Source organism: Vibrio clamense, from assembly GCF_050337905.1.
Classification (GTDB): domain Bacteria; phylum Pseudomonadota; class Gammaproteobacteria; order Enterobacterales; family Vibrionaceae; genus Vibrio; species Vibrio cortegadensis.
In genome coordinates this window covers 115,343-173,013 of sequence record NZ_JAKJTJ010000021.1, presented here as the reverse complement: position 1 = coordinate 173,013, position 57,671 = coordinate 115,343, and the positions used below count along the sequence as shown (strand labels likewise).

General features: G+C 42.9%; 46 protein-coding genes (1 of these 46 cut by a window edge). 17 read left to right on the top strand and 29 right to left on the bottom strand.

Features of this window, described 5'->3' with window-relative positions; translation table 11 throughout:
* The 3 genes from rne to cobO form a co-directional block, all read left to right on the top strand.
* On the top strand, window positions 1-2,165 hold the 3' portion of the coding sequence (gene rne / locus L4C39_RS08465) for a ribonuclease E (protein ID WP_429745376.1). The gene continues 919 nt to the left of window position 1, outside the view; the window shows 2,165 of its 3,084 coding nt (coding positions 920-3,084); its start codon lies off the left edge, out of view; the stop codon is at window positions 2,163-2,165.
* 282 nt (window positions 2,166-2,447) lie between these two features.
* Complete coding sequence (locus L4C39_RS08460; protein ID WP_113795907.1) at window positions 2,448-4,007, top strand: SulP family inorganic anion transporter; 1,560 nt, start codon at window positions 2,448-2,450, stop codon at window positions 4,005-4,007.
* Between the two features lie 275 nt (window positions 4,008-4,282).
* Window positions 4,283-4,888, top strand: coding sequence for a cob(I)yrinic acid a,c-diamide adenosyltransferase (cobO, locus tag L4C39_RS08455; protein ID WP_429745374.1), 606 nt, complete (start codon window positions 4,283-4,285; stop codon window positions 4,886-4,888).
* A 116-nt stretch (window positions 4,889-5,004) separates the two neighbouring features.
* Here cobO and L4C39_RS08450 read toward each other — a convergent pair whose 3' ends face one another.
* The 3 genes from L4C39_RS08450 to apbC all read right to left on the bottom strand — a co-directional run bounded on the left by L4C39_RS08450 (window position 5,005) and on the right by apbC (window position 9,216).
* Window positions 5,005-7,110 carry an AsmA family protein gene (locus tag L4C39_RS08450; protein WP_429745372.1) on the bottom strand — a complete coding sequence of 702 codons (2,106 nt, stop codon included), beginning with the start codon at window positions 7,108-7,110 and terminating at the stop codon, window positions 5,005-5,007.
* 221 nt (window positions 7,111-7,331) lie between these two features.
* Window positions 7,332-7,973 (bottom strand): uridine kinase, encoded by a 642-nt coding sequence (gene udk, locus L4C39_RS08445; protein ID WP_017051304.1) that lies wholly within the window; start codon window positions 7,971-7,973, stop codon window positions 7,332-7,334.
* A 166-nt stretch (window positions 7,974-8,139) separates the two neighbouring features.
* A complete protein-coding gene (apbC, locus tag L4C39_RS08440; RefSeq protein ID WP_371711113.1) occupies window positions 8,140-9,216 on the bottom strand; it encodes an iron-sulfur cluster carrier protein ApbC in 1,077 nt (358 codons plus the stop codon).
* 157 nt (window positions 9,217-9,373) lie between these two features.
* On the opposite strand from apbC, the gene metG reads away from it, so the two are divergent.
* Window positions 9,374-11,449 carry a methionine--tRNA ligase gene (gene metG / locus L4C39_RS08435; RefSeq protein WP_113795903.1) on the top strand — a complete coding sequence of 692 codons (2,076 nt, stop codon included), beginning with the start codon at window positions 9,374-9,376 and terminating at the stop codon, window positions 11,447-11,449.
* A gap of 187 nt (window positions 11,450-11,636) precedes the next feature.
* On the opposite strand, the gene fadR is transcribed toward metG, so the two are convergent.
* Window positions 11,637-12,476, bottom strand: coding sequence for a fatty acid metabolism transcriptional regulator FadR (fadR, locus tag L4C39_RS08430; RefSeq protein WP_017051301.1), 840 nt, complete (start codon window positions 12,474-12,476; stop codon window positions 11,637-11,639).
* 626 nt (window positions 12,477-13,102) lie between these two features.
* Here fadR and nhaB point away from each other — a divergent pair.
* Both nhaB and dsbB read left to right on the top strand, forming a co-directional pair.
* On the top strand, window positions 13,103-14,692 hold the full coding sequence (gene nhaB / locus L4C39_RS08425) for a Na(+)/H(+) antiporter NhaB (protein WP_017051300.1): 1,590 nt from the start codon (window positions 13,103-13,105) through the stop codon (window positions 14,690-14,692).
* A gap of 131 nt (window positions 14,693-14,823) precedes the next feature.
* A complete protein-coding gene (dsbB, locus tag L4C39_RS08420) occupies window positions 14,824-15,348 on the top strand; it encodes a disulfide bond formation protein DsbB (RefSeq protein WP_113795902.1) in 525 nt (174 codons plus the stop codon).
* 149 nt (window positions 15,349-15,497) lie between these two features.
* Here the strand turns inward: dsbB and L4C39_RS08415 are convergent, their stop codons facing one another.
* On the bottom strand, window positions 15,498-16,112 hold the full coding sequence (locus tag L4C39_RS08415; protein ID WP_136993928.1) for a YecA/YgfB family protein: 615 nt from the start codon (window positions 16,110-16,112) through the stop codon (window positions 15,498-15,500).
* A 184-nt stretch (window positions 16,113-16,296) separates the two neighbouring features.
* Between L4C39_RS08415 and dusC the strand changes: the two genes are divergently transcribed.
* A complete protein-coding gene (gene dusC / locus L4C39_RS08410; protein ID WP_371711052.1) occupies window positions 16,297-17,247 on the top strand; it encodes a tRNA dihydrouridine(16) synthase DusC in 951 nt (316 codons plus the stop codon).
* 85 nt (window positions 17,248-17,332) lie between these two features.
* Here dusC and malZ read toward each other — a convergent pair whose 3' ends face one another.
* The 5 genes from malZ to L4C39_RS08385 all read right to left on the bottom strand — a co-directional run bounded on the left by malZ (window position 17,333) and on the right by L4C39_RS08385 (window position 23,286).
* A complete protein-coding gene (gene malZ / locus L4C39_RS08405; RefSeq protein ID WP_371711053.1) occupies window positions 17,333-19,192 on the bottom strand; it encodes a maltodextrin glucosidase in 1,860 nt (619 codons plus the stop codon).
* Window positions 19,193-19,395: 203 nt separating this feature from the next.
* Window positions 19,396-20,190 (bottom strand): ABC transporter ATP-binding protein, encoded by a 795-nt coding sequence (locus tag L4C39_RS08400; protein WP_017051295.1) that lies wholly within the window; start codon window positions 20,188-20,190, stop codon window positions 19,396-19,398.
* Window positions 20,187-21,131: an ABC transporter permease gene (locus L4C39_RS08395; RefSeq protein WP_017051294.1), complete on the bottom strand. Its 945-nt coding sequence runs from the start codon at window positions 21,129-21,131 to the stop codon at window positions 20,187-20,189. Before L4C39_RS08395 ends, L4C39_RS08400 begins: the two co-directional genes overlap by 4 nt.
* A gap of 52 nt (window positions 21,132-21,183) precedes the next feature.
* Window positions 21,184-22,152 (bottom strand): ABC transporter substrate-binding protein, encoded by a 969-nt coding sequence (locus tag L4C39_RS08390; protein WP_017051293.1) that lies wholly within the window; start codon window positions 22,150-22,152, stop codon window positions 21,184-21,186.
* Window positions 22,153-22,407: 255 nt separating this feature from the next.
* Window positions 22,408-23,286, bottom strand: coding sequence for a Tim44 domain-containing protein (locus tag L4C39_RS08385; protein ID WP_429745366.1), 879 nt, complete (start codon window positions 23,284-23,286; stop codon window positions 22,408-22,410).
* A gap of 208 nt (window positions 23,287-23,494) precedes the next feature.
* On the opposite strand from L4C39_RS08385, the gene L4C39_RS08380 reads away from it, so the two are divergent.
* The 3 genes from L4C39_RS08380 to L4C39_RS08370 all read left to right on the top strand — a co-directional run bounded on the left by L4C39_RS08380 (window position 23,495) and on the right by L4C39_RS08370 (window position 26,993).
* Entirely contained in the window at window positions 23,495-24,085 is a 591-nt protein-coding gene (locus L4C39_RS08380) for a TetR/AcrR family transcriptional regulator (protein ID WP_429745364.1), read from the top strand.
* 15 nt (window positions 24,086-24,100) lie between these two features.
* Entirely contained in the window at window positions 24,101-25,975 is a 1,875-nt protein-coding gene (locus tag L4C39_RS08375; RefSeq protein WP_429745362.1) for an MFS transporter, read from the top strand.
* Between the two features lie 91 nt (window positions 25,976-26,066).
* Window positions 26,067-26,993 carry a YeiH family protein gene (locus L4C39_RS08370; protein ID WP_017051289.1) on the top strand — a complete coding sequence of 309 codons (927 nt, stop codon included), beginning with the start codon at window positions 26,067-26,069 and terminating at the stop codon, window positions 26,991-26,993.
* On the opposite strand, the gene L4C39_RS08365 is transcribed toward L4C39_RS08370, so the two are convergent.
* The 7 genes from L4C39_RS08365 to L4C39_RS08335 all read right to left on the bottom strand — a co-directional run bounded on the left by L4C39_RS08365 (window position 26,976) and on the right by L4C39_RS08335 (window position 34,554).
* Entirely contained in the window at window positions 26,976-27,137 is a 162-nt protein-coding gene (locus L4C39_RS08365; RefSeq protein WP_017051288.1) for a hypothetical protein, read from the bottom strand. The two genes, L4C39_RS08370 and L4C39_RS08365, sit on opposite strands and share 18 nt — an antisense overlap.
* 129 nt (window positions 27,138-27,266) lie before the next feature.
* The gene (gene menE / locus L4C39_RS08360) at window positions 27,267-28,721 is read right to left on the bottom strand and encodes an o-succinylbenzoate--CoA ligase (protein WP_371711055.1); all 1,455 of its coding nucleotides are present in this window, start codon (window positions 28,719-28,721) and stop codon (window positions 27,267-27,269) included.
* A 1-nt stretch (window position 28,722) separates the two neighbouring features.
* On the bottom strand, window positions 28,723-29,709 hold the full coding sequence (gene menC / locus L4C39_RS08355) for an o-succinylbenzoate synthase (RefSeq protein WP_371711056.1): 987 nt from the start codon (window positions 29,707-29,709) through the stop codon (window positions 28,723-28,725).
* 123 nt (window positions 29,710-29,832) lie between these two features.
* On the bottom strand, window positions 29,833-30,699 hold the full coding sequence (gene menB, locus L4C39_RS08350) for a 1,4-dihydroxy-2-naphthoyl-CoA synthase (RefSeq protein WP_017051285.1): 867 nt from the start codon (window positions 30,697-30,699) through the stop codon (window positions 29,833-29,835).
* A 27-nt stretch (window positions 30,700-30,726) separates the two neighbouring features.
* On the bottom strand, window positions 30,727-31,545 hold the full coding sequence (gene menH, locus L4C39_RS08345; protein ID WP_371711057.1) for a 2-succinyl-6-hydroxy-2,4-cyclohexadiene-1-carboxylate synthase: 819 nt from the start codon (window positions 31,543-31,545) through the stop codon (window positions 30,727-30,729).
* Window positions 31,535-33,250 (bottom strand): 2-succinyl-5-enolpyruvyl-6-hydroxy-3-cyclohexene-1-carboxylic-acid synthase, encoded by a 1,716-nt coding sequence (menD, locus tag L4C39_RS08340; protein ID WP_371711058.1) that lies wholly within the window; start codon window positions 33,248-33,250, stop codon window positions 31,535-31,537. The genes menH and menD overlap by 11 nt, the downstream gene beginning before the upstream one ends.
* A complete protein-coding gene (locus L4C39_RS08335) occupies window positions 33,247-34,554 on the bottom strand; it encodes an isochorismate synthase (protein WP_029203226.1) in 1,308 nt (435 codons plus the stop codon). Before L4C39_RS08335 ends, menD begins: the two co-directional genes overlap by 4 nt.
* A 226-nt stretch (window positions 34,555-34,780) precedes the next feature.
* Here L4C39_RS08335 and L4C39_RS08330 point away from each other — a divergent pair, with 226 nt between their 5' ends.
* The 3 genes from L4C39_RS08330 (at window position 34,781) to L4C39_RS08320 (ending at window position 38,125) form a co-directional block, all read left to right on the top strand.
* Window positions 34,781-35,995, top strand: a complete 1,215-nt coding sequence (locus L4C39_RS08330) for a pyridoxal phosphate-dependent aminotransferase (protein WP_113795891.1) — start codon at window positions 34,781-34,783, stop codon at window positions 35,993-35,995.
* Between the two features lie 157 nt (window positions 35,996-36,152).
* Window positions 36,153-36,767: a 5'-deoxynucleotidase gene (gene yfbR, locus L4C39_RS08325; protein WP_171756115.1), complete on the top strand. Its 615-nt coding sequence runs from the start codon at window positions 36,153-36,155 to the stop codon at window positions 36,765-36,767.
* Window positions 36,768-36,805: 38 nt separating this feature from the next.
* Window positions 36,806-38,125 carry an anti-phage deoxyguanosine triphosphatase gene (locus L4C39_RS08320; protein WP_371711059.1) on the top strand — a complete coding sequence of 440 codons (1,320 nt, stop codon included), beginning with the start codon at window positions 36,806-36,808 and terminating at the stop codon, window positions 38,123-38,125.
* 26 nt (window positions 38,126-38,151) lie between these two features.
* Here L4C39_RS08320 and L4C39_RS08315 read toward each other — a convergent pair whose 3' ends face one another.
* Entirely contained in the window at window positions 38,152-38,790 is a 639-nt protein-coding gene (locus L4C39_RS08315) for a tRNA-uridine aminocarboxypropyltransferase (protein WP_371711060.1), read from the bottom strand.
* A 9-nt stretch (window positions 38,791-38,799) separates the two neighbouring features.
* On the opposite strand from L4C39_RS08315, the gene rrtA reads away from it, so the two are divergent.
* Window positions 38,800-39,363 (top strand): rhombosortase, encoded by a 564-nt coding sequence (rrtA, locus tag L4C39_RS08310; protein WP_429745356.1) that lies wholly within the window; start codon window positions 38,800-38,802, stop codon window positions 39,361-39,363.
* A gap of 120 nt (window positions 39,364-39,483) precedes the next feature.
* Here rrtA and L4C39_RS08305 read toward each other — a convergent pair whose 3' ends face one another.
* The 7 genes from L4C39_RS08305 to tig form a co-directional block, all read right to left on the bottom strand.
* The gene (locus tag L4C39_RS08305) at window positions 39,484-39,783 is read right to left on the bottom strand and encodes a ComEA family DNA-binding protein (protein WP_371711062.1); all 300 of its coding nucleotides are present in this window, start codon (window positions 39,781-39,783) and stop codon (window positions 39,484-39,486) included.
* Window positions 39,784-39,917: 134 nt separating this feature from the next.
* Complete coding sequence (gene ppiD, locus L4C39_RS08300) at window positions 39,918-41,771, bottom strand: peptidylprolyl isomerase (RefSeq protein WP_429745354.1); 1,854 nt, start codon at window positions 41,769-41,771, stop codon at window positions 39,918-39,920.
* A 181-nt stretch (window positions 41,772-41,952) separates the two neighbouring features.
* Complete coding sequence (locus tag L4C39_RS08295) at window positions 41,953-42,225, bottom strand: HU family DNA-binding protein (protein WP_017051274.1); 273 nt, start codon at window positions 42,223-42,225, stop codon at window positions 41,953-41,955.
* 194 nt (window positions 42,226-42,419) lie between these two features.
* On the bottom strand, window positions 42,420-44,771 hold the full coding sequence (gene lon, locus L4C39_RS08290; RefSeq protein WP_017051273.1) for an endopeptidase La: 2,352 nt from the start codon (window positions 44,769-44,771) through the stop codon (window positions 42,420-42,422).
* Between the two features lie 118 nt (window positions 44,772-44,889).
* The gene (gene clpX, locus L4C39_RS08285) at window positions 44,890-46,170 is read right to left on the bottom strand and encodes an ATP-dependent protease ATP-binding subunit ClpX (RefSeq protein ID WP_113795885.1); all 1,281 of its coding nucleotides are present in this window, start codon (window positions 46,168-46,170) and stop codon (window positions 44,890-44,892) included.
* A gap of 83 nt (window positions 46,171-46,253) precedes the next feature.
* On the bottom strand, window positions 46,254-46,880 hold the full coding sequence (clpP, locus tag L4C39_RS08280) for an ATP-dependent Clp endopeptidase proteolytic subunit ClpP (protein WP_017051271.1): 627 nt from the start codon (window positions 46,878-46,880) through the stop codon (window positions 46,254-46,256).
* Window positions 46,881-46,984: 104 nt separating this feature from the next.
* Complete coding sequence (gene tig, locus L4C39_RS08275; protein WP_017051270.1) at window positions 46,985-48,283, bottom strand: trigger factor; 1,299 nt, start codon at window positions 48,281-48,283, stop codon at window positions 46,985-46,987.
* 527 nt (window positions 48,284-48,810) lie between these two features.
* On the opposite strand from tig, the gene L4C39_RS08270 reads away from it, so the two are divergent.
* Both L4C39_RS08270 and L4C39_RS08265 read left to right on the top strand, forming a co-directional pair.
* Complete coding sequence (locus L4C39_RS08270; RefSeq protein WP_429745349.1) at window positions 48,811-50,613, top strand: sensor histidine kinase; 1,803 nt, start codon at window positions 48,811-48,813, stop codon at window positions 50,611-50,613.
* Between the two features lie 10 nt (window positions 50,614-50,623).
* Window positions 50,624-51,967: a sigma-54-dependent transcriptional regulator gene (locus L4C39_RS08265; protein WP_429745347.1), complete on the top strand. Its 1,344-nt coding sequence runs from the start codon at window positions 50,624-50,626 to the stop codon at window positions 51,965-51,967.
* 354 nt (window positions 51,968-52,321) lie between these two features.
* On the opposite strand, the gene L4C39_RS08260 is transcribed toward L4C39_RS08265, so the two are convergent.
* The 3 genes from L4C39_RS08260 to L4C39_RS08250 form a co-directional block, all read right to left on the bottom strand.
* Complete coding sequence (locus tag L4C39_RS08260; protein ID WP_113795882.1) at window positions 52,322-53,683, bottom strand: TRAP transporter large permease; 1,362 nt, start codon at window positions 53,681-53,683, stop codon at window positions 52,322-52,324.
* A 3-nt stretch (window positions 53,684-53,686) separates the two neighbouring features.
* Window positions 53,687-54,373: a TRAP transporter small permease gene (locus L4C39_RS08255; protein ID WP_429745345.1), complete on the bottom strand. Its 687-nt coding sequence runs from the start codon at window positions 54,371-54,373 to the stop codon at window positions 53,687-53,689.
* Between the two features lie 80 nt (window positions 54,374-54,453).
* Entirely contained in the window at window positions 54,454-55,452 is a 999-nt protein-coding gene (locus L4C39_RS08250; RefSeq protein WP_429745343.1) for a TRAP transporter substrate-binding protein, read from the bottom strand.
* 369 nt (window positions 55,453-55,821) lie between these two features.
* Between L4C39_RS08250 and L4C39_RS08245 the strand changes: the two genes are divergently transcribed.
* Complete coding sequence (locus L4C39_RS08245; protein WP_171756170.1) at window positions 55,822-56,229, top strand: thioesterase family protein; 408 nt, start codon at window positions 55,822-55,824, stop codon at window positions 56,227-56,229.
* On the opposite strand, the gene L4C39_RS08240 is transcribed toward L4C39_RS08245, so the two are convergent.
* On the bottom strand, window positions 56,207-57,115 hold the full coding sequence (locus L4C39_RS08240; RefSeq protein ID WP_261889084.1) for a 4'-phosphopantetheinyl transferase family protein: 909 nt from the start codon (window positions 57,113-57,115) through the stop codon (window positions 56,207-56,209). The two genes, L4C39_RS08245 and L4C39_RS08240, sit on opposite strands and share 23 nt — an antisense overlap.
* Window positions 57,116-57,671 lie beyond the last annotated feature (556 nt).

The window sequence follows — 57,671 nt, the reverse complement described above, 5'->3', positions numbered from 1 at the left end:
GCGCAACAAAAGGCAGCGATATTGAAGAGACTGCGCTTAACACTAACCTAGAAGCGGCCGATGAAATTGCTCGTCAATTACGTCTACGTGACCTAGGTGGTCTAGTTGTTATCGACTTTATCGATATGACGCCAGTTCGTCACCAACGTGAAGTTGAAAGCCGTCTACGTGATGCTGTTCGTTTAGATCGCGCTCGTGTTCAGATTGGTCGCATTTCACGCTTTGGCCTTCTTGAGATGTCTCGTCAACGTTTGAGCCCATCACTAGCGGAAGCAAGTCACCACATTTGTCCTCGTTGTACGGGTACTGGTGTTGTACGTGATAACGAATCTCTAGCACTATCTGTTCTACGTCTTATCGAAGAAGAAGCTCTGAAAGACAACACAGCACAAGTACTTGCTGTTGTGCCGGTTCCAATCGCTTCTTATCTTCTGAACGAAAAACGTCGCTCAGTAAATCACATCGAGAAGAATCAAGGTGTGAAGATCACGGTTGTTCCGAACTCTGATATGGAAACACCTCATTTCGAAGTAATTCGAGTGAGAGAAGGTGAAGAGTTCGATCTGTTATCTTACCTACTGCCTCAAAAACTGGATGCTTTGAAAGAAGCGGAAAGCAAAGAGCCTGTTGAAATTGACATCAAACCGAAGAAAATTGAAGAACCTGTATTAAAAGGGTTTGCCGCGCCAGCACAATCAGCGCCAACACCAGCACCCGCTCCAACACCTGCAGCTAAACCTGCTAAAGTTGAAGAAAAAACAGATTCTCAGCCTGGTTTATTCAGTCGTTTCTTTAAAGCATTGACTAATTTCTTATCTAGCCCTTCAGAAGAAGTGAAAGAAGAAGTTAAGCAAGAGCCAAAACAAGAGAACAATCGTCAACGTCGCGATCGTAATGATCAACGTCGTCGTAACTCTCGTGACAATGGTAACCGCGATAACAAACGTCGCCGTAAACCTGCACGCGAAGAGCAAACTGAAGAGCAAGGCAACAAAGCGAATGAGCAACAGCCTCGTCAACAACAAAACCGCAAGCCACGCCAAGATCGCCGCAACAAGCCGAAAACGGAAGTTAAAGCGCCATCTAAGCTAGCTGAACAGGGCCAACAACTTGCTGCTGAAGCAAACGCTGCACCGTCTGCTGACACTAACGCAAAACGAGATGCTAAACCTGTTGAGAAAACTGCAAAAATCAAAGAGCGCCGTCAACGTCGTAAATTGAATAAGCAGATTCGCGTTAATGGTAAAAAACCAGAAGTTGAAGCAGAAACTCAAGTTCAAGCGGAAGTTCAACAACAGAAACAAGCTGTTGAAAAAATAGAAGTTGAAGCGACTAACGATACAGTTCAAAAAGAAGAACCGAAACAACGTCGTAACCGCCGCTCTCCTCGTCACTTAAGAGCAAGTGGTCAACGTCGTCGTCGTGGTCGTGATCGCAAACCAAATCCATTCCGCCTTCGTCCAGGTGGTGTTGCCTCTCCTGAGATGGCAATGGGTAAGGTAATGCCGATGTACGTACCTAAGCCTCATCACCATGCTGCACCTAAAGTTGAACAAGAAGTGGTTAATACCGAGACTGTTGAACAAAATGCTCCATTAGGTGGCTACGCTTTCCCTGAAACAGCAATGGGTAAAGTGATCATCAAGCGTGAAGAGACGGTTGAAGCAGTTGTAGCGGCTTCTGTTGCAGAAACAAAAGCTGAAACAGTTGAAGTAGAAACTGTAGTTGAACCCGTAGTTGAAACGACTCCTGTTGTTGAGACTCCTGCTATTGAAGAGACAAGCGTTGCAGAAGAAGCAACGGTTGAACAAGCTCCAATAGCGGTTGTTGAGGCGAATACTGAAGAGACTAAGACTGTCGAAACTCAGACTATCGAAACTAAGGTTGAAGCTCCTATCACTGAAGTACCTACTGTTGAAGAAAAGCCAGCTGTAGTTCTTGAAGAGCAACCAGCTGTATCTAAGCCAGTGGTTAAAGCAGCCGTTAAGGGTGTTAAATCTCAGGCGGGTTCAGCAATGGCAAGTGCACCAGGCCCTCAAACTTTAAAAGAGATTGAAGTCGTAGCTGCACCATTTAAAGCAGAGCGTTACCAACCGAAAGGGGCTGGTAGCCAAGTCGCTCGTAGCAGCGCATCTGCAGGAATGACCAAGCCACAAGGTTACTAACCTAGCCTCATATAGTCTAAAGCACTATATCTGAAACAAACGAGTCGCATTATGTGCGGCTCGTTTTTTTTGGTCTAAAATAGAGACATGATGAAGATCATGTATTTGTGACGATTTTTAGCCAATATGCGGTTCATTCTTGAACTTAGTCACACTTTTAGGTAGCATGCGCCGACTTAAGTTCTCGACACCAGATTCTTATGCAGCTCTTTTCCACCACTGTTTAGTACGCGTATAGAAATTTGTGTCGGGTAAAATCCATCTTTAGCATACTGAGCCCCCATGTTTGAATTCCCCCAATTTTCGAAACACTCTGTAAAAAACGATGTGTTATCAGGTTTAACAGTAGCATTAGCTCTTGTTCCTGAAGCCGTAGCATTTGCATTTGTTGCCGGTGTTGACCCAATGGTTGGTCTATACGCAGCCTTCATTGTTGGTTTAATTACCTCAGTCTTTGGTGGTCGTCCAGGCATGATTTCTGGCGCAACAGGCGCAATGGCTGTTGTAATGGTCAGCCTTGTCGCAACACATGGTGTTCAGTATTTATTTGCAGCCGTATTACTTGCAGGTATCCTGCAAATCGCAGCGGGCATATTTAAGCTTGGCAAATTCATCCGAATTGTTCCGCACCCAGTAATGATCGGTTTTGTTAACGGGCTTGCTATCGTTATCTTCTTAGCACAACTAGGACAATTTAAAGCGCCTGATATGTCTGGAGCGTTAACTTGGCTTCCTAGTGGTCAAATGACGATCATGCTTGGTTTAGTTGCTCTAACGATGGGTATTATCCATTTCCTTCCTAAGCTAACGACTGCTGTCCCGTCTTCTCTAGTGGCGATTGTCACGGTAACGGCGCTTGTCGTTGGCCTAGATCTAGAAACACGTACTGTTGTGGATTTCCTACGCACCATGTCGGGCGATGAAGCAGCAACGCTTGCTGGTTCACTACCAACATTCTCAATCCCTTCTGTACCATTTACTCTAGAAACGCTACAGATCATTTTGCCATACGCGGTTATTCTTGCAGCTATCGGCTTAATTGAATCATTGCTAACACTGACAGTACTAGACGAAATGACCAATACTCGCGGTCAAAGTAACCGTGAATGTGTTGGTCAAGGTATCGCAAACATGACATGTTCTGTTTTTGGTGCGATGGGTGGTTGTGCAATGATTGGTCAATCGATGATCAACATTAACTCAGGTGGCCGTGGCCGTTTATCAGGTATTGTGGCTGCTGTTGCTCTGCTGATTTTCATCCTATTCGCTTCTGCCCTAATCGAGATGATTCCTCTAGCGGCATTAGTTGGCGTAATGTTTATGGTTGTAATTGGTACATTTGAATGGGCAACATTTAAACTTGCACGTCGCGTACCTAAACAAGATTTCTTTGTCATCGTTTTGGTTACCGTTGTAACAGTAATGACTGACTTAGCCGTTGCAGTAGCAGTAGGTGTTGTCGCTTCAGCGCTTATGTTTGCTTGGCAACATGCGAAACATATCTACGCAAGCAGTTCACTAAACGAAGAAGGTTCAAAAGTTTACCAAATTCACGGCCCTGTATTCTTTGGCTCTGCGGCAAACTTCTTAGAACTTTTTGACGCACAAAATGACCCTGCAGACGTTATCGTTGATTTTGCAAATTCTCGTGTGACTGATCACTCAGCAATTGAAGCAATTGAAACCATTGCAGAGCGTTACACGGCGTTAGGAAAGACTCTACATTTACGTCACCTGAGCCAAGATTGCCGCGCTCTTCTTCATAAAGCAGGCAGCCTTGTTGAAATCAATGTAAAAGAAGACCCTAGCTATAAAGTTGCAACCGACTTACTTGCTGGCTAATCTAGATTATACCTATCAAAGGCCGATGCGATTTGCATTGGCCTTTTTTATACCTCTTTGTTTTTATATCTCATCATTTTTATGCCTCATGGCTTGCCGCCCCCACCTTCTTAGACCTCGACATCTGCCTGTATTATTTCTTTGTATATGTCTCTATTGACCAACAGAGGAAACTTAGCGCCTATTCACCCAAATTTTGAAGGTTTTTAGCTCTCCAACATTGCGTTATCATGCAAGGAAACTATTCTGAAAAACTAGGCTGAAAAGGAATACCTATGCCAATTGATGACAATAAAGAAGCTCGACACAAAGCGCGCCAACAGAAAGTAAAAGATCAGGTTGATGAAAGAGTGGCGGCAGCGCAAGAAGAGAAAGGGCTACTGCTTGTGATCACTGGCAACGGCAAAGGAAAATCAACCTCCGGGTTTGGAACCGTCGCAAGAGCGGCTGGTCATGGCTTAAATTGTTCTGTTGCTCAATTCATCAAGGGAACTTGGGATAATGGCGAAAGAAATTTACTTGAAAAGCTTGGGGTTGAATTTCAAGTGATGGCAACAGGCTTTACTTGGGAGACTCAAGACAAGCAATCGGATACCGATGCCGCACAGTTAGTGTGGAAAGAGTGCAAACGCATGCTGCAAGATGATTCTATTGATGTGGTGCTACTGGATGAACTGACATATATGGTCACTTACGGCTACATCGACCTCGACGAAGTCATTGAAGCACTGACGCAGCGTCCTAAGATGCAATCTGTTGTTATCACTGGCAGAGCGGCACACCGTAGCCTCATTGAGCTTGCGGATACCGTATCTGAAGTCAGAAATGTAAAGCATGCTTTTGAATCAGGTATTAAAGCCCTGAAAGGCGTCGATTGGTAAATCGATTACCTTTGAGTGCTTATCTTGTTAGTGCTTAGCCATCGAATATTTAGCGATCAAAAAAACGTCCCTATCCAGGGACGTTTATCTATTAAAGTTGAATCTGAATAGCAGACTTAATTAAACAGACCTTTCAACAATCCATTGACGGCTTCTTTGGTCTTTTCGTCTTTAATTTTATCGGTGAGTTTTTCAACACCACGATCAACCTCTTTCTTCGCTTTTTGTTTTAAAACATCATCAAAAACAAGTTTGAACTTAGGGTCTGCCCATTTTCCCGTAATTTTAACAGGGATCGTTACGTCTTTAAGATCATCAATATTTTGACCACCTTGCCCTTCAAGTGAACCAACAATCGATGTTCTCACTAGAAAGTCAGCCGTCTCGCTAATATAATTGGCTTTACCTTCACCGTGGATCCGAAGCAGTGGCGATTGCATGTTTAGATTGTTTGTTGAGACTTCACCATTGTTCAATGTCAACGTCGCGGTCATCGCACTAAAGTCAGTCTTTTGAGCTTCGCTACCCTCTTTAACTTCTTCACCTTTGATTTTGGCATAGTTAGTACGAATCAATTGAGCTACATTGATCCCATTTACCGCGCCATCTTCAAAGTTAATTTTGATCGTCCCGCTAATATTTTTCTTTATGCCTGTTGGCGTTAAGCCTTTACCTTTTACATCAACGTTGATGTTACCGCTTCCTTCCAACTTATCATTGTTCGCCACATCTTTAAGCAATGGCTGAACTTTAACGCCGATGATTTGTTTTTTGGCACTATAAGTCGCTGGCACTTTACGAGCATCTAATCGGGCACTTGCTGTAATTGAACCTTGATAAAGGTTTGAGCTAAATGATTGCAGATCAACCACACCACGATTAATAGAAAACGCAGTATTCACACTCTGCATTCGAGCATTGTTCGCTTTAAATTTGTCGATGGTAATCTTGCCTTTAACATCAAGTCCTTTTAAAGCACTCAGATCGGGTTCAACTTCAGGCCCTGCTTTCGCTGGGGATGGTTCGTTACCTGCCGAGTCCGTCTTATTGTTACTGTCCGTTGCTTGCCCTAGCCCCAAAAACTCATCTAAATCGATATTTGGACTATGAAGTGCAAAACGTACTTTAGGAATATCAGCAAGCGTAATATTCGCTTTACCATCTAACTGGATTTTATTTAGGGTCAGTTTTTCTAGAACGAAGTCCAAATAACCTTTGTTAATGTCAAAGCTAAAGTCTGAATTCATCTGTATTTTCATTGGCGACTGCGGCAAGCTATCTCCAACAAAAGATGAATCTAGTGTGAGTGACTCAACCGCAAGAAGAGAGACTGCACTATCAATAGAAAATACTGCGTCACCTTTCACATCAAGTGCAAGATCCGCAGCGTTACCTTTAACGCTATAACCTAACGAGTTTGGCTGATCAAATTCAAATCGATCTAACGTGATTCTTGCGTCTTTAATCATATTCACGCCATCATCAAATGTGGCATCAAATGCAATGTCTCTAACCGCATATTCCTTATAGCCTTTAGAAAGCTTAAGCTCAGCTTCTCCTTTGGCTGTAAAATTTTGCTGATTATTTTTACCTTTCGCTTCAAAAAGAATCGATGTCCACTGTTCTGCTTTAAACTCAGACATGCTAAAGCCGACATCATAGAGTTTTGTGTACGTTTTGGCTTTATGATCTTGAATTTCAAGAAGCGCGTTAGTGACTGTAATGCCAGCTAAATCGATAGACCATGCACTGCTAGATGAGGCTGTTGGTTGCTCATCGCTTTGAGCCGGATTCTCATTTGCTACGGTTTCAGAAGGGGCGGTTGAAGAAGTTTGAGTAAGCGCATCAAGGTTAGATTTACCATCACTTAGCGTTTCCAGATGAACTTCAGCGCCATCTAGATAAATATTGCCGATCTTCAGGTGTTGGCTAAACAGTGGCGTCACATCTATTTCAATACCAACGCGGTCTACTTTGAAAAAAGTATCGTTGCTGAACCCTTGTGGATTCTTTAGCTCTGTTTTCCCCATTTCAAAACCAATGGTAGGGAAAAACGTCCAGCCGATATCTCCGGAAATATTAAGTTCCAGTCCGGTCTGTTTTTGTGCTTGTTCAGTAATAAGTGGCTTGAATTGATTTGGATTGACGAATAACACCAGTGCGGCCACTGCAAGAACAATGACGAAAATCGGCACACTAATGAACAACAGTAACTTTTTCATAAGCGTTTTCCTTGATTAATATCCAAAAATAAAGTGGCACATAAAGTGCCACTTATTATATAAAAAATGCAACTTACATTCAGCTTTCATTTTACTCAACTCGTTCAGGTTTAAGACAATTTTCTGTCAACCTAACAAATTGAAATAATGATAACGTCGGTAAGATCACTATAGTTATTTGACTCTATGCAAATGACTGATAGCGACTTCGCTTTAATGACTTAGCTTTTCAGCAACTTAGCGATGTGAGCTTTCAATACGTCGATTGCGATACGGTTCTTACCACCACGAGGCACAATAATATCCGCATGTTGCTTAGACGGCTCAATAAACTGCATAAACATTGGGCGTACTGTTTCTTGATATTGTTTAAGAACAGAGTCCATTGTACGACCACGCTCTTCTACATCACGCTTAACACGGCGTAGTAAACAGATATCTAAAGGTGTGTCCATAAAAATAGTCGCATGCATTAGGCTACGTAGACGTGGATCAGTCAGTAATAAGATACCTTCAAGAATGATCACTTTCTTTGGCGTCAACGTCACTGAATTTTCAGTACGTGTATGCTCAGTGTAGCTGTAATCTGGCACATCTACAGCTTCGCCTTTGATAAGTTGCTCTAAATGCTCACATAGTAGGTCATGATCAAGTGCACTCGGATGATCATAGTTAGTTTTCACTCGCTCTTCCATGCTCAAATGGCTTTGATCATTGTAGTAGCAATCTTCCGTGATAACACCAATTTGATGGTCGCCTACTTTTTCACGTAGCTCATTATAAATGGTGCTCGCGATCAGACTTTTTCCAGAAGCAGAAGCGCCCGCGATACCTACGATGACGCATTGATTATTATCAGACATTATTTGTGCACCCAATACTGTATGGTGATAGGAATAGATAAACCGCCTAATTATAGGGACTTCAGTCAACAGATACTAGTCAGGATGAGACCTAAGTCAGAGTATTTATTGTATTTGTACAATTAAAGACCATATAAAATCCTAAATTAGTGATGTGATCACATTATTAGCTAATCGTCATAACATTAATTGCATCAGGCTTAACTTTTCCCTGCCAAAACAGGCTGCATGCAACTCGATCAGCCAGTAGCTGATATTGCTGCGCATGTTCGCTATCAGGTCTTGATACCACCGTCGGTTTCCCCATGTCGATGTCATTTCTTACATCAATATGCAGTGGTATCTGAGCTAATACTGACAACCCAAATTCCGAGGCCATCTGCGCCGCCCCACCTTGTCCGAATATATGTTCTTTTGCACCACACTGACTACAGATATGATAGCTCATATTTTCGACGACACCGACAACAGGTACATGCACCTTATCAAACATCGCCACGCCTTTTTGTGCATCGGCTAATGCTAAGTCTTGTGGCGTTGTAACGATCACAGCACCTGTCACTGGAATTTGTTGAGATAAAGTGAGTTGAATATCTCCTGTACCCGGTGGCATATCGATCACCAAGTAATCGAGCTCTGGCCACTCTGTCTCATTTAGCAATTGAGCTAATGCTTTCGATGCCATTGGTCCACGCCAGATTGCCGCCTCATTTTTATCAACCAAGTAGCCAATTGAGTGAGTATAAATGCCAAATGCTTCTATCGGCTGCATCCACTTGTTATCACGAACACTTGGCTTTGCATCTACCTTGCCGATCATCATTGGGACAGAGGGTCCATAGATATCCGCATCCAGTAAACCAATTTTTGCGCCACTGGTTGCCAGTGATAGTGCAAGGTTGACCGCCGTGGTCGATTTCCCTACCCCGCCTTTGGCAGAAGAGACTGCTATTATATTTTTGACCCCTTTTATACTTTGAGTCACTTCTGTCTCTAATGACTTAACTACGCAAGAAACCGTATATTCAAAAGGTGCTACATTCTTCTGTTCTTGTTCTGTTGCAATCCATGTCGATAAAGACTGCTGAAGCACTTTGGAGGCAAATGGAATCGCGATATCAAACGTACCTGTCGCTTTCACCGAGACAATACCCACGCTACTTGCCCAATTTTCAATCAGCAGTGGATGCTGATACTGATTCAACCAATCACAGAAATCTTGTTTACTCGTAAACTGACGCATATAAGCTCCTTTTTTATTCATGCTACCACCTCATTGATTTTGACAGAACCCTAAAAAAACTAAGGTATTACTCACTCTCATGCCTTGGAGTCAGGCGGCGCATAAGGTAATATCAACAATCAATTTTTATCCCTATCTAGTAAAGCGAATATTAAGTATGGCAACTGACCCAAAAAACGTTTCTTCAAGGAAACTGCTGGTAACTTGTGCCCTTCCGTACGCTAACGGTTCTATCCACCTAGGTCATATGCTTGAACACATCCAAGCTGACATTTGGGTACGTTACCAACGCTTACGTGGCAACACTGTAAACTTCATCTGTGCTGACGACGCTCACGGCACGCCAATTATGCTTAAAGCGCAACAGATGGGTATTACTCCAGAAGAGATGATCGCAGCAGTCAGCGAAGAGCATCAAAAAGACTTCGCAGGTTTTGATATCAGCTTTGATAATTATCACAGCACTCACAGTGAAGAGAACCGCGAGCTTGCATCTCATATCTACCTTGAGCTGAAGAAAAACGGTTTTATCTCTAGCCGCACGATTTCTCAGTTATTCGATCCTGAAAAAGAGATGTTCCTTCCTGACCGTTTCGTGAAAGGTACATGTCCGAAATGTAAGTCTGAGGATCAGTATGGCGATAACTGCGATAACTGTGGTGAAACTTACAGCCCAACAGAACTGATTGAACCTAAATCAGCGGTTTCTGGTGCAACACCTGTAATGAAAGATTCAGAACACTTCTTCTTCGATCTTCCTCAATTTGAGAGCATGCTGAAAGAGTGGACTCGTTCAGGTTCTCTTCAAAACGAAACTGCAAATAAGATGCAAGAGTGGTTTGAGTCTGGCTTGCAACAGTGGGACATTTCTCGCGATGCGCCATACTTTGGCTTTGAAATTCCAGGTGAAAAAGACAAGTTTTTCTACGTGTGGCTAGATGCTCCAATTGGCTACATGGGTTCATTTAAAAACCTATGTAACAAACGTGATGACCTTGATTTTGATGAGTACTGGAACAAAGACAGCAAAACTGAACTGTACCACTTCATCGGTAAAGACATTGTTTACTTCCACAGTCTGTTCTGGCCTGCAATGCTTGAAGGCTCTGGTTTCCGTAAGCCAAATAACGTATTCGTTCACGGTTACGTAACGGTAAACGGTGCGAAAATGTCTAAGTCAAAAGGCACATTCATCAAAGCGGGTACTTACCTAAACCACTTAGATCCAGAATGCCTACGTTATTACTATGCTGCGAAGCTTAACAGCCGTATTGACGATCTAGACTTAAATCTTGAAGACTTCACACAACGTGTAAACTCTGATGTTGTAAACAAGATCGTTAACCTTGCATCTCGTAACGCTGGTTTTATTACTAAGCGTTTTGAAGGCAAACTGGCGGACAACTTTGCAGAACCTGAGCTTTACGCTGAATTTGTAGCAGCTTCTGAGCGCATTGCTGAACTTTACGAAACACGTGAATTTAGCCGTGCCATTCGTGAAATTACGGCTCTTGCTGATAAAGCGAACCAATACATTGATGAAAAAGCCCCTTGGGTTCTAGCGAAACAAGAAGGTAAAGAGCAGGAGCTACAAGAAGTTTCTTCTGTTGGTATCAACTTGTTCCGCGTACTGATGGCATACCTGAAACCAGTAATGCCAGAGCTTGCTGCTCGCACTGAAGCGTTTTTAAACGAAACGTTGACGTGGGAATGTATTGCACAACCGCTAACGTCTCATGAAATCACTAAGTTCAAAGCTCTATTTGCTCGTATTGATCCGAAGAAAGTAGAAGCGATGGTTGAAGCATCAAAAGAAGATGCTGCTGTTGAAATTGCAGCGAAAGAGAAAGCGGAAGCAGAAAAGAACAAAGCAAGCCAAACCGAGCTAGACAAAGATCCAATCGCTGATGAGATTGAGTTCGATGCATTCGCTGCAGTTGATATGCGTATTGCTCGCATTATCTCTTGTGAAGAAGTGCCAAAGGCTAACAAACTGCTTAAGTTCCAACTGGACATCGGCGGTGAAACCCGTCAGGTATTCTCTGGTATTAAGTCAGCGTACAAACCTGAAGAGCTTGAAGGAAAGCTAACCGTAATGGTTGCTAACCTAAAACCTCGTAAAATGAAGTTCGGCATGTCAGAAGGCATGATCCTAGCCGCTGGCCCTGGTGGCAGCGATCTGTGGATCCTTGAGCCACATGAAGGCGCACAGCCTGGCATGCGTGTAATGTAATCACGCTGGAGGGCTTGGTCCACATCTAAGCCGTACCAAATAAAAAGCCAGTATCTGATTGAGATACTGGCTTTTTTATAACTATTCAAACGCTACAATGCGCTTTAAAATCATACGCTTTGTAAATACAGTGTGTTGACCTTTCTGGTACAAATTCGAAAGAAATCAAACAGTGCGATTGGGATTCTTAGCTATCATCTTCTGTGAAGTTAGTTGGTAACGTTTTTTTCATCTCGTTCCAAATATATCCACTTTCAAGACCATACTGTCTAATTAAGGCTGGCAGTTGATCGCGCTCGTCGCTTTGACAAATCTCAAGAAGATCACGGTAGAATTTCAGCGCTAGCTGACGAGATTGCGGACAAGAGAAGTAGTAACTGCCAATGCGATCATATAGCTTCTTCACACCATTAAAAATCAAGCCATAAACTTGGTTCCCGGAATGGAAGGCTAATCGTTGAAACAGCATGTAATCATAGAAATTGAACGTTTTCGCCATCAAGATAACCTGACGTTTCTGTTCATCTTTTTCGTTGTCATCTTTAATGCTTTGCTTAATTTTGTCGGCGTATGGAGAAGACTCAACAAACGCATCCCAAGATTCAGCAGCAAGCAGACTTTCACATGATTCAATCACATTTTGAATCGTACGTTCAGAACTTTCTTTATTCACTTTAAACGCATAGCGCATGAAAATCGGACTGATATTAGAGCGAGCCGCCAAAAGATCTTCCACAATGCTTGTCGCATTGTCGCTATCAAGGGAAATCAAAGTATCAAGAATATGCAAACCTGATGTTTCCATGAACTGGTTTACTTTCGTTGGTTTACCGTGCTGGATAGTCAACCAACCATCACGAGCTAAACGCTGTAAAACTTCACGTAAGGTGGTTCGTGTCACTCCAATTAATTCAGATAACTCACGCTCTGCGGGTAGAATTGAACCCGGTGGAAAGCGGCCATTCCAGATGCTCTCGATAATGTACTTTTCTGCAAAGCCGGCAGGGCTTTTTGCCTTAATGACCATTTATATTGGTATCCGATTATAATTTTTTATATTGATAGACTCATCATACCACTAGTTTTGTGTCAGCGGAAACCTCTCTCAGTGAATCGTAAGCACAAAAACATTTAGAGTACAAACTCTAATACAATTTAGAGCCTTACAATTTTTTAAGTCCAGATAAAGATTTTGGCACTCCCCCTTAAATACACAAAATCGACAAATTAACCGATATATTAGTCACATTTGTCAAATCTCAATCTGCAATGTAATTTTGTAAAAATCTCTCTTAGAGATAGCTTTAAATATCTTTTTTGAATGCTTAATTACGATTATGATACCCATGCGCTATTTTCATAAACATCTATAGAAGCACACACTACTCTGATCGCGTTTTTTAACAAAAATTGCCTTTATATCGTACGTCGGTACAATTCTTGTTGACTAAATGTTATCTAAGAGTAGAGTTGCGTGCGAAGCAAGGAGTGCTTGTAATTACTAGGAAGTGACTTGGCAAAATTACATAATAAACCATAGCGTTGTTATTTTTCTAAGTCGCTGTTTTATAATGGATATCTAGTACAACTCCGTTATATGAATTTCAAACACTTTTGCAATGTCTATTCATTACTAACATTAAGAGTATTAACATGCCGATGTCACTCGGAAATGCGTTTATCAAGAACTTCCTTGGTAAAGCACCTGATTGGTATAAACTTGCCATCATTGCCTTTCTTATTATAAACCCATTCGTTTTTTTCTATGTCGACCCGTTTACTGCTGGTTGGTTGCTCGTTGTAGAGTTTATCTTTACGCTTGCAATGGCACTAAAATGCTACCCTTTACAACCTGGTGGGTTACTTGCAATTGAAGCAATAGCCATCGGAATGACAAGCCCTGAACAAGTTAAACACGAACTTGTTGCCAATATTGAAGTACTACTATTGCTGATCTTTATGGTTGCCGGTATTTACTTCATGAAACAGCTACTTCTGTTCATTTTCACCAAAATCCTACTTGGTATTCGCTCTAAAGCAATGCTCGCTGCTGCCTTCTGTTTTGCAGCCGCTTTCTTATCAGCATTCTTAGACGCACTAACCGTGATTGCCGTCGTAATCAGTGTAGCTGTAGGTTTCTACTCGATTTATCACAAAGTTGCTTCTGGGCAAGGAACTAACTCAGCGCATGATCATACGAAAGATGAGCATTTTTCTGAGCTAACTCGTGACGATTTAGAAAATTACCGTTCATTTTTGCGCTCACTTCTAATGCATGCTGGTGTTGGTACTGCCCTAGGTGGTGTAACCACAATGGTTGGTGAACCTCAAAACTTAATCATTGCCGATCAAGCGGGTTGGTTATTTGGTGAGTTCCTGATTCGTATGTCTCCAGTGACGGTACCAGTATTCATTTGCGGTATTATCACTTGTATCCTAGTTGAGAAACTAAAAGTCTTCGGTTACGGCGCTGAACTGCCAGATAACGTACGTAAGATTCTAGTCGATTTTGATACAGCAGAGCGTAAGAGCCGCACTAATCAGGACGTAGCAAAACTTTGGATTCAAGGCGCGATTGCGGTCTGGCTAATTGTTGGTCTAGCGATGCACTTAGCTGCCGTTGGTCTTATCGGCCTTTCTGTTATCATTCTTGCCACTGCATTTACTGGCGTGATTGAAGAACACTCTTTAGGAAAAGCATTCGAAGAAGCACTTCCGTTCACCGCTTTACTTGCGGTTTTCTTCTCGATTGTTGCTGTAATCATCGACCAAGAACTCTTTAAGCCAATCATCGACTCAGTACTTGCCGTTGAAGATAAAGGAACGCAACTGGCGCTTTTCTATCTCGCAAACGGTTTGCTCTCTATGGTGTCGGATAACGTGTTCGTAGGAACGGTATACATCAACGAAGTGAAGACAGCGTTAGTTGAAGGGTTAATCAACCGAGATCAATTTGATTTACTTGCGGTGGCCATTAATACAGGTACTAACTTACCTTCAGTTGCAACGCCAAATGGTCAAGCTGCATTCCTATTCCTACTAACGTCAGCGATAGCACCACTTATTCGTTTGTCGTACGGACGAATGGTCATAATGGCACTTCCATATACGGTTGTATTAGCTGTTGTTGGTTTGGTCGGTATCGTGTTCTTCTTAGAACCATCCACAGCTTATTTTTACGATGCAGGTTGGATTTCTCACCATATTCCATCCGCAACATCGGCAGTTTCAGGTGGTCACTAAATTTTTTAGTTGATTACGAAACTAATCCAAGATAAAAAGCTCTGAGTATTCAGGGCTTTTTCATTTTTAGTCCGTTTCATTTTTTCGATCAGACCAAATTCAAGTAACTTAAGTATAGAAGGATATTATTTGTGAATGCTCTTGCCGCTATTAAGGCTTTCTCTGCACGCAGACTGTCTTGGCTTCTCTTACTGATCTTTATCGTTTTTTTCGAAGCATGCGCACTGTTCTTCCAACATGTTGTTATGCTATCCCCATGTGTAATGTGTATTTATGAAAGAGTTGCCATGATGGGGATTGGTGGTGCTGCATTATTAGGATTAATCAATCCATCAAATCCTATTATTCGCTGGTTAGGACTGGCGGCCTGGGGGGCAAGCGCCTACAAAGGGTTAGCGCTAGCGATGCAACATGTGGATTATCAATTTAACCCTTCTCCCTTCGCAACTTGTGACCTCTTTGTCACCTTCCCTGACTGGGCTCCATTAAACCAATGGGTTCCGTGGATGTTTGAAGCTTATGGGGATTGCAGTGAAGTCGTTTGGCAATTTTTAACGTTATCAATGCCGCAATGGCTCGTTATCATTTTTGCAGGTAATTTAGTGGCCCTTGCCATCATTATCCTTGCACAATTTGTTAAGCAGCCAAAAGCTTAACTCTTTGCAGATAGCTCTTAATTTGTAGATAGCTCTTAGTTTGTAGATAGCTCTTAATGTATAAAGCTCATTACGCTTCAGCGCCACTAAGTCGTGCTGGCTAGCGTAATGAGCCCTTTCTTTAATCGATATGGCTATTTACTGCAACGCTACTTATTACTACAACATTGCTTAAATTTCTTCCCACTGTTGCATGGGCAAGGATCATTGCGACCAATTCCCTTAAATGGGTTAACTATCTGTGATTTATTGCCAAGCATCGCTTCATCTGCTGCAAGCGCTACTTCTACCACCATGACATCCAATTGATCAGTAAAATCGGCAAGTGCAGGGACTTGATCAAAACCAGCCTCTTTCATCTGCTGTTGTGTCTGCTCTTCATCAATCGCCAACATTAGAGTGGTTAGGAATGCCTGCAACATGCGCATACTCCCCTCACCAATGTTTGCCTCTTCCCACTGTGTCTCAATCACAGGCCATACATTCATGAAGCCTTCAGCGAAGTCCGCTAAATTGTCAGAGAAGTCACCATCATTAAGTAACTGTGTTAATTCAAACTCGCTACGCTGAAGTAAGTTGTGCTGTTTATTAATCTGCTCCACAACGACGGTTTTCACCGTATTTAGCTCTTCACCAAGCAGCGGCTGTAACCAAACTTCAGGATCAAGAGGTTTAGTGGCTAGGTTACTCGCAAAAATCGCACCTTCTAAATACACACTTGAAAGAGGAAAATCTGTGTCGGGTAATGTCAGTAATTGATACATGTCTTGTTTAACTTTTTAAAGATACCATTGCGAGACATTATAAACGTCTCTACCTATTTTGTTAGCCGTTTATTCGATAATAGCCATTATCACAGTACCAACCAATAGAGACGCCGTCAGATCTAGTGACATTTCGAGCTCTAACCACTACAATCGCGCCTCTTAATTTAGTCGGCGGTTGGTTATGCGAGTGATACTGGGCCCTATGGAGGGCGTGTTAGACCATTTAATGCGTGAAATTCTTACAGAGATTAATGATTACGATCTCTGTGTCACCGAATTTGTGCGGATTGTCGATCAACTGCTGCCAGAACATGTGTTTCACCGTTTGTGCCCTGAATTGCTTCAAGGCTCTCAAACTCAATCTGGCGTGCCTGTACATATTCAATTACTTGGTCAAGAGCCTAATTGGATGGCGGAAAATGCGATTACAGCGGCGGAGCTTGGCGCGAAAGGCATCGATCTTAACTTTGGTTGCCCTGCAAAAATGGTGAATAAAAGTAAGGGCGGAGCAGCATTACTGCAACATCCTGAACTCATGTATCAAGTAATCAAAGCTTGCCGAGAAGCCGTACCTACCCACATTCCAGTCACCGCTAAAATTCGATTAGGTTGGGAAGATCCTGAAGACTGTTTTGAAATTGTTGATGCCATTGAGCAAGCTGGAGCCAACGAATTAACCGTCCATGCACGTACTAAATCAGGTGGTTACCAAGCAAGCGAAATAAAATGGGAATACATCAATAAGATTCGAGAAAAAACGAGTTTACCTTTAATTGCGAATGGCGAAATTTGGAACTATCAAGATGGCCAAGCTTGCAAAGCAGCAACCGGGGTTGATTCATTGATGGTATGCCGCGGAGCTTTTAACATCCCAAACCTAGGCAATGTGGTTAAACATAACCATCCGAGAATGCCGTGGCCTGAAGTCGTTAACTTGTTACTTCGCTATTCAGAATTTGAAATTCAGGGTGATAAAGGCCTGTACTATCCAAATAGGGCAAAACAGTGGTTTGCTTATTTACGTAAAGAGTACGATCAAGCAGATGAACTGTTTAGAGAGATTCGAACGTTCAAAAAGGCAGCGCCAATTGTCGAACACATTCAACGCTATAGAGATGCTTTACCAGCGTAATTTACCCCTCACATTCCGTATGAACCTATCGCTGATCTAGCAAAAAGCCGGTGTCAGCGATATGGCTCTGTATTTCGAAATTCGTTTATTTAACGTTAGATATGTGTTCCAACTTGATGATCTGAGACTCTTGTGGTGATAGCACTAATCGGAGTTCTCCGCCATCAATAATGCAATCTTGCTTTTCAGTCAGTAGGCTCATTGCTTTACCTCCTTCAAACCCCAACTGCCAAACAGGCAGAACTAACTCTAACTCCTCATCACTCAGGTTAACTGCGACAAGAATCGTTTCTTGTTCCAACACTCTGGCAAACACAAAGCTCTTTTCATCCACATGCAAAAGATGTAACCAGCCCTTTTGTAGTGCATGACTTGATGTTCTCAAGTGAATTAAAGATTGGTAATAACTAAACCACGGCGAATTTTCGACCTCTCCCCAAGGGAAACAACGGCGATTATCAGGATCATTGCCCCCTTCAAGCCCGATCTCAGTGCCATAATATAGGCACGGAGCACCCACATAAGTCATCAATAGTGTTGATGCGATCTTCATCAATGCTTGATCACCGTTGACCAGGGAAATGAACCTCGCGGTGTCATGACTATCCATTTGGTTTAACTGTGTCAGTTGGTTAGCCCAAGGTAATTTGGCTTTAGCCTCCAGCAGCCAGTCAACAAAATCACAAGCATCGATATCAATGGGATCGTAGCTAATATCTTGTTTGGCAAGTAGCGCTCTTAATGGGTGTGCGAAACCATAATAGTTCATCGACCCATCTTCCTGATCCCCTTGCAACCAAGAGCTCGCTTCGAAGAAATGCTCTCCTAGCACATAAGCATCATTATTCTCTTGCTTGGATGCTTTTCTAAACTCTTGAACATAGTGAGCGTTATTTTTCGCGCCCTCACCCTCTCCAAGCATATGGATCACATCAAATCGCCACCCATCAACGTTATAAGGACTGCGTAGCCAATGCTTGATCACCGCGTCATCCGATTGATAGATGTAATCTTTCACCAGTTGATTTTCGAAGTTCAAAACAGGCAAGTTGCTTACGCCTTTCCAACCGATATACTCTTTCGACTCTCCCTGAAAGAAATAGTAATCCCGATAAGGTGACTCTGGATGATGAAAAGCACCACACTCGGTCTTGCCACTTTTATCAAACCAAGGATGTTCAGCCGACGTATGATTGAATACGGCATCCAGCACAATTTTCATCTCTCTCTGATGGATATTGGCTGTCAGAGAGGCAAATTGTTGATTTGTACCAAGGTGCGGATCGATATTGAAATAATCCGTTGTGTCATATTTGTGATTACTCAACGAACTGAAAACTGGATTCAGATAGATCGAAGTGATTCCTAGATCCTGCAAATAATCGAGCTTACTTTCAATACCGGCAAGATCACCGCCATAGAACTCAATTCCCCCTTCTCCTGGTTGAAGGCTCACAGGCTCTCCCCAAGATTTCGCGATAACGTCACGAGTGCCATTTTTGACTTGGTATTCACCGGTGACAATATTAAGAGCAGGATCTTGATTACAAAAACGATCCGGGAAAATTTGATAAAAAACTTGTTTACTCACCCACTCTGGAGGTTGTTGAGTGGCGTTGTATTTAAAATGAAACTCTTTTGCAGGAATCCGCTTACTGACGCCTTTCGCATCTAGCCAATACTGCTGAGTGCCGATAACAACTTTAAATACGTAGTGAGTAAGTGGGCGATCTTTATTGATGACAAACGTCGCTTCCCAGCATTGAAGCCGACCTTGGCGATGGGTTTTATGCAGATCAACAAGGTACTCCTCATTGTCAGGTTCATGTCTGACTTGAACTTTATCGAACTCAATAGCTTCCGTTTTGAAAACAACGGTGAGTAGATCATTGTCGCAACTCAAACCATCAGTAGTTTGAGCGTGGTAGAGAAATGGCGTATTCATAAGCATCCCACATGTCTGTTTTTTCCCATTTTAAAACATGTACAGATAAGAAAAATCCCCCTTCTCGTTTTCAAAAATCGTTAAAAACTGAAAGGGGGATCACATTTAGTAGGCTGAGCTAGAGGGCGTAGCGCCGATAACATCAGCTTTGACTAATTAATAAGCTTTGGTTGAGTTACAAGCTTTAGGTTGAACAATAAGATCTAATTGAGCAACAAGCTATCATCAGCCAACTCTTCGCCTCGGACTTTAGTAAACATTTCTAGTAGATCGGGGACTTGCATATTGGCACGTTGCTCACCAGCAACATCAAGCACAATTTCGCCTTGATGAAGCATTACCGTACGGTCACCGCACGCCAATGCATCTTTCATTGAGTGAGTAACCATCATGACGGTTAGATTAAATTCTTTAACTATTTTCTTTGTTAAATCAATAATAAACGCAGCCATGCGTGGGTCGAGCGCCGCCGTATGCTCATCAAGCAACAATAGCTTACTATCTGACAGAGTCGCCATAACCAAGCTAACAGCCTGGCGTTGCCCTCCAGACAATAATCCAATGTTATCGCCTAAACGATCTTCTAATCCTAAACCAAGAATACTGATTCGCTCTTGAAAAAGTTTACGGCGCTTTGAAGAGAGAGAAAGATTCCAACCTCGACGCTTTCCTCGCATATACGCGAGCGCCATATTCTCTTCAATGGTGAGATCACCACAAGTTCCCGCTAAAGGATCTTGAAACACACGAGCACATTGAGTCGCTCTCTGGTCAACCGTTTTTCGGGTAACGTCTAACTCATCAATAATAACGTTTCCTCCGATCATCGGTGTTTCACCCGTTACCGCCCCTAGCAGGGTCGATTTGCCCGCACCATTCGAACCAATCACAGTGAGGAATTGATGCTCAGGTACTTCGAGGTCAACCCCTCTCAACGCTCGGTTTTCTAATATCGTTCCAGGGTTAAACGTGACCTGAATATCTTCTAAACGAATCATACCGCCTCCCCTGATGATTTACTTGACTCTGTTCGTGCCTCGATCTTTATCGGCTTACTGAGCTTTTTTGCTTTCAGCTTCCCTTTCATTTTTGGTGCAATCAGCGCCGCGGCAACAAGTACAGCTGTGACTAAGTTTAAATCCGATGCTTGTAGACCAAACATTCCTGAACTCAACGCGAAAGCTACGGCTAAACGGTACAAAACAGAACCGACAATAACAGCAACCACAGCCATCCAAATCTTACGACTTGGTATGAGTGTCTGCCCCAAAATCACAGCCGCTAAACCGACAACAATGGTTCCTACGCCAGAGGTGACATCAGCGAAGCTATTGGTTTGAGCAAATAGGGCACCCGCGAAACCTACGAAGCCATTCGATAGCGCTAAACCAAAGTAAGTGTAAAACGAGGTGCTTCCCCCCTGTGCTGACACCATTCGCGAGTTCACACCTGTCGCTCTTAGTCCTAAACCAAAATCACTATTAAGCAATCGGATAACAAACCAAGCTGAAAACAAGACAAGAACACCAACGACTAATGGCCGGACATACATTGAATCTCCCATCGCTTCAAAAGGCGTTAAAATTGTATCCTCACCAAGCAATGCCATGTTTGGGCGACCCATGATCCTAATATTGATAGAAAACGCTGCAATCATAGTCAAAATAGAGGCGAGCAAATGCAAAATTCCACACTTTATCGCCAAAAAGGCAGTCACCCAGCCCGTCATTGACCCTGCAACGATCGCCATTCCCGTCGCAACCCACGGATCAATTCCCGCCACAATAGCAGTAGCAGCAACCGCAGCACCCATAGGAAAACTGCCATCGACACTTAAATCGGGGAAGTCTAAAACTCGAAATGTTAGGTAGACACCTAACGCGACTAGGCCATAGATAAGACCTATTTCAATCGCGCCAAAAAACGCAAAAGCAGACATAAATTCTCCTTTTCTGCTTTAAGCGTGGCGATAATTCACCACGCTTAACTCCTTATTTTAGAACTTTCGTCGCTCGATCTAAGACTGAATTAGGAATGACCATACCCAATTTTTTTGCCGCGCCTGCATTAATGACTAAGTCAGAACCTTTTGCCACTTTCACATCAAGTGAACCTGGATCTTGACCTTCAAGAATAGCAACGACGTAATCAGATGTTTGTACACCAATTTGGTAATAATCAAAGCCTAAGCTCGCAACAGCACCGCGTTCAACATAAGAAGTTGCGGCTCCAAAAACAGGTGTTTTCGCTTGGTTTGCAGCTACAATCATCCCTTCGATCGCACTTGCTACGGTGTTATCAATCAGTGCATACAGCACATCAGATTTAGCTGAAATAGCTTGTGTCGCCGACTGCACATCTGCACTTCGTAATGCTGTCGCTTCAACCAGTTCGATGCCATGTTTATCAGTACTCGCTTTTAACAGCTCCATCAAGCTGACAGCATTTGCCTCACCAGGGTTGTAAACCACGCCAATAGATTTAACTGTCGGCATGAGCTCTTTGATTAATGCCACGTGTTGTTCAACAGGTGATAAATCAGAGAGACCCGTAACGTTTTTCCCTGGTTTCTCTAACTTTCTAACCAATTTGGCACCGACAGGATCAGTCACCGCAGTAAACACAACAGGTATCGAGCGAGTGGCAGAGACAAGAGCTTGAGCAGTCGGAGTCGCGATGCCCACTAAAACATCAGGGCTTTCACCGACGAACTGCCGTGCAATTTGAACAGCAATTGCCGGGTTTCCTTGAGCCGTTTTAAAATCAAATTCTAAATTTTTACCTTGTTCATAACCTTTGGCTTTTAATCCATCAAGTAAGCCTTGGCGTGTTGCATCTAATGCTGGGTGTTCAACAATTTGTGATACCGCGACTTTCGCTGTTTTAGCTAAAAGGCTGGTCGAAGATAGCAGTGCAGCTCCAGCGAGGAATGCAGTAACAATGATCTGATTTGCTTTCATCTTAACTCCTTGATTTAAGCAACGTAGTAATAGGATGTTGTGATTTTGGTACTTTTTACAATATAAACTGTGCGCTTTTTGCGCATCTGCCAATATTATTACCAGTTAGTTAGCTGAAAGGGAAGTTAGATTTAACAAAAAACCAACAAATGGAATGTCTAATCTATTTTATTGGAAAGTCACAGGTATAAAAAAACGCCTAGCAAATTCATGCTAGGCGCTTAAATGATTGTATTATCGAGCTACAGTATCACTCTAGCCTTGAATACCAACGATAAGCCAAGGGGCATTCGATGTTGTTAAGTCACGTTCTAAGTGCCAAACATCTTCGATGCTCTCTTCAATGCCTTCTGAAGCATCACGGTATCGACCACTAAATTGTAAACTTAATTGAGCCTTAAATGAGTCATAATCTGCACGAACAATCTCAGCATCTACATACATAACGTCTGTATGTTGCTCACCTTCTAATTTTGCACGCTCTGATTTAAGATCTTCAAACAAGCTTGCTGATACATACTCTTCAATCGTATGCAATTCATTATGATTCCATGCACCCTGCAACGTTCTGTAGTGCTCGCGAGAACCATTGATAAATGCAACTTGATCAAACCCCGGTGGGTAGTTGTGCGGGATATCACTTTGCGCAACATTTCCAAAACCACCACCATTAGATTGGGTTTGTTCAAAATTATGGACGTTCGGCTGCTGTTCAAACTTCTGAGAGTGAGCGCCTCCAAATGCTTGCTGCCTTTGATGCTGGTTCATAGAACCTTGCTTGGCACCAAGCATACCTCGCATAAGCTTGAAGATGACAAATGCAATCAAGCCCATGATCAGGATATCCATAAATTGGATCCCTTCAAAAGCACCGCCAAAGAAAGCGGCTAACAAGCCACCAGCTAACAGACCACCTAATAAGCCGCCCATCAAGCCTTTCTTACTTGAACTCTTAGCTGCGGTTTTACCCGTTTGATCTTGCTTCAGCGTATTCGTGTTCTGTTGTTTAGGGGCAGGAGCGGTTTTAAAGCTCTTACCGAATGACTTGCCACCACCAAATTTCTTAGCTTCAGCGATTGGCGTTATAGCCACTGATACCATCAATAGTGCTACAAGCGAAAAAAAACGTTTCATGTTTATCCTTAGGTTTCTATCTTGCCTATCTCGCAATCATACTCGTTAACTATACACAATGAAATATTCAACCTATGCTGGACATGTATCAGAATATTGCGACACCACACAAATTACACTGTTTTTATTAAGATAATCATGGGTGCTTGTTGACGCCTATCCAACAGCTGACTAGTATATTGAACGTTGTTCATTTAAGAAGTTAATCATGGCACGTAGAAACGATCACACCCGAGAACAGTTAGTTAGCCTCACGTTAGATACCGTAAAAGCTTTTTTAGAAGAAAATACGCATCACGAGCTAAGTTTAAGAAAAGTAGCAAATATGATTGGCTACGTTCCAAGCACCCTAGTAAATGTGTTTGGCAACTATAATCTATTACTGCTACATGCCATTGCACAAACACTAGATGAGCTATCCGAACAAGCGAAAACTGTTGTCTCAAAAACAACCAACTCTAAAGATGCACTTTATGAGCTCGCCTATTGTTATCATGATTTCGCGCAGCAACACCCATATCGTTGGCAGCTAATTTTCCAACATAATATGAATGGTGATCAGCTACCTGAGTGGCAAGCTGAGCGTATTGATAATATGACAGGTATGCTTGAGTCATTGCTTGCTGAATTGGCGCCTTCTCGTTCGAAACAAGAAGTCCTACAAGCAAGTCGAGTGTTATGGTCTGGCGTACACGGAATTACACTACTCAGCGTTGATGACAAGTTTTTTTCCTCTGAACCAATTGATGGCAAAGAACTTATTAATAACCTAATCTCAAATTACCTGATGAACTGGTAATTCAAAGGATACAAAATGTCTCATAGCAGCCAGTCTTCGCTGTTAACTCAAAGAAGATTTCTTCCCTATTTTGTGACGCAGTTTTTCGGAGCTTTCAACGACAACATATTCAAAAATGTCTTGTTATTGTTCGTTGCATTTGCCAGCAAAGAAGCACTTCCAGTCTCCAGCCATTTATTCATCAATCTTGCGGCAGGCCTTTTCATTCTTCCCTTTTTCCTATTCTCGGCTTCCGCTGGGATTCTCGCGGATAAGTATGAGAAGTCATGGTTTATCCGTAAAGTTAAGTTAGCTGAAATTGCAATCATGACGTTAGGAGCCATCGGCTTCATTTTTGAAAGCTATGCGATCCTATTGGTCTTACTATTTTTGATGGGAACACAATCTGCATTTTTTGGCCCCGTTAAATACGCATTACTACCGCAACAGTTGAAACCAAAAGAGCTCGTCCCGGGCAATGCCTTGGTTGAAACGGGAACGTTTATCGCCATTTTACTGGGAACTCTTGGCGCTGGCGTTATCGCATCCGCTGAATATGCAAAATATATCGCAGCAGGCTGCGTCATTTTCTTTGCTCTCATGGGTTACTTGGCTAGTCGCTCTATTCCACACTCTCCCGCTTCAGCACCTGATATTCAGTTTAAATGGCGACCTATTGCTCAAACAAAGCAAACCATAAGTATTGCGAAGCAAGATCGTACGATTTTCCAAGCCATCATGGCAATCAGCTGGTTCTGGTTTCTTGGCGCGTCTTATTTAACTCAATTTCCAAATTTCACCAAGATTTACCTGCAAGGTACCGAAAGCAGTGTTTCCTTTCTGCTCGCTCTGTTTTCTGTTGGTATCGCAATCGGCTCACTGACTTGCGACAAACTGTCAGGACATAGAATCGAAATCGGCATTGTACCTATTGGTAGCCTAGGCATTTCAATCTTTGGCTTCTTAATGGCCACCTCTATTCCAAGCGAACTACCTCAATTTACCCACTTTGCTGAATTCGTTAGTTACGCACCGTTATGGCCGCTCTATTTCTCATTACTGTTTCTAGGGATCTCTGGTGGCATCTTCATTGTGCCCTTGTATGCACTAATGCAACAAAGAGCAAAAGTCACTCAAAGGGCGCAAGTGATTGCGGCTCTGAACATCTATAACTCTCTATTTATGGTTGGCAGTGCGATTCTTGGTATTGTCTGCTTATCCGTTCTATCGCTATCAATACCGCAACTTTTTAGTGTTCTCGCCGTGTTGAATCTACTTGTTACCATTTATTTATGTTTTCAAGTCCCTATATTTTTAGTTCGTTTTTTAATGTGGGTACTCACTCACACCATGTACCGCGTTAAGCATAAAAATTTGCACCACCTTCCAGAACAGGGTGGCGCACTCATCGTGTGCAATCACGTAAGCTATATGGATGCTTTATTGCTCAGTGCCGTCTGTCCGCGTTTGATTCGATTTGTGATGGAAGAGAAGTACGCAAACCTTCCTCCTTTAAAACGATTCTTAAAAAGAGCGGGGGTCATACCTATTTCCGCGACAAATCGTTCATCAATAAAACAAGCTTTTACCGATGTTGAACAAGCTCTCTCTGAGGGGCATTTAGTCTGTATTTTCCCAGAAGGCACTCTGACATCAGATGGCGAAATTGGCACTTTTATGCGCGGCATGGACATCATTATTAGGCGATCTCCTGTTCCTGTCATTCCAATGAGTTTGAAAGGATTATGGGGAAGCTACTTCAGTCGACACAAAGGTTCCGCCTGCAAAGGCCTACCGACCCGATTATGGTCAAAGTTAGAAATTGAAGCGGGAACACCGGTTGAGGCAAAGCTCGCGACAACACAGTTAATGCGTGAAAAAGTATCAGAGCTAAGAGGAGATTGGCGTTAAGTTTTTCTGAACAAGAGTTCAAAACATTTAGACTTACTTACCAGCGGCTTAACGGTAGAATGCTCACTCACATCCATATTAGAAAAACACAATGACTAACTTTAAACAAAAGGCTCCCTTTTTTCTGGCAATTATCATCTGCCTAACCCCGTATATCACATCGCCGACAGCGTTAGTCATTGGCTTTTTATTAGCCACATTGGGTTTAGTTCCAAAAGAGATTGCAGTGGCTAAAATTACCAAGAAGCTACTGGCCTACTCCATTATTGGGCTTGGCTTTGGGATTAACTTTCAGCAAGCTCTGTCCGTTACCAGTGATGGTATCGGTTTGATTGTCACTAGTATCCTCACCACTCTCAGTGTTGGCTGGATACTGGCGAAAAAAATGCAACTTGAAAAGCATACCGCTTATCTTATCTCTGCTGGCACCGCCATTTGTGGGGGTAGCGCGATCGCAGCCGTCGCTCCAGCGATCAAAGCGGACGATGACCAAATTGGGATCGCCCTTGCAACCGTCTTCGTATTGAACTCTATTGCTCTATTTCTATTTCCTGTCATTGGACATGCTCTAGAGTTAAGCCAGCATACATTTGGAACTTGGGCAGCGATTGCGATTCACGATACCTCTTCTGTCGTAGGGGCTGCTTCTGCCTATGGTGAAGAGGCTCTGACAACCGCGACTACCTTAAAACTTGCGCGTGCACTCTGGATCATCCCTGTCGCATTTATCAGTTCACTCATTTTTAGCAATAAACAGAAAAAAATTACCATTCCATTTTTCATTGTTTTCTACTGTCTTGCGATTTTTGTCAGCGACGCTTTGCCGCAATTTGATGTGGTTTATCAAGGGATTTTCCAACTATCAAAACAGGCACTCGTGGTTTGCCTATTTTTGATTGGTTGCAGTATTTCAGTTGAAAAGCTTAAAGCCGCAGGTGCTAAACCGCTAATTTTCGGAGTCTCATTATGGCTGATGATCTCCGTCGGATCGCTAACATGGTTACTGCTGAGCAGATGAGGTTTGAGCGGATTGCTTGTAATTGAGTACCAATGAGGCAACGAGCAAAAAAGCGGTTAATTCGGCAATAGAGCGGACGAGACCTTCGCTCTGAATCGCTAAGGTAATTTGCAGCACTATTGCCACAAGGATAATGATTTTCATAATAAGTCCGTTATTCCAAAGTCCTTTATCTTTGATGCTTATTATGAAGCTAGGTTATAAAAATAATAAATGCCGTTTTGAACTAACACATATCCAATTCAAATAAGTTAATTCAAAAAGGCAAATTGACTACTCGCCCTTTTCTGATCGCAGGTGCATCCACTCTGTCTGTTGAAGCCAGTTTGATAGCGCTTTACGTGACACTTTTATCCCTACCGATTCTATTACAGGCATCCGAAAGTATGCGATTGGAAACTTAAACTTATCGAGTTTCCCATCCAAATACTGACGATAAGCGAAATCCTCATCTAACCGCTCACTGTCGATGATCGCCACAGGTCGAAAACCAAACTCAGCATCTTTGACGGGAATAATAAACGTCTGCCGAATTTGAGGATGACGGTTCAGCACGGCTTCAATCTCTTCACAATGAATATTCTCTCCACCAGAAATAAACTGATTATCCGCCCTTCCTAATACCATTAGCTCATCAGATTGCCACTGACCTAAATCTTTACTATCAAACCAACCTCCCTCACTCAGCGGCTTTAATTGGCCTTGATGGTAATAACCACTCGCAAGCGTTTCACCGCTAATATAGATGCGCTGATCAACGATTTTCAGTTTCCGCTTCGGTAATAAGAATCCCGCACTGGATATTGAATCGAGTCGTTTGGCCGTCACCGTTGAAGCGGCTTCTGTCATCCCATAGCCGAGCCAAGTATCAATACCGACTAACTGTGCTTGTTGCGTTAGCGTATGCGGGATATGGCTTCCCCCGAGCAGTACGCGTTTGAGGGTAAGTGGCTGCTTGCTATCGAGTAATCGCTTTAGCTGGGTGCTCACTAAAGAGGCGTGCGTAACCTCTTGAATATCGATGTCCAAATCCCCGGAACCGATCTTGAGTTCCCCCCCGGCCACCAGCCAGCGCCAGATAATAGCCAACCCAGACACATGATACATCGGTAAGCTTAATAGCCACCGATCGGATGCTTGATATTCAAAACATTCCAGAAGGCCTTCCGCTGAAGCAATATGCTGCGACTCAGTATGTGCGACCGCTTTCGGTTCTCCCGTTGAGCCAGAGGTGAAGATAATTGAGCCAAGTCCCTTAGGGTGACTGTGAGGCGTTTCTAACACTAATCCACCCTCATTCTCCGGTGAGAGTTCGAGCAAGTGCAGCGGAGTGACGTTTACTATTTGATTTGTGGTCGCCAGTCGCTCTAACTCTGCCTTAGAGAGAGGAAGCTCACTGGGGTTGGGCATCCAAATTGACGGAACCTGAGTCTCTGCATACAAAATATCTAATTTACGCTTAAGCTGCGCCAAAGACTGAGGAGGACAAATCGCAGGTAGAATGCCTAGACGTAAGCAGGCCAGATAAACAAGCGGGAATTCGGGCTGATTCTTACCAACAAAAACCAAAACGTCACCACGACCAAGCCCTTGAGAGCGTAAAGTCGAAGCATAATCATCAATAATACATTTCAACGTTTGCCAATTGATCTGCATTTTTCCTGAGATCAACGCTGTTGAAAAAGGGCTCTGCTGAGCCCATTTTTTTAGTAATGCCAATGCTGACATATTACCCCTGCCACACCAATTCTTGCTCTGCGAGTGGTGTTACCGGAATATCGCAATCAGGCCAAGAGATTTCCAATTGCGACTTAAATAATCCTATCGTATCCAACCCTGGGACTTCATCCGGCAATTGCCATTTTGAAAAACGAGCCAACTGAGTTAAACCTAAGCTCGACTCAATGCTAGAGCTGATCACCACCTGAATACCAAGCGCTTGAGCTCTTTCAATCAATTCAATACAAAAATAGGCAGAACCGATCAAACTTGGCTTAATCACGATCGCTTTCACCCCCGTTAGTTCATCTAACGAAAAGTTTGGCTCTCGAACTGCTTTTTGCAATGTCTCATCCCAAGCGATCGCAATTCCGGTATCAATGGCGAAGGCAAGGCTATCGGCAGGCGACTGACAAGGCTCTTCAATAAATGCAATGCGTTGGCGAACCGAAGGCGTAACATACTTGGCAAACTGCTGAGCTTTGGCTAACTTCCATGCTTGATTCGCATCTAAACGCAGCGATAAATCTGGAATTGATTCTAAAAACAGATCAACAATCATTCCATCGCGAATGGCTTCGTACAGTCCGACTTTGATTTTGGCAATTTTCTTTCCATCCATCTGATTCAAGACAGGAATTAACTCATCAGGGTCTCCGCTACACAAAGGAGCCGCTTGATAATTCCCCTCAATGGGTAACTCACTGTTCAATTCCATCTTTGACATTGATAGGCCGAATGCAACTGAAGGTACTAACGCCTCAAACGAGAATTCACCACCATTTACCCATGTTTCCAGTTGCGCTTGAGCTTGCTGTCCCGCCTCTTCCATTGATTCAAGACTAAAACCGGGTAATGGCGCTATCTCTCCACGCCCTTGCTTTCCGTCTTGTTCAATTTCAACAATCCAGCCTTGACGTTCTGTCAGTTTGTTTTCGCGAAGTATCACCCCACTGTCCATAGGGAGAGCGTAGCGATAGAGCTTGGCAGTGCGCATATAATTTGAGTCCTAAGTTGGTAACGGTGATAAGTTGGTAACGGTGATAAGTAAGTCACTGAGAATAGAAGAGTCATAAGCTTAGGTGAAATTCATCACCTAAACTTAAAATCACCAAATGAATTATGGGTTACGCGGGAATTTATCGAAATCAGGACGACGCTTTTCATTAAATGCGTTACGTCCTTCTTGGCCTTCTTCAGTCATGTAGAACATCATCGTCGCATTACCAGCCAACTCTTGAAGGCCCGCTTGACCATCACAGTCCGCATTAAGCGCCGCTTTCAGGCAACGTAACGCCATTGGGCTATGTTGTAGAACTTCACGACACCAACGTACCGTCTCTTTTTCAAGATCCGCAACAGGTACAACAGTATTAACCAGACCCATCGCTTCTGCTTCTTGAGCATTATAGAAACGACATAAGAACCAAATCTCACGTGCTTTCTTCTGTCCTACAATACGAGCCATATAAGACGCGCCCCAGCCACCATCAAAAGAGCCAACTTTAGGCCCTGTCTGACCAAACTGAGCATTTTCAGCCGCAATGGTTAAATCACACATCATGTGTAATACGTGACCGCCACCAACAGCCCAGCCAGAAACGGCTGCAATAACAGGTTTTGGACAAGTACGAATTTGACGCTGGAAATCCAACACGTTTAAGTGATGAGTTCCGCTGTCATCTTGGTAGCCGCCGTAATCGCCACGGATTTTTTGGTCACCACCAGAACAGAATGCATCTTCACCTAAACCCGTCAGGATAATCACACCCACTTTTTCGTCATAACGCGCATCAGCCAACGCATTAATCATCTCTTTCACAGTCTGTGGGCGGAATGCATTATGAACTTGAGGACGCGCAATAGTGATCTTTGCGATGCCATCTGCCGATTTTTGGTAATGAATGTCTTCGTATTCAGTCCCGCAATCTTTCCAGTTTACCGGTGCGTATAGTTCTTCTTCTGAAATGCCTACTGTTTTTGCCATGGTTGTTCCCATTGTTCTATTTCATGATTAATGTTTAACGTCATTAATCGATTTAATTGATTCACTTAATAAGCGAATAACGGTTGCGACTTGCTTTGGTTGCTCCTGATGAACATTATGCCCTGCGTTGTCTATTTGCGAAAAAGAGAGCTGACTTTCTTTTGCAAGCTGACAAAATTTGGCGTCTTTCTCTCCACAGAGATAATGAATAGGTAGCGACGATTGCTGCAAATCACTTAATAAATAAGGCTGTTTCGCCAAAGAGGTTGATAACAGCATTTTTGCGACCGAGTCACCAAGATTATCACTGCGCTTAGCGATCAAGGTTTGTCTTTGCTCATGGTTTAGTGAAGAAAAGACACCTTGTTGATACCAATCGGATAAAACCTGTTCGATCGGTTGTATCGTGAATCGTTCAGCCCAATATTGGTCGCTTTCCCAGCGTGCAATTCGAGCCTCTTCATCTGATAAACCGAAATTTCCGGCTTCAATAATCATCAACTGAATATTAAAACAAGACAGTAACTCTTTTGCAGCTGCGTACATCGCAATCCGCCCACCAAGAGAATAGCCCACGAGAATTATAGGATATTGGGGAGACATCAAGGAACGATCTAACACAGAAAGTATGGTTTGTTTGATGAGCTGACAGCAATGCTCAAACCCATCGCAACTCAAATGCTGACTCTGCCCATGACCGGGAAGATCAACGATAAGCTGTGGGTAATCGTGCAGCTCATTCAAACACGCTTGCCAATCTTTGCCCGTTCCAAGCAGGCCATGCAGAAACAACAGTAGTGGTTTCTCGTCCGAACCGCTCGGTAACATCAGCTGACTATGAAGCATTGATCTGCTGCATAAGTTGATTCAATTGATTTGACGCTTGCTCTGCTGGGGTAATCACTTCAACAAGTAAAACACCCGTTCCCGATTCAAAATGCTCAGCAATTGCCTGACGGTATGCAGAAAGCGTTTGCGGCTGGCAATAAGCTAAATTAAATTGCTTCGCGGCATGCTCAAATTGATACCCGTGAGGCATTTGATATAACGACTGTTTCTTCTGTTTTGGCACAGGAAGTAGATCGAAAATTGCCCCACCATCGTTGTTTGTCACCACAACCACCATCGCTTGAGGGCAATGGTTTAACAACGCTAATGAATTCAAGTCATAGAGCAGCGCAGTATCTCCAATAAGCATCAGCATCGAACGTTGACGAGCTCGCTGGACACCAGAAGCCGTAGCCACTAACCCATCAATTCCCGAAGCACCTCGGTTAGTGAACACTTCGTTATTAGGGAGTTCCCCTAGCATATCCACTAAACGAACAATCAGGCTATTACCTAGAAAAACATCATGTTGCTCAGCTTGAGTCGCGACATCAACAGCAACCACCAGCTCGGTTAAGTCCTCGCCACTAGATACCTGAGCTTGAGCGAGATGAGTAATTTTTTCCGATGAGCAGATAAGGCCGTCAGCCCAACCCGAGTTTGTCATCCCTATCAATGGTAGAGAACAATACTCAATAAATTGGCTCGCCGAACTCACAACATGCCGTTGCGGAAGGTGACTTTGGTTAATACGGTGAGCATCAGGTGAAATCACGAGATAGTGACCACTCATCTGTGGCGCTGTCTGCTCAATCCAGTGATTTAGGCGTTTAGAGACAATTCGCTCCCCAAACTGAATGATCACATCGCACTGTGCCAGCGTCTCTTTTGTTTCGACTTTCTGCATCCACAAATCATAATGACGCCATGCACTACTTATCCCCGATTGAGGATCACACAGTAACGGCCAGCCAATAGACTGGGCAAAATCTGCCACTTTCTGAGACTCTTGCAGCGGCAAGCTTCCCACGATAATCACGCCTTTTTTATCTATCCAATCTGCAGGTTGGACATCGCTTACCGCTGCTGAATAAGTTTGAAAAGTATGAGTGTAAGGCTCACTACTGCTTTTCCAGCGAGATAACGGCGCTAAGTAGTCAGAAAACGCCTCTTTTGAGCCCGAAGAGTACAAAGGCTCTGGAAATGGACAGTTGATGTGTACACTGCCACCCGCTAAACGTTGCTGGTGCAGTAACTTATCCGTTGTCGTCAATAACCAAGCTAGAGGGACGGACGTTGATGGGCTCGGTAGATGTTGAGCTGCCACCACATGAGAAGAGAAAATACCGACTTGATCGATGGCTTGATTCGCACCGCAATTGACTAATTCGACAGGGCGATCTGCGGTTAACACCACCAACTTCTCCCCTGTCAATTTTGATTCTGCAATGGCTGGCAACAAGTTAGCGACAGCAGTACCCGATGTGACAATAATCGCCACAGGTTTATTGCTCGCTTTCGCCAATCCCAATGCTAAAAAGCCTAAGCCTCTTTCGTCGAAGTGAGTATGCAGATTCAAGTGCATGTTTGCATCGGCTTCCAGTGTTAACGGTGTCGAACGTGACCCCGGAGCAACACAAACCTCTTCAACACCTAGTCTTACCAACTCTTCCAATAAGGTCTCAGACCAAATACGATTAAGAACCGCTTGGTCAGTACTCATGATGCAACACCTAACGGTGGATTGTCTGATATTAAACTAAGTAACGTTGCCATCTTCTTATTTAACTCTTGCCATTCATGTTCGGCATTAGAACCCGGTACAATCCCTGCGCCAGCAAATAATTGAACTTGATTATCAACAATCAATGCACTGCGGATCGCGACACAAAATTCCGCTTTCTGGTGACTAATATAACCGACAGATCCAGCATACCAACCGCGAGCAAAAGGTTCATTCTCTTGAATAAATTGCATCGCTTCTGCTCGAGGTAAACCCGCTACAGCAGCGGTTGGCTGAAGAGCACCAAGCAGTTGCACACCATTGGTATTCGGCTTGAGTTGTGCGTGAATGCTTCGCTTTAAATGCTGCACTTTTCTTAGTCGAACTAATCTTGCCTCTTGCTGAACATTCACGGTTTCTGAGTGCTGGGTTAACCTTTCAACAATGTCATCAACAACGTACTGATTTTCATTAAGATTTTTCGCATCTTGAGATAACCAATTCGCCAATTCCATATCTTGCGTCGCATTCTTACCACGGCCAATCGTGCCTGCCAGCGCTTCGGTATGTAGCTCTTGTCCAAACCGACTGTAAAGCCTTTCAGGTGTTGACCCCATAAAGCTATGCTTCGAATCTAACGACATCATGAAATGAAAACTATGGTGATTCTGTTCATAGCTTGCTTTAAGTAATTGTGCCGAACAAATTGGAGCATCGAGTTTTAAGACAGTCTTTCTTGCCAGAACCACCTTTTTGAAATCGTCCGCTTCAATGCCAGAAAGCACTCGTTCCACTAAATCAGCCCAAATCGCTTTTGATGGCGTATGCTCGGTATGCTCTATCTGAGCACTCAACGGAAGCAGACTCGGCACGTCACATACTATTTTATTGAGAGCGTTGATCAAAGTTTGCTTTTCAGAAGGTAAATTCACCGCTAGCGACCATTGATCATCATATCGAATCAATTCTATTTGCGGTAAAAAGAAAAATGACTCCATACAACGACGATTCTTTTCTGTATGGCCGTCAAACGAGCGCCCTCCCCAGATCCGTTGGCCTTCACCAAGGATCGTATATGCGGGAGCGGGATCTGAAAATGTATGTACCTTACCTAAAGCAACTACTTCTTCACGAGTATCACGAGATTGCCAGTAAAACTTAGGAAATATAGGTTGAGCTTCAAGCCAGTCAATAAATACAAACGGAGGCTTTTCATCCAACCTTTCAACAAGGCGAACCTCTTTGGGAGTCGAGCTCTTCACTCGCTCAACTAACGTTTGTATGGCTTGATAAAAATGGGACAAATCAACCTCGTACACATCAAAAATTCGTATATTGGGGGATACTCTATTTATAGACCACTATCAAATCAAGGATGCGATTGAGGTTTTGTGTTTATTAACAATAAACACACATAACAAAATGTATAAAGCTCACCCGTTAATGCGCTTATTTACAGATTTTTATTCTATCAAACAGTGATTTGATGTACTTTAATAAAGTAATTAATTATTTTTTAGGAATTCGGCAATGCAAAATATCGGGATGTCGTCAAAACTCAACAGTGTCTGCTACGATATCAGAGGACCTGTGCTCAAACATGCTAAGCGCATGGAGGAAGAGGGGCATAAAATACTGAAGCTCAATATTGGTAATCCAGCCCCATTCGGTTTTGACGCCCCAGATGAGATTCTTGTGGATGTGATCCGTAACTTACCCACGTCTCAAGGCTATTGTGATTCCAAAGGCATTTATTCCGCGAGAAAAGCGGTGGTTCAACACTACCAACGTCGCGGACTACTTAATCTTGATGTTGAAGATGTTTATATCGGAAACGGTGCATCTGAACTGATTGTGATGGCAATGCAAGCCTTACTGAATAATGGCGATGAAATGCTGGTTCCAGCACCGGATTACCCACTATGGACGGCATCGGTTGCTTTGTCTGGGGGCTCCGCGGTCCATTACCTGTGTGATGAAGAGTCAGATTGGTACCCTGATCTGGATGATATTAAGAGAAAAATAACGCCAAAAACTCGCGGTATTGTTCTTATTAACCCAAACAACCCGACAGGTGCGGTTTACAGCCGCGATTTCCTATTAGAGATCGTAGAAATTGCCCGTAAGCATAAGCTCATTATTTTTGCTGATGAAATTTACGATAAAGTACTTTATGACGGTGCAACCCACACCTCTATCTCAACACTAGCCGATGACGTATTAATGGTGACCTTTAACGGGTTATCTAAAGCTTATCGCGTATGTGGTTTCCGTGGTGGTTGGATGTTTATCACAGGACCTAAGCAATTTGCTAAAGGCTACATTGATGGCCTAGAGATGCTTGCCTCCATGCGTCTGTGTGCCAACGTACCTATGCAACATGCTATTCAGACAGCGTTGGGGGGTTATCAAAGTATCAACGAATTAATTCTTCCTGGAGGGCGATTACTCGAACAGCGAGATCGTGCTTGGGAACTGATCAACCAAGTCCCAGGGGTGTCCTGTGTCAAACCGAAAGGTGCGATGTACTTATTCCCTAAGATCGACACCAAGATGTACAACATCAAGGACGATCAAAAAATGGTTCTCGACTTTCTTAAACAGGAAAAAGTGTTACTCGTACAAGGCACTGGGTTTAACTGGCCAAAACCGGACCATTTCCGCATTGTGACACTACCACGAGTGGAAGACTTAGAACTCGCCATTGGTCGATTTGAGCGTTTCTTATCGGGTTATAGCCAGTAAACCTTTCTTTCGTAAACCTTTATCTCTACTCTTAATAGGTGCTGTACATTACAGCGCCTATTTTTTTATGATGTAAAATCAACAAGCCACTATTAAACCAATAAGCATTATGAAACCAATAAGCACTAAGAGATAAACAATAAAGGATTAGATAGTTATGGAAGAGACCGTTATAGAAGGAAAAACGCCTCAAAAGAGCCATTTCTTTGCTCATTTAGCCCGCATGAAGCTGATTCAGCGTTGGCCACTGATGCGATCAATATCCAAAGAAAATATATCTGAGCATAGCTTACAAGTCGCTTTCGTTGCTCATGCTCTTGCAGTAATAAAAAATAAGAAATTTGACGGCACATTAAACCCAGAAAGAATAGCCATTTTAGGCATGTACCACGATACCAGCGAGGTCCTTACTGGCGATCTTCCGACTCCAGTCAAATACTACAACCCCGAAATTGCCAAAGAGTATAAAAAAATCGAAGCAGCGGCAGAGCATAAACTTCTTTCTATGCTACCTGACGAATTTAAAGAGGACTTTGCACCGTTTCTTGTCTCACATTCAGCTCATTCTGAAGACGCTGCCATTGTGAAGCAAGCGGACTCTATCTGTGCTTACTTAAAATGCTTGGAAGAACTCAGCGCCGGAAACCATGAATATGCACTCGCCAAACGCCGCTTAGAAGAGACTTTGCAACAGCGACATACGCCTGAAATGGAGTACTTTCTGCAAACCTTCGCGCCAAGCTTTGAATTAACACTAGACGAAATCAACTAACACACTGTAACGTAAGGGGATAACAGAGGAGTCACAGCATGGATATTGACTTAAACCCTCAGTGGTTAGAAAGAGATAATGACGAACATAAAATTAGACGCGACGATCACCGAAGCCCGTTTCAGCGTGATCGTGCTAGGATCTTACACTCTGCGGCTTTTAGACGCCTACAAGCAAAAACCCAAGTTCATGGAACTGCGGTCAATGATTTCCACCGAACGCGGCTCACTCACTCCTTAGAGGCCGCTCAGCTAGGATCTGGCATTGTGGCTCAGATCAAAAAGAAACAGCCTGAGTATCGCTGCCTGTTACCTTCTGATAGCTTAATTGAGTCCATTTGCCTTGCCCATGACATTGGTCACCCACCGTATGGACATGGAGGAGAAGTCGCGCTCAACTATATGATGCGTGATCATGGCGGCTTTGAAGGCAATGCCCAAACATTTCGAATAGTAAGCCGTTTAGAACCATACACAGAGCATCACGGTATGAACCTATCTCGACGTACTCTATTGGGTTTAATTAAGTACCCAGCATTATTGAGCCAAACTCGTTCGCAAGTTCAGCCCAAACCTGTTGAGCATCAACGTCGACTAAAAGCGAGAGAGTGGGCTCCCGCAAAAGGCATTTACGACCAAGATAAACCGATTCTTGATTGGGTATTCTCTCCTCTTAGCACCCAAGATAAAGCGCTATTCTCCACAATGCGTGAAAGTGATGTTTCAGAGTTTGAGCATCAGAAAACCCAGTATAAATCCATTGATTGTTCAATTATGGAGCTTGCCGATGACATTGCTTATGGGGTCCACGATCTTGAAGATGCCATCGTGCTAGGTTTAGTGACACGCCAGCAGTGGCAAGAGTCAGCAGCAAGTCAATTAGCAGAGTGTGGTGATAAGTGGTTTGAATCCAACCTAGAGTCGATCAATGAGATGCTTTTTTCTGGAAAACATCATTTAAGAAAAGATGCCATAGGCGGAATGGTCAACGCCCTGCTGACCAGTATTAGCATTCAAAAGGTTTCTGCCCCATTCGAATCAGAGCTTCTTGCGTACAATGCATACTTAGAGAAACCAATGGCTGACGCACTGGAAGTCTTAAAAGGCTTTGTTAGCCAGTTTGTTATCCAAATACCTCAAGTCCAAATTGTTGAGTACAAAGGTCAACAGATCATAATGGATATGTTTGAAGCTTTTAGCGCCGATCCAGAAAGATTACTACCCGAATCAACACAACAATTGTGGCGAGATGCCAGCCAGAAGCATGGCGATGGAATGAGAGTTATCGCGGACTATATTTCTGCGATGACCGATGGTTTTGCCCAGCAGTTACACCAGCAACTGTTCTCATCCCATTAAAGCATGAGGTCAAAACTCACTACCCTCTAATCACTGAGTTTTGATAGATAGTTTTTTTCAAACACTCCCGGGGGCATTTGCTTAATTTGAAACTCAATCATGTTATCAAATGCTTCAAGCAGCGGTAAAAAATCATTTTCAGGCTCTAGCAAAGACAAAATATGATAGCCCGCCTCTACCGTTGAAAGACTATTACTTGAAGGGGCTTTCCGAATTCGATAATTCCCCTGCAGATCCGTTGGCAGGTGGATGCAAGTTAAGTCGCGCAAATTGTTCGATACTTGCCACATTTTAAATGCTTTCTTCCATGTTCCATCCAACAGAATCACACGTAGTCTCTTTTTATCTCCTAACCTTCTGTCAGGATCTTGTACCTGCTTGAACGCCTGAATATCTGTCGATTTTTCGCTTGGGTAAAGAATGACATGCTCGACCTCACTTTCACTGAGCAAACCATTGAGTTCTACATTATCAGAAAAGTCTTCACCTACGATTAGTCGACTGTTCGGCAATGAAAGAGATAGAATTCTCGCCGTTCCCATCGGTCTATTTTCTTCTGTCGAATGCTGAAGAATGATAAGCTCAACCGAAGTCGAAAGGGTTTTAATCCAGTCACATATGCATGCTTTGAGTGATTTTCGACATTTACTGCAATATCTATACATGGAGTAACAGTGTACCTATTTTTAGTAATAATGAGCGGCGTTTGCCTTGCTTTTCAGATACCAGAATTACAATCGTGGGCAACATGGGATGCATCCGCCATTGTTTCTGGCCAGTGGTGGCGGATCCTAACAGGAAACCTCACTCATACCAATGCCATGCACCTTATCATGAACATTGCAGGGCTATGGGTTATTACTCACTTATTTAAACCGACGGCTAAGCATGTTGCTTTTGTGCTGTTTTGTTGCAGTACAGTGGTTGGTATCGCTTTATTGGCAACAGAGATGCAACGCTATGTTGGGTTGTCAGGTGTCCTGCATGGACTATTTGGATATTTCGCACTCAGAGAAGCTTTAGAGGGAAGGAAAAGCAGCTGGCTACTCGTGGGTGGATTAGTAGCTAAAGTCGCTTGGGAGCAATCATACGGAGCGTCAACAAGCACGAGTGCAATGATCAACGCCCGAGTGGCCATTGAGGCACACCTAGTAGGGGCTCTCGGAGGAACTTTGTTAGCTTTGCTCACCCTATCAGTCCAAAAAATCACCGCATCAGATAACGAGTCTCATGAGTAAATCTTTTCATGATATTTTCATGAGACCCTTTAAGCGGTTAGAGACATAGCCAAAGTAACAGTACCTTGCGCTCTATTTATGTAGATCTATTTACGTAGCTCTATTTATGTAGATGTAGCTTTATAACTGTATTCTTTCACTGTTTTTTTCTAATGTTGACCTTCCAATACCTTTCACATTCGTCAACTCTTCAGCCGATTGAAACTCACCATTGGCTTTTCTATAGTCCACAATATCTTGTGCTCTCTTCTTACCAACACCTTTTAGTAAGGTGGCAAGCTCCTCTGCAGAAGCGGTATTAATATTCACCGTAATTTCAATGCCATCATGCTTAGTGAGCGTACTATCTTCAGCCGCAAAAGCAGAAATGGGTAATGATATCGCCAGAATCAGAGTCAATAGGTATTTACGTAAAAGCATATTCAATTCCTTTTAAATAGATTGGAATGAAATAATAGCGATGATGCAGAAATGAAGGTTGGGGAAGCCAGAAAAATAAAACGGGCCACAAATGTGACCCGTTTTCATATTCATATCTATTACATGTTAATTGCCTACTGGCTCACAACATAATACTCAATGCTGGTATTTTTACGTAATACACTTAGCACGGCATTCAGATCTTGCTGAGTGTTGCTACGCTCAAGTTGAGCACCAATCTGTTCGCTGTATGCAGGGTTAATATTTGCTGCAACGTTAGACAGTTCAACAACAATGATATTGCCTTCAGCATCTTTAGATTGACCAAATGTCACTTTATCAGCTTCTGGCTTAGCGAAAGTAAATACTGACGTTGCCAATGGAGAGCTACGGTCGATAGTCTCAACATCACCAAACTCTAGGCCATTGTCAGCTAAAATCGCAGTATTGCCCGCTTCTAGTTCTGACACCAACGTCGAACCAAGTTCGATAGCTTGCTGTTCACCTTTATTTTTTGAAAGCTGAGTAACCACTTGTGCTTTCACGTCTTCTAAAGGCAGCACTTTCTCATCGCGAGTATCTTCTACACGAACAACGATAATATGCTCAGGAGCAACTTCAATCGCTTCTGAATTCAAACCATCTTCTTTCACTTCAGGGCTAAGAATCGCGTCAATAACCGCAGGTGCTTTTAGTAGTTCTGGCGCATCAATTTGAGAGATGAAGTCAGTGGTTTTGATCTCTTGGCTGATAGCTTGAGCAGCATCATCTAATGAGTCAGGGTATTCAAACGCCACTCTCTCTAATTCAGATTGCAGCTCGTAGAACTGATCAACGGCTTTCTGATCAACCAGTTCAGTCTTGATTTCACCAACAACATCAGTAAACGGTTGAGCTTCAGACGCTTTCACTTCATCTAATTTGATGATGTGGAAACCGAAATCAGATTTCACCACGGCGCTAATGTCACCCGCTTTTTGCAAACCAAATGCTGCAGCTTCAAATGCAGGGTCCATTACGTCACGTTCAACCCAACCAAGATCACCACCCGCTTCTGCACTGCCGAAATCTTCTGATTTTTCTTCAGCGAGTGTAGCAAAATCAGCACCATTGTTAAGTTCAGCTAAAATAGCGTCTGCAGCGTCTTCGCTTTGAGTCAGAATGTGGCTCACTTTACGCTGTTCTGCTGTTGAGTACTTATCCATATGATCTTGGTAGTACTGTTGTGCATCCGCATCAGAAACGGTTACTTGCGATTTTAGTTGCTCAGCAGATAGCTCAACATAAGCGACTTTTACCTGCTCTGGGCGAGTAAAGCGTGCGGCATTATCTTGGTAAAACTGTTGAATCTCTTCGTCCGTCAATTCTGCGTTTTTCGCAAATTCATTGAGTGACAAAGTTACCGTGCGAATATCACGAGTTTGAGTGATTAGCTTGCTCTGAGCATCAATCTCACTTGGCAGCGTAAACTCACTACTTTCTAGTGCCGTAAGAAGCTGAGTACGCATTACGTCACGACGCATGTACTCCGCAAAGCTTTCAGCGCTAAAACCAGCACGACGAAGTGCGGACTGGTAAATATCTTGGTCGAATTTGCCATCATTTTGGAATTGAGGCATTTCTAAAATCATAGTACGAATTTGAGCATCGCTTACTCGCAAGCCTAATGCGTCTGCATGTTGCTCTAAAAGCAATTCATTCACCATACGATCTAATACAGACCTACGGAATGATTCAACATAAGCAGGATCACCTAAAAGCTGTGCAAAGTAATCACCCATTTGAGATTGCATGCGGTTGCGTTCATTTTGGTATGCTTGTTCAAACTCACCACGACCAATCTCTGTATTGCCAACTTTCGCTGCTGCGTTATTACCACCACCAGTGATGTAGCTACCTACACCAGCAAAAACAAATGAAAGGATGATTAATCCAAGGATAATTTTTATCGCGATGCTATTCACGCCTTCGCGTAATCGATCCATCATAATTTAACTGCTCTCCGGAAATGAAGTAAGGACTTCAAAATCAATATTATGTATTGCGCGATAATATCAGAAAAAGAAATGCGCATCAGTAGGATGCGCATAAATTAAAAAAGTTCGACTTAATATTTGAGAATTTGTGCCTATCTCAGTATCAAGTGCTTGTCTGCTCGAATAATCGAATCTAGTTACAAGCGTCTTTTAGTGCTTTACCTGCTTTAAATGCTGGAACTTTTGCTTCAGCAATTTGAATCTCTTCGCCAGTTTTTGGGTTACGGCCAGTACGAGCTGCACGAGTACGTACGCTAAAAGTACCAAAACCAACAAGTGCCACTTGGTCACCGGATTGAAGTGTATCGCCAACAGCGCTGATAAATGCGTCTAATGCGCGACCAGCTGATGCTTTTGAAATATCTGCGTTTTCTGCAATTGATTCTACTAATTGTGCTTTATTCACTGTGATTCCCCTTTGTGTCACCTATGATTATTTTTTTAAGGTGGCTTCGTTCCGTTTTAGATTTAAATTTAGCCTAAAGCCTTACTGTAACTGGGCTGCACGCTTTAGTGGATTAACTTAGCGTCCAAAAAAAACGCTGACAAGTTTTTTTGAACTTATCAGCGTAATCTTTTACTTATTTATGCTGTACATCACTATTTTTCAGCAGCAAACTCAACACCAGTAGGGTCTCGCTCTAATGCCACTTTAAGCACTTCATCAATCCATTGCACTGGAATGACTTTTAAATCAGCAATAACATTGTCTGGAATCTCTTCCAAATCACGCTCATTATCTTTCGGGATAAGGACCGTTTTAATACCACCACGGTGCGCAGCAAGTAACTTCTCTTTCAGTCCACCGATAGGAAGCACTTCACCACGAAGCGTAATTTCACCGGTCATTGCGACTTCTGCTTTCACGGGGTTACCCGTTAAGCTAGACACAAGCGCTGTACACATCGCGGTACCAGCACTTGGGCCATCTTTAGGTGTTGCACCTTCAGGAACATGAACGTGGATGTCACGCTTCTCGTAGAAGTCGGTATTGATCCCAAGCTTCTCTGCACGTGCGCGTACCACTGTCATTGCCGCTTGAATTGACTCTTGCATAACATCGCCAAGAGAACCCGTTTGAGTCAGTTTGCCCTTACCAACCATTGATTCTGTTTCAATAGTTAATAGATCACCGCCAACTTCCGTCCACGCAAGACCCGTGACTTGGCCGACACGGTTACTGTCATCAGCTTTACCGAAATCACAACGTTGTACACCAAGATACTCTTTCAAGTTATCCATAGAGACAGTCACACTCTTCAGGTCTTTATCTAGAAGAATGTTCTTCACTGCTTTACGGCAAATCTTGGAAATTTCACGCTCAAGGCTACGTACACCGGCTTCACGTGTGTAGTAACGGATTATGCCGATAATGGCAGAGTCTTCGATCGTGATCTCTTTAGGTTTCAAACCATTACGTTCAACTTGCTTCTCAACAAGATGTCGCTTCGCAATGTTTAGTTTCTCATCTTCGGTATAGCCCGAAAGACGAATCACTTCCATACGGTCCAGAAGAGGGCCTGGAATATTCATTGAGTTCGATGTTGCAACAAACATGACATCAGACAGATCGTAATCGACTTCTAGGTAATGATCGTTGAAAGCATTGTTTTGTTCAGGATCTAACACCTCTAAAAGTGCAGATGACGGATCACCACGCATATCAGAAGACATCTTATCGATCTCATCCAGAAGGAATAGTGGGTTTTTCACGCCAACTTTCGACATTTTCTGGATTAACTTACCCGGCATTGAGCCAATGTAAGTACGGCGGTGGCCACGGATTTCAGCTTCATCACGAACGCCACCAAGAGCCATACGTGTGTACTTACGTCCTGTTGCAGAAGCAATTGAGCGACCTAATGACGTTTTACCTACACCAGGAGGACCAACCAAGCACAGAATTGGACCTTTAAGCTTGTTGATTCGGTTTTGAACCGCCAAATACTCAAGGATTCGTTCTTTCACTCGATCTAAACCGAAATGGTCTTCATTAAGAATTTCTTCAGCTTTCGCAAGATTCTTCTTAACTTTTGAACGCTTCGTCCAAGGAACACCAATCATCCAATCAATGTAGCTACGCACAACGGTGGCTTCAGCAGACATTGGCGACATCATTTTCAGTTTTTGAAGCTCTTGTTCGGTCTTATCACGCGCTTCTTGTGGCATTTTAGACTCTTCGATTTTCTGCTTTAAAACTTCGAATTCGTCAACGCCATCTTCTGTTTCGCCAAGCTCTTTCTGAATCGCTTTCATTTGCTCATTCAGGTAGTACTCGCGCTGTGATTTTTCCATCTGCTTCTTAACACGACCACGAATACGCTTCTCAACCTGTAGCAGGTCAATTTCCGATTCCATTTGTCCCATTAAGAATTCAAGACGTTCTGTCACATCTTGAATCTCTAATACATGCTGCTTATCCACTAACTTAAGAGGCATATGTGCAGCAATGGTGTCAGCCAAACGCGCTGCTTCATCAATACCGTTAAGAGAAGTCAGTACTTCTGGTGGTATTTTCTTATTCAGCTTAATAAAGCCTTCGAACTGATTAATCGCACTGCGAACAATCACTTCTTGCTCTTTATCATCAAGTTCAGTCGTCGTTAGATACTCAGCATCCGCTAAGAAAAATTCATTTTCTTTAAACTGATGAATTTTCGCGCGCTGTTGCCCTTCGACAAGTACTTTAACGGTACCGTCTGGTAATTTTAAGAGCTGTAGAATGGTCGCGACCGTACCAACAGTGAATAGATCATCAATGGCAGGTTCATCGGTGTCGGCTTCTTTTTGAGCGACAAGTAATACTTGCTTGTTTGCGTCCATTGCTGATTCAAGACAGCTAATTGATTTTTGACGGCCAACAAACAATGGAATAACCATATGAGGGTAAACCACTACATCACGTAGAGGTAGTACGGGGATCTCGATACGCTCGGAACGTTCCAAGTTCATATTTTTCTCTCTTCCGCTTAGTCTTATGAGCAGTATATGGGGGCTAATTGGTTGGATTCAATGAAAGAATAAAAAAAAGGAGGTAATTGCTTACCTCCTTCGTATATTTGCTTATCGCTTACTCTGCGCCAGCGGCTTGATTGTCTGAATTGCTATAAATTAATAAAGGATCAGATTCACCTTTAATTACAGATTCATCAATCACTACTTTGCTTACATCTGTTGAAGACGGAAGCTCGTACATAGTATCTAGCAATACACCTTCTAGAATAGAACGAAGTCCACGAGCACCTGTTTTACGCTCCATCGCTTTCTTAGCAATAGCACGTAGGGCATCTTCACGGAACTCTAATTCGGTCTCTTCGATTTCAAATAATGCAGCATACTGCTTAGTTAGCGCATTTTTTGGTTCACAAAGAATTTGAATCAGTGCTTCTTCATCCAACTCAGTTAGCGTTGTGGTAACAGGAAGACGACCAATGAACTCTGGAATCAATCCATATTTCACTAGGTCTTCAGGTTCAACTTGGCTAAATAGCTCGCCAACCGTCTTCGTTTCGTCTTTAGAGCGAACTTCTGCTCCGAAACCAATACTTGAACCTTTTTCTACACGTTGCTCAATCACTTTATCTAAGCCGGAGAATGCACCGCCACAGATAAATAAGATTTTAGATGTATCTACTTGTAGAAACTCTTGTTGCGGGTGCTTACGACCACCTTGTGGCGGAACAGAAGCAATTGTACCTTCAACCAGTTTCAATAGCGCTTGCTGCACACCTTCACCAGATACATCACGTGTAATTGATGGGTTTTCAGCTTTACGTGAAATCTTGTCGATTTCATCGATGTAGACGATACCACGCTCAGCTTTTGCCACGTCGTAGTCACATTTTTGTAGCAGTTTCTGAATGATGTTTTCTACATCTTCACCTACATAACCAGCTTCGGTTAATGTAGTTGCATCTGCCATTGTAAATGGTACGTCTAAAAAACGAGCTAGTGTTTCTGCTAGCAATGTTTTACCACTACCAGTAGGACCGATAAGCAAGATATTACTCTTACCTAGCTCAACACCTTCACTCGTTGTATCACCATTACGTAAACGCTTGTAGTGGTTATATACCGCAACAGCTAGCACTTTTTTCGCGTAATCTTGGCCAATTACATAGTCATCAAGGTGCTCACGAATATCACGTGGCGTAGGAAGTGCCTCAGATTCTTTCTTAGGCAAAACATCCTTGATTTCTTCACGAATAATGTCGTTACATAGATCGACACATTCGTCACAAATGTAAACTGAAGGACCGGCGATTAGCTTGCGAACTTCGTGCTGGCTTTTGCCACAGAAAGAGCAGTAAAGCAATTTACCGCTTCCACTCTCTTTGCTTTTGTCTGTCATTCGCTAACCTCTTAGCCTTTACTCTTATGCTTTGAGTGTATATCAATTTTAATCAATTTGCGTTAAACAATTACCCTTGGTAACTATTCACCACGATGATTAAGAACTGCATCCACCAAACCGTATTCTACTGCCTGATCTGCAGCCATGAAATTGTCACGATCGGTATCACGCTCTACCACTTCTAATGGTTGACCCGTATGCTCAGCTAATAAATTATTTAGCTTTTGCTTAATAGTAAGGATCTCTTGAGCATGAATTTGGATATCTGAAGCTTGGCCTTGGAAGCCGCCTAGTGGTTGGTGAATCATTACGCGAGAGTTAGGTAATACATAACGTTTACCCGGCGCACCACCAGCCAACAGGAAAGCACCCATTGAACAAGCTTGGCCCATACATACGGTGCTCACATTTGGCTTAATAAACTGCATAGTGTCATAAATAGACATACCCGCAGTAACGCTGCCACCTGGAGAGTTGATGTATAGGAAAATATCTTTATCTGGATTTTCAGATTCTAAGAAAAGCAGTTGAGCCACGACAAGGTTTGCCATGTGGTCTTCCACTTGACCTGTTAAGAAAATTACTCGTTCTTTTAATAGACGAGAATAAATATCGTAAGAACGCTCACCACGGGAAGTCTGTTCAACCACCATAGGTACGAGTGCGTTCATGATCGGCGACATTGCATTGTTTTCTTGGTAGCTCATATTCTTATGTCCCTAAAATAAATGGCCCGGATGATATAATCACACGGACCATTGTTAGCAGAATAGTTTACGTTAAGTCAACCATCTACGAAATATATTGCTTATTAAGCTGGTTGCTGATTCATTAGCTCGTTGAAGCTAACTTCTTTATCAGAAACTTGAGCTTTAGCAATGATCGCGTCAATCGCTTGCTCTTCTAGAGCTACGTTGCGCATGTTTTGCATCATTTGCTCGTTTTGCTCGTAGTAAGCGATAACTTCTGTTGGATCTTCGTATGCTGTCGCCATCTCTTCGATAAGTGCTTTCACTTTCTCGTCGTCAGCTTTTAGCTCTTCAGACTTGATTACTTCACCAAGAAGAAGACCAACAACTACGCGACGTTTAGCTTGCTCTTCGAATAGCTCACGTGGAAGTTGTGCAGCAGCTTCAGGGTTACCACCGAAACGTTGTGCAGCTTGCTCACGTAGAGTACCGATTTCTTGATCGATTAGAGCAGAAGGAACGTCAATGTCGTTCTCTTTAACTAGACCGTCAAGCGCTTGCTCTTTGATGCGGTTTTTAACAGCTTGCTTAAGTTCACGTTCCATGTTCTTACGAACTTCAGCTTTAAGACCGTCGATGCCTTCAGCTGCGCCAAATTTAGAAACGAATTCATCGTTTAGCTCTGGAAGTTCACGCGCTTCAACTTTGTTTAGTTTGATAGCGAACTTAGCTGCTTTACCTTTTAGGTTCTCAGCGTGGTAATCTTCTGGGAAGTTTACTTCGATTTCGAATTCGTCACCTGCTTTCTTACCAGCGATGCCATCTTCAAAACCAGGAATCATTCGGCCAGCACCCATCTCTAGAGGGAAGTTTTCAGCTTTGCCGCCTTCAAACTCTTCACCGTCGATAGAACCAACGAAATCGATAGTTGCGCGAGAGTTCTCTGTTGCAGCTTCTTCTACTTCAGCCCAAGTTGCTTGTTGCTTACGTAGAGTTTCGATCATCTCAGCAACGTCTTCTTCTTTAACTTCTACTGCTGGTTTTTCAACAGTGATGTTAGCAAGACCAGCAAGTTCGATTTCTGGGTAAACTTCGAAAGTTGCGTTGAAAACGATGTCTTTGCCTTCTTCAGTCTCTACTGGTGCGAATGTTGGTGCGCCAGCTGGATTGATTTTCTCTTTAACGATCGCTTCGATGAAGTGACGTTGCATTACTTCGCCCATTTTGTCTTGACGAACAGCTTTGCCGTACATCTTAGCAACCATCTTCATTGGCACTTTGCCTTTACGGAAACCATCGAAACGACGGTTTTTCGCGATGTTGCGTAGTTCAGCTGTTACTGCATCTTCGATGTTAGCAGCTGGAACAGTAATGTTAAGACGGCGCTCTAGGCCTTCTAGTTTTTCAACAGTAACTTGCATTATATAAACCTCAAAACTGGCTCAGTAATCTGAGCGTATGAGCCGTAACTGAGGCAGTTGCCTTTCGTTGTTAGCATCATGTTTGTGTAGTGCTCTATCCGAACACCTAATTTAAAATTGAGCATCGATACCTAACGGGTGAAACCAAGGTTAAATATCGGACTAATCAGCGATATCTTTATTCAACTCAAAAATGAGTGATAAAAGGTATCTCCTATTAGCCTCAGGACAGAAATTTAGACGCGACATTCTAGCGATCTGAATCAGACCTGTCGAGTCGTTCACCTATGCATGGTGCTTAATGTCCTAAATTCTCGTGCTAAGTGATAAAAAAAGCATCAACTTATCATTAGACACATCAGAAATGGGGACAATAGCGACTTTTTCAAGGGAATGAAGGGCTTTTTTTATTAAAAAGCTCAAAAAGAGATCTTGCTCTTGTTTTGCAGCACATAGTTGATAATTTTTTCGCCATCGAGACATTCAAAGCCGTACCCTATTTATAGGAGCTGTACATGGAGAAAAGGATGTCCAAACTCAAACGTATCTCGCTGATTTTTGTCTTACTTTATCTATTTTGTGCTCTATTAGGCGGCCAATGGGTATGGAAACACAGCTACAATCTGTTGGTATTAGAACACCAAGCGCAGCTCGATCGCTTTGCCAGTCATATCACCAGTAAACTGGATAAATACGCCCATATTCCTGAATTACTCTCTCAGGATCAGGAGCTCGTTGATGCGCTTATTCAGCCCCAAAACAGCGCTCAAATTGAGTTGACCAACCGATATTTAGAACATGTGAATGATGTCATTCTAGCATCTGATACTTACCTCATTGATCAATATGGCACCACGATTTCTGCCAGTAATTGGGATAAAGAGCGCTCATTTGTCGGACGAAATTTCGCTTTTCGCCCTTATTTCAAGCAAGCAATTGTCGGCTCAGAAAGTCAATATTTCGCACTCGGTTCAACATCGGGGTTACGTGGTTACTATTACTCTTACCCTGTTACTTATGCGGCCGAAATTATAGGGGTTGTGGTGGTAAAAATGGATCTGTCCGCCATTGAAGATAACTGGAAAAGTAAACAAAACTATTTTGTCGCCAGTGATAAAAATCACGTGATCTTCATGTCGAGCAATCCAGATTGGCTATTTCACAGCTTATCGCCTCTGGCTGATACCAAAAAGAACGAGATTCTAGCGTCCCGACAATATTTGGATACCAATATCTCTAGTTTGAATTTTTCTGGCGATCTTTATCTTACTTCTACCGAGCTAACCCAACCCCATCAAGTTGGATTTCAGGGAGACTTTATTACTTCATCTCGTTCACTGCCCGGTGAGCACCTTACGATTCGCGTCATGTCTCCAAAAGTTTTAGTGCTTTGGGATACCTTGGGTTTTGTCTCTATATTGACTTTGATCTTCGCCGTGTTTTTTCTGATTTATCAATTGATCGCCCACCGCCAACAGAGGCAGCGTCAAATTGATCAAGTGCATATTGAGGCGAACCAAAAGCTCGAATTTCAAGTCATGGAGAGAACCGCTGAACTGCATGCTGAAATTCACCGACGAGCGAAAACAGAAGAAGCCTTAATACAGACTCAAGACGAACTGGTTCAAGCCGCGAAACTCGCGGTTCTGGGACAAATGTCTGCAAGTATCAGCCATGAACTGAACAACCCCCTTGCGGCCATTCGTAGCTACGCAGAAAACGGCAAACTGTTTTTAATGAAAGATAAACCAGATAAAACCATTGAAAACCTTACTCGTATTTCGTCACTAACAGAGCGAATGGCGAAAATAAGCCAGCAGCTCAAGTCATTTGCGAGACGAAGTTCAGCCAACGAATTGATCGATGTTCAACTTAACCCGGTAATACTCTCCGCCAAAGAGCTGCTCAAACCACAACTGAAATCAAGCCGAGTCAATTTTGATTGCCAGCTATTAGAACGAGATGAATCTGTCGTCATCAATCCAATCCAGTTAGAACAGGTGCTCATTAATCTGCTGACGAATGGTATTCAAGCTTTAGACAACATTGAACCCAAACAGCTATCACTCTCGATTGAACCCTCTGATGAGCATATCAATATTCACATCGAGGATAATGGTTCCGGCATTGATAGCGATAAAATGAACAACTTATTTGAACCTTTCTACACCACGAAGAAAAATGGTTTAGGTCTAGGTTTGTCTATCTCCCAACAGATTATGCAAAGTATGAATGGTAATTTATTTGTCAGTCGATCACCGCTGGGTGGTGCCCGATTTACAGTTCAATTACTGAACACCTCCCCTTCCCAACTCAAAAATAATAATTAAAGGAAGAAATATGTGTCACGTATTTTTTATAGACGATGAATCCGATTTAAGACACGCCATTGAGCAAAGTTTTGAACTTGCAGATATCGAAGCGCGATTTTTCCCTGATGCGGAAGAGGCACTGCTTGCAGCTGATAAAGATGGCCTCCCTCATGTGGTTGTAACGGATATTTGTCTTCCTGGGATTTCAGGGCAAGACTTGCTCAACTCGATCAAATACAAAGATCCAGATCTACCCGTTATTTTGATCACAGGCCATGGTGACATTTCAATGGCTGTTCAAGCGATGCATGATGGCGCTTACGACTTCATTGAGAAACCATTCGCACCTGAACATTTAATTGATACGGTAAAACGTGCGATTGAAAAACGCCAACTCACCATAGAAAACCAACAGCTCAAACGAACCTTGAAAGCCAGTCAGGCGCTAGGCCCACGTATCATAGGTAACACTGAGAGCATTCAAGTTCTGCGCGATACCATCACCCACATTGCTGATACCAGTGCCGATATTCTGTTATTCGGTGAAACAGGAACGGGTAAAGAACTAATCGCGCGTTCGCTGCATGAACAGAGCAGCCGAAGGGAGCAAAATTTCGTGGCGGTTAACTGCGGGGCTGTACCTGAAAACCTAGTAGAGAGCGAACTTTATGGTCATGAAAAAGGCGCTTTTACAGGTGCAGATAGTAAGCGAATAGGAAAATTTGAATACGCACAAGGTGGAACACTCTTCCTTGATGAAATTGAATCTATGCCAATGCAAGCTCAAATTAAACTACTTCGAGTACTGCAAGAGAGAGTCATTGAGCGTGTGGGTTCAAACAATCTTGTCCCTTTAGATATCAGAGTGGTAGCCGCGACTAAAGTCGATTTAAAACAAGCGTCGGCTGAAGGTTCATTTCGGCAAGATCTCTATTATCGACTCAATGTCGTCACCCTAGACTTGCCCCCTTTAAGACAGAGAAAAGAGGATATCCCGGCACTTTTTCACCACTTTTTGTTGGTCGCTGCTTCCCGATATGGAAAGACGGCGACCGCACTACCTCAATCCGATCTCCAAGCACTGCTTAGCCATGACTGGCCGGGGAATGTGAGAGAATTACGTAATGCCGCCGAGCGTTTCGTACTGCTTGGAAAACTCGCTCAACTTGGAGAACAATCCTGCTCCTCACTCGCGCAACAAAGTCTGATTGACCAAGTATCAGAGTTTGAAAAATCAGCCATAGAACAAGCTCTGATTGAGTGTGGAGGCAGTATTAAAGATACGATGTCACGGCTTAATCTTGCTCGAAAAACCTTATATGACAAAATGCAGCGCTACAATTTGGATAAAGATCGCTATAAGAATGACTAATTTTCTATAAACATAAAGATGAATATTATTTTCACATTATATTCATCTTTCTCCCGCTAGTATTAACTCATCAAAGCGAAATCGGTTATTACTTTTGAGTCTTACACGTTATTTATCCACTGCCTTAAATAGTATTTTGACTACAATAACCCCGCGAAGACACCCCCTGAATATTGTCCTTATTAGTGCTTTATTCCTACTGTCCTAGATACTCTTAGCCCCACCAATTTGGCGGGGCATTTTTTATTTGCTATCCAAGCTATCAATTTGAGTGGACTTATTTACTCGTAACTTTTGTCCTACTCAGTGATTAGTTACCTAACTGCTTAGCCACTTAGTTACTTATTTACTTAGCTACTTCGTGATGATTTCAGGCCCCATTAATGTTGTTGGTAGCCATGTTGAAACCCAAGGAACGTAAGTCACGATCATGAGGAATAGGAACATAACACCAACCCACGGAAGTGCCGCTTTCACTACATTCATCATCGACATCTTCGCCACCCCGGCAGTCACAAAGAGGTTGAGTCCAACAGGTGGGGTTATCATCCCAATTTCCATATTAACCACCATCATAATACCAAGATGAATCGGGTCGATACCCAGTTCAATCGCAATTGGGAAGACTAACGGCGCGACAATGATCAACAGACCCGATGGCTCCATGAATTGACCACCAATCAGCAATAACACGTTCACCACAATCAAGAATGCAATTGGACCTAGACCCGCAGAGAGCATTGATTCCGTGATCATCTGAGGAATTCGTTCTTCCGTCAGTACATGTTTTAAAATCAGTGCATTAGCGATAATAAACAGCAGCATTATCGTCAATTTACCCGCTTCATAAAGCGTATCTTTGGTGTCTTTATGGACAAAGGTTTGGACAATTTTCACTAAGGCTGGCTTGGTGTTTTTCTTATCAGCAAACGGTCCCATGTCTTTATAGATGAAGTTTGCGATAAAGAACGCATACACCGCCGCAACTGCCGCCGCTTCTGTTGGCGTGAAAATACCGCCGTAGATACCACCAAGAATAATAACAATTAACAGCAGTCCCCAACTCGCATCTTTAGCCGCAGCGAAGGTTTCTCCCCATCCGACGAAGGGTTGAGCCGGAATGTTCTTAATTCGTGCTGCAATGTAAATAGCGATCATCAACATGACACCCGCGAGCAACCCTGGGATCACGCCACCAAGGAACATACGACCAACCGATACATCCGTCGCAGCTGCATAAACAACCATCACGATAGAAGGTGGAATCAAGATCCCTAATGTACCCGCGTTACAGATAACCCCTGCCGCGAACTCTTTTGAGTAACCGTTCTTCACCATTCCGGCAATCACGATACTACCGATTGCGACAACCGTTGCTGGTGATGACCCTGATAAGGCTGCAAACATCATACATGCAACAACAGATGCCATTGCAAGACCACCACGGAACCAACCGACCATTGCAATAGCAAAACGAATAATACGCTTTGCTACCCCACCGGTAGACATAAAACTAGAGGCCAAAATAAAGAATGGAATCGCTAATAGTGTGTAGTGGCCAGCGAATGCATTAAATAGGGTTTGAGCGACCGACGCTAAAGAGGCATCTGAGTGCATCAATAGGAAGATCATGCTCGATAGACCTAGCGATATAGCAATTGGCACACCGACTAGCATGAACGCAATGACCATCAAAAATAGAAATAACATTGCCATGGTCTACTTCTCCTTACCGTTCGACTTTAGAGGTGAGGTCGCATCTTCATCGCTTCCTTCCAAGACTTGCGCTTTCAATGCTTCTAAGCCCTCTTCCGCTTCATGACCTGCGATCATTCGATCTAATTTGCCAGTGAAAACTTGGAAAGCAATTTGCGTGAATCTAAACGTAAGCAGTGCCATACCAATAGGCAGTGCCATATAAGGAATAAATCGCGGCAATTTTTCGTAACGTTCGCCTTCATTTAACCAGTCCGACATAAATTGCAGCATCTCTGGCATTGGGATGTCATCGGTTTCATACCAAGCGCGTTCTGTTGCAAACGGATACCAATAATTCCAAGAACCGATTAGCAGCAAAACTGAGAAGGCCAAACAACTCGTTACTGCAACTACTGCATAGGCCTTTCGTAACTTTTCAGGGGCCATGTTGATAACCACGTCCACCCCAATATGAAAGTGCTTCTTAACACCATAAGATGCGCCGACCAAAACCATCCACGCAAACATAAATACGGTTAGCTCCAAAGCCCATAAGATATTACCGTTGAAGACATAGCGAAAAACTACGTTAGCAAAAGTAAGTAGGGTCATTGCACCTAAAAAGAATGCAATCAGAGTTTCCTCAATTGCATCGGTAAATTTTCCGACTTTAGAAAAAAGAGACTGTTCCATTTGAGACTGCTCCATTAGATACGTCACTCTTGTTATTGTTATGAACGACACAATTATTCAGAGCGGCACAAACTCAGTGCCGCTCTAGGTTTTTACTATTTTTTATTAGACGCAAGAGCAGCATCGATCAAATCTGAACCGATGTCTTTCTCAAACTTTTTCCACACTGGTTGCAACTTATCAACCCATACTTGACGCTGATCAGCAGTAAGAGTACGTACCACGCCACCCGCTTCAATCACGTTATTTTTGTTTGCAAGGTTCACCTTCGATGATTCCGCATTACGAGTTGCCGTCACCTCTTTAACAATCGTGTCTAGCTGGCTACGAACATCATCAGGTAACTTTTTCCAGAAATCATTTGATGTCACGACTAGGTAATCCAAGATGCCGTGGTTGGTTTCTGTCACCCCATCTTGTACTTCAAAGAATTTCTTACCGTAGATGTTTGACCAAGTATTTTCTTGGCCATCGATAACCTTAGTTTGCAGGCCGCCGTAGACTTCTTTAAATGACATCTTCTGAGGGTTAGCGCCTAGCTGTTCAAACTGAGCAACCAGAACATCGGATGCTTGAACACGGAACTTCAACCCTTTTGCATCTTCAGGGGTAATCAATGGCTTATTTGCTGACATCTGCTTCATACCGTTATGCCAGAATGCAAGACCTTTTAGGCCACGACGTTTCATCGCATTCTTCAGAGTGTCGCCCGCTTCAGAGTTTTGGAAACGGTCAACGGCATCGACATCTTCAAATAGGAATGGAAGGTCAAAAATACGGTATTTCTTAGTGAATTTTTCAAATTTTGACAGCGACGGAGCTGCCATTTGAACATCACCATTGAGAAGGGCTTCCAGTACCTTGTTATCATCGTAAAGAGTCGAGTTTGGAAAAACCTGCATACAAGCTTTACCATTCATCTCCGTGTTTACACGCTCTTCAAGCAATGATGCCGCAATGCCTTTCGGGTGCTTATCAGTATTGGTTACGTGACTGAATTTAATCACGATCTCGCCTGGGTCACAGTTAGCAGCAGCATTAAAACTAGTAGCAGCAAGTACCGATAAAGACAGTAGAGTAAGAGGCTTAAACATTATTATTCTCCTTGATTGATCAAAACAGCCCCATCTATGGGTACTGTGTAATCCTTACAAGGCAATTTACGCGCCAACTTTATACAAACCATTAACAACCCTTTAACCACAAAGGATCGGATAGATAGCAATTCATGCCAGCCATCAACATGGGTAATTCCATGGGTGGGAAATGACCCATTAAAATTTATGGTATGGGGGAGATCTCGCCTATTGACATAAAATGGAGGTCTGACCAAGGCAGCCACGCTCTTAGAATATTGAAGTAATTTAGAAATTTAAGGTAAAGTGCCGCTAACCATATTGATTGTCATCGCTTCGGCGAGATATTACGTATCAACGACTGACTTACTTGAAGAGATCGTCGAGATGAGCAAAATTTACCACCACCCCGTACAAATTTATTACGAAGACACCGATCACTCAGGTGTTGTGTATCACCCTAATTTTCTGAAATATTTTGAGCGTGCTCGGGAGCATGTATTAGGGAGTGACATACTGGCGCAACTATGGAATGAACAAGGATTAGGTTTCGCCGTCTACAAAGCCAATATGACCTTTCAAGACGGGGTTGAGTTTGCTGAAATTTGCGATATTCGAACCTCTTTTGAATTAGATGGCAAATATAAGACATTATGGCGACAAGAAGTGTGGCGTAAAGAGGCAACAAAACCCGCAGTGATTGGGGAGATTGAAATGGTCTGTTTAGATACAGGAAAACGACTTCAACCAGTACCAGATGTCGTTTTAAACGCTATGTTGGGTCCTTCGATTTAAATGCCTCCAATTGTGAAAATAAGTCGGAAGTTTGAAACTCAATCATGTTGAGTTTTATTCCGGCTATACCCTCTGCACCTAGCGTCACGGCAAATCGATATTGGTCATCTACTCGGCCAAGCAAACTTTTCCAGTAAAGGTTATTGCATTGTTTATCTCGTGTAGACGTTTTTTTCGCGCCCTCACGATCGGGATCTTCGAAGAGATGAAGTTCAAGCCCTTGAAATAGGCGTAACTGACGACTCTGCCCAACTCTCTCTTTGCTCGAATTCGTCACGGTTCTCATTGCCTCAGTCCGCTCAGTGACCTTAGAAAAATCAAAAGAAAAACCTTTCAATGATGTCGCGAGCCCTGTGCCAGTAGCTTTAATGTAGGACTCTTTTAATGCCCATAAATCAAAAAATCTCGTAGGTTGCTGAGATTCATCCAAAGCCATTAATTGATCTATTTCTAAGTGCGAAAAATAGTGAGTCATGATCGATTGGATATTGGTGTTGTCTCGTGAATGTTCAATATCGACTCCCAACGCTATGGGATCCAAAACCGAATTATTCAAACAAACGGCCACCAACAAATAATCACGACTATGGCTGATGTTGAATTCAATTCCAGTTTTGGAAAATTGGTCAGCACTTAAACGAGGCTTCCCTTTGTCGCCATATTCAAAACGCCACCAGTTGGGATGACGGTTGGCATAACGGGACAAAATCGCACGCAAAAAGCAGCGCACATACAGACCTCTAAGACGATCTCGTTCCATTTTATAGCGGCTCACTTTTGCTATCTCATCGTCGGTTAACCATGCTTTAAGCTCTGCCGTTAATGCTTCGCTCTCATCAAGTTCTTCTATTGGGCACAACCACAAATCAACCACAGAATTAGACATAAAACCTTACTTTCCCCAAACTATAAAACGACCAATATTTGCACAATGCTATTTTTAACCGCTAGCCTACAAAAACTTATCGCTAAGCCAATAGCATAAGAGACCCACACTAAAAACAGCGATTCAAAGAAGTTACAGTAATTGTATATCAGAAACAAACAACTCCTTAAGAACTAAACACCGCTACAAACTATCTATCAAAAATGATAGCTAGATCTCACAAAGCTACAATTTAGAGCAAAAACACTAAAAACATACAACAAGACATTATTTTTCAATAACTTATAAATATTAAATCTTATATTTACAAAAATTAGAGTAATTCATCTGGTCTGAACAGAACATAGTGGGCTTTGGGAGCATTGTATCGACAACTCACCTCGGGTAGCCTGCTCAACCATTGGTCAAATCATCTAATTTACATTGCGATATCTCCCCCTGTATTTCGCAATAAAATAGACAGGACGTTAATGGACATGACTCCCAATCCTAGAAACCTAACTCGCTTGTGATGCTTTCACCTTCTCGCGAGCATTACTGCTCAATAAACCCAATT

Bases quoted from the DNA above. Each gene is read 5' to 3' on its own strand.
- L4C39_RS08460 (WP_113795907.1), top strand. From the start codon at position 2,448: ATGTTTGAATTCCCCCAATTTTCGAAACACTCTGTAAAAAACGATGTG.
- cobO (WP_429745374.1), top strand. From the start codon at position 4,283: ATGCCAATTGATGACAATAAAGAAGCTCGACACAAAGCGCGCCAACAG.
- L4C39_RS08450 (WP_429745372.1), bottom strand. From the start codon at position 7,110: ATGAAAAAGTTACTGTTGTTCATTAGTGTGCCGATTTTCGTCATTGTT.
- udk (WP_017051304.1), bottom strand. From the start codon at position 7,973: ATGTCTGATAATAATCAATGCGTCATCGTAGGTATCGCGGGCGCTTCT.
- apbC (WP_371711113.1), bottom strand. From the start codon at position 9,216: ATGCGTCAGTTTACGAGTAAACAAGATTTCTGTGATTGGTTGAATCAG.
- metG (WP_113795903.1), top strand. From the start codon at position 9,374: ATGGCAACTGACCCAAAAAACGTTTCTTCAAGGAAACTGCTGGTAACT.
- fadR (WP_017051301.1), bottom strand. From the start codon at position 12,476: ATGGTCATTAAGGCAAAAAGCCCTGCCGGCTTTGCAGAAAAGTACATT.
- nhaB (WP_017051300.1), top strand. From the start codon at position 13,103: ATGCCGATGTCACTCGGAAATGCGTTTATCAAGAACTTCCTTGGTAAA.
- L4C39_RS08415 (WP_136993928.1), bottom strand. From the start codon at position 16,112: ATGTATCAATTACTGACATTACCCGACACAGATTTTCCTCTTTCAAGT.
- dusC (WP_371711052.1), top strand. From the start codon at position 16,297: ATGCGAGTGATACTGGGCCCTATGGAGGGCGTGTTAGACCATTTAATG.
- malZ (WP_371711053.1), bottom strand. From the start codon at position 19,192: ATGAATACGCCATTTCTCTACCACGCTCAAACTACTGATGGTTTGAGT.
- L4C39_RS08400 (WP_017051295.1), bottom strand. From the start codon at position 20,190: ATGATTCGTTTAGAAGATATTCAGGTCACGTTTAACCCTGGAACGATA.
- L4C39_RS08395 (WP_017051294.1), bottom strand. From the start codon at position 21,131: ATGTCTGCTTTTGCGTTTTTTGGCGCGATTGAAATAGGTCTTATCTAT.
- L4C39_RS08390 (WP_017051293.1), bottom strand. From the start codon at position 22,152: ATGAAAGCAAATCAGATCATTGTTACTGCATTCCTCGCTGGAGCTGCA.
- L4C39_RS08385 (WP_429745366.1), bottom strand. From the start codon at position 23,286: ATGAAACGTTTTTTTTCGCTTGTAGCACTATTGATGGTATCAGTGGCT.
- L4C39_RS08380 (WP_429745364.1), top strand. From the start codon at position 23,495: ATGGCACGTAGAAACGATCACACCCGAGAACAGTTAGTTAGCCTCACG.
- L4C39_RS08375 (WP_429745362.1), top strand. From the start codon at position 24,101: ATGTCTCATAGCAGCCAGTCTTCGCTGTTAACTCAAAGAAGATTTCTT.
- L4C39_RS08370 (WP_017051289.1), top strand. From the start codon at position 26,067: ATGACTAACTTTAAACAAAAGGCTCCCTTTTTTCTGGCAATTATCATC.
- L4C39_RS08365 (WP_017051288.1), bottom strand. From the start codon at position 27,137: ATGAAAATCATTATCCTTGTGGCAATAGTGCTGCAAATTACCTTAGCG.
- menE (WP_371711055.1), bottom strand. From the start codon at position 28,721: ATGTCAGCATTGGCATTACTAAAAAAATGGGCTCAGCAGAGCCCTTTT.
- menC (WP_371711056.1), bottom strand. From the start codon at position 29,709: ATGCGCACTGCCAAGCTCTATCGCTACGCTCTCCCTATGGACAGTGGG.
- menB (WP_017051285.1), bottom strand. From the start codon at position 30,699: ATGGCAAAAACAGTAGGCATTTCAGAAGAAGAACTATACGCACCGGTA.
- menH (WP_371711057.1), bottom strand. From the start codon at position 31,545: ATGCTTCATAGTCAGCTGATGTTACCGAGCGGTTCGGACGAGAAACCA.
- menD (WP_371711058.1), bottom strand. From the start codon at position 33,250: ATGAGTACTGACCAAGCGGTTCTTAATCGTATTTGGTCTGAGACCTTA.
- L4C39_RS08330 (WP_113795891.1), top strand. From the start codon at position 34,781: ATGCAAAATATCGGGATGTCGTCAAAACTCAACAGTGTCTGCTACGAT.
- yfbR (WP_171756115.1), top strand. From the start codon at position 36,153: ATGGAAGAGACCGTTATAGAAGGAAAAACGCCTCAAAAGAGCCATTTC.
- L4C39_RS08320 (WP_371711059.1), top strand. From the start codon at position 36,806: ATGGATATTGACTTAAACCCTCAGTGGTTAGAAAGAGATAATGACGAA.
- L4C39_RS08315 (WP_371711060.1), bottom strand. From the start codon at position 38,790: ATGTATAGATATTGCAGTAAATGTCGAAAATCACTCAAAGCATGCATA.
- L4C39_RS08305 (WP_371711062.1), bottom strand. From the start codon at position 39,783: ATGCTTTTACGTAAATACCTATTGACTCTGATTCTGGCGATATCATTA.
- ppiD (WP_429745354.1), bottom strand. From the start codon at position 41,771: ATGATGGATCGATTACGCGAAGGCGTGAATAGCATCGCGATAAAAATT.
- lon (WP_017051273.1), bottom strand. From the start codon at position 44,771: ATGAACTTGGAACGTTCCGAGCGTATCGAGATCCCCGTACTACCTCTA.
- clpX (WP_113795885.1), bottom strand. From the start codon at position 46,170: ATGACAGACAAAAGCAAAGAGAGTGGAAGCGGTAAATTGCTTTACTGC.
- clpP (WP_017051271.1), bottom strand. From the start codon at position 46,880: ATGAGCTACCAAGAAAACAATGCAATGTCGCCGATCATGAACGCACTC.
- tig (WP_017051270.1), bottom strand. From the start codon at position 48,283: ATGCAAGTTACTGTTGAAAAACTAGAAGGCCTAGAGCGCCGTCTTAAC.
- L4C39_RS08270 (WP_429745349.1), top strand. From the start codon at position 48,811: ATGTCCAAACTCAAACGTATCTCGCTGATTTTTGTCTTACTTTATCTA.
- L4C39_RS08265 (WP_429745347.1), top strand. From the start codon at position 50,624: ATGTGTCACGTATTTTTTATAGACGATGAATCCGATTTAAGACACGCC.
- L4C39_RS08260 (WP_113795882.1), bottom strand. From the start codon at position 53,683: ATGGCAATGTTATTTCTATTTTTGATGGTCATTGCGTTCATGCTAGTC.
- L4C39_RS08255 (WP_429745345.1), bottom strand. From the start codon at position 54,373: ATGGAGCAGTCTCAAATGGAACAGTCTCTTTTTTCTAAAGTCGGAAAA.
- L4C39_RS08250 (WP_429745343.1), bottom strand. From the start codon at position 55,452: ATGTTTAAGCCTCTTACTCTACTGTCTTTATCGGTACTTGCTGCTACT.
- L4C39_RS08245 (WP_171756170.1), top strand. From the start codon at position 55,822: ATGAGCAAAATTTACCACCACCCCGTACAAATTTATTACGAAGACACC.
- L4C39_RS08240 (WP_261889084.1), bottom strand. From the start codon at position 57,115: ATGTCTAATTCTGTGGTTGATTTGTGGTTGTGCCCAATAGAAGAACTT.